The organism is Parasedimentitalea psychrophila (genome assembly GCF_030285785.1).
Taxonomy (GTDB): Bacteria; Pseudomonadota; Alphaproteobacteria; order Rhodobacterales; family Rhodobacteraceae; genus Parasedimentitalea; species Parasedimentitalea psychrophila.
Genome location: NZ_CP127247.1, coordinates 3,926,052 through 3,983,722, shown reverse-complemented (window position 1 = coordinate 3,983,722; position 57,671 = coordinate 3,926,052). Strand labels below are relative to the sequence as shown.

At 56.5% G+C, this 57,671-nt stretch carries 53 protein-coding genes (2 of these 53 cut by a window edge); 23 read left to right on the top strand and 30 right to left on the bottom strand.

The features are described 5' to 3' along the window. From QPJ95_RS19305 to QPJ95_RS19295, 3 genes are all read right to left on the bottom strand, one after another. A protein-coding gene (locus tag QPJ95_RS19305; protein WP_270918953.1) for an efflux RND transporter permease subunit crosses the window boundary here: on the bottom strand, window positions 1-1,914 show its 5' portion. Its footprint begins 1,215 nt before the window's first position; the window shows 1,914 of its 3,129 coding nt (coding positions 1-1,914); the start codon lies at window positions 1,912-1,914; its stop codon lies off the left edge, out of view. 3 nt (window positions 1,915-1,917) lie between these two features. Then, on the bottom strand, window positions 1,918-3,078 hold the full coding sequence (locus QPJ95_RS19300) for an efflux RND transporter periplasmic adaptor subunit (RefSeq protein ID WP_270918954.1): 1,161 nt from the start codon (window positions 3,076-3,078) through the stop codon (window positions 1,918-1,920). Between the two features lie 178 nt (window positions 3,079-3,256). Continuing rightward, the gene (locus QPJ95_RS19295; protein ID WP_270918955.1) at window positions 3,257-4,777 is read right to left on the bottom strand and encodes a class I adenylate-forming enzyme family protein; all 1,521 of its coding nucleotides are present in this window, start codon (window positions 4,775-4,777) and stop codon (window positions 3,257-3,259) included. Window positions 4,778-5,209: 432 nt separating this feature from the next. Between QPJ95_RS19295 and QPJ95_RS19290 the strand changes: the two genes are divergently transcribed. The 9 genes from QPJ95_RS19290 (at window position 5,210) to QPJ95_RS19250 (ending at window position 14,484) form a co-directional block, all read left to right on the top strand. Then, window positions 5,210-6,259, top strand: a complete 1,050-nt coding sequence (locus QPJ95_RS19290) for a dipeptidase (RefSeq protein ID WP_270918956.1) — start codon at window positions 5,210-5,212, stop codon at window positions 6,257-6,259. A gap of 45 nt (window positions 6,260-6,304) precedes the next feature. Then, window positions 6,305-7,900, top strand: coding sequence for an ABC transporter substrate-binding protein (locus QPJ95_RS19285; protein WP_270918957.1), 1,596 nt, complete (start codon window positions 6,305-6,307; stop codon window positions 7,898-7,900). Further along, complete coding sequence (locus QPJ95_RS19280; RefSeq protein WP_270918958.1) at window positions 7,901-8,959, top strand: ABC transporter permease; 1,059 nt, start codon at window positions 7,901-7,903, stop codon at window positions 8,957-8,959. Continuing rightward, entirely contained in the window at window positions 8,956-9,873 is a 918-nt protein-coding gene (gene nikC / locus QPJ95_RS19275; protein WP_270918959.1) for a nickel transporter permease, read from the top strand. Before QPJ95_RS19280 ends, nikC begins: the two co-directional genes overlap by 4 nt. Continuing rightward, window positions 9,870-10,727 carry an ABC transporter ATP-binding protein gene (locus QPJ95_RS19270; RefSeq protein WP_270918960.1) on the top strand — a complete coding sequence of 286 codons (858 nt, stop codon included), beginning with the start codon at window positions 9,870-9,872 and terminating at the stop codon, window positions 10,725-10,727. The genes nikC and QPJ95_RS19270 overlap by 4 nt, the downstream gene beginning before the upstream one ends. Continuing rightward, entirely contained in the window at window positions 10,724-11,479 is a 756-nt protein-coding gene (locus tag QPJ95_RS19265) for an ABC transporter ATP-binding protein (protein ID WP_270918961.1), read from the top strand. Before QPJ95_RS19270 ends, QPJ95_RS19265 begins: the two co-directional genes overlap by 4 nt. Window positions 11,480-11,627: 148 nt before the next feature. Beyond that, the gene (gene ppk2 / locus QPJ95_RS19260; RefSeq protein WP_270918962.1) at window positions 11,628-12,497 is read left to right on the top strand and encodes a polyphosphate kinase 2; all 870 of its coding nucleotides are present in this window, start codon (window positions 11,628-11,630) and stop codon (window positions 12,495-12,497) included. Then, entirely contained in the window at window positions 12,490-13,107 is a 618-nt protein-coding gene (locus QPJ95_RS19255; protein WP_270918963.1) for a TetR/AcrR family transcriptional regulator, read from the top strand. Before ppk2 ends, QPJ95_RS19255 begins: the two co-directional genes overlap by 8 nt. Window positions 13,108-13,170: 63 nt before the next feature. After that, complete coding sequence (locus QPJ95_RS19250) at window positions 13,171-14,484, top strand: alpha/beta hydrolase (RefSeq protein ID WP_270918964.1); 1,314 nt, start codon at window positions 13,171-13,173, stop codon at window positions 14,482-14,484. A gap of 89 nt (window positions 14,485-14,573) precedes the next feature. On the opposite strand, the gene rpsI is transcribed toward QPJ95_RS19250, so the two are convergent. The 3 genes from rpsI to QPJ95_RS19235 form a co-directional block, all read right to left on the bottom strand. Further along, complete coding sequence (gene rpsI, locus QPJ95_RS19245) at window positions 14,574-15,059, bottom strand: 30S ribosomal protein S9 (protein ID WP_270918965.1); 486 nt, start codon at window positions 15,057-15,059, stop codon at window positions 14,574-14,576. Between the two features lie 5 nt (window positions 15,060-15,064). Further along, window positions 15,065-15,523: a 50S ribosomal protein L13 gene (gene rplM, locus QPJ95_RS19240; protein WP_270918966.1), complete on the bottom strand. Its 459-nt coding sequence runs from the start codon at window positions 15,521-15,523 to the stop codon at window positions 15,065-15,067. A gap of 162 nt (window positions 15,524-15,685) precedes the next feature. Then, entirely contained in the window at window positions 15,686-17,089 is a 1,404-nt protein-coding gene (locus QPJ95_RS19235) for an aminotransferase-like domain-containing protein (protein WP_270918967.1), read from the bottom strand. Between the two features lie 93 nt (window positions 17,090-17,182). Here QPJ95_RS19235 and QPJ95_RS19230 point away from each other — a divergent pair, with 93 nt between their 5' ends. Then, window positions 17,183-17,416, top strand: coding sequence for a DUF1127 domain-containing protein (locus tag QPJ95_RS19230; protein ID WP_270918968.1), 234 nt, complete (start codon window positions 17,183-17,185; stop codon window positions 17,414-17,416). A 143-nt stretch (window positions 17,417-17,559) separates the two neighbouring features. Here the strand turns inward: QPJ95_RS19230 and QPJ95_RS19225 are convergent, their stop codons facing one another. Next, complete coding sequence (locus QPJ95_RS19225) at window positions 17,560-17,982, bottom strand: PaaI family thioesterase (protein WP_270918969.1); 423 nt, start codon at window positions 17,980-17,982, stop codon at window positions 17,560-17,562. Window positions 17,983-18,039: 57 nt separating this feature from the next. Between QPJ95_RS19225 and QPJ95_RS19220 the strand changes: the two genes are divergently transcribed. The 3 genes from QPJ95_RS19220 (at window position 18,040) to gluQRS (ending at window position 21,404) form a co-directional block, all read left to right on the top strand. After that, window positions 18,040-18,837 (top strand): enoyl-CoA hydratase, encoded by a 798-nt coding sequence (locus QPJ95_RS19220; RefSeq protein WP_286018191.1) that lies wholly within the window; start codon window positions 18,040-18,042, stop codon window positions 18,835-18,837. Between the two features lie 320 nt (window positions 18,838-19,157). Next, window positions 19,158-20,501 carry a methylenetetrahydrofolate--tRNA-(uracil(54)-C(5))-methyltransferase (FADH(2)-oxidizing) TrmFO gene (gene trmFO / locus QPJ95_RS19215; protein ID WP_270918971.1) on the top strand — a complete coding sequence of 448 codons (1,344 nt, stop codon included), beginning with the start codon at window positions 19,158-19,160 and terminating at the stop codon, window positions 20,499-20,501. Between the two features lie 24 nt (window positions 20,502-20,525). Beyond that, on the top strand, window positions 20,526-21,404 hold the full coding sequence (gene gluQRS / locus QPJ95_RS19210; protein ID WP_270918972.1) for a tRNA glutamyl-Q(34) synthetase GluQRS: 879 nt from the start codon (window positions 20,526-20,528) through the stop codon (window positions 21,402-21,404). Between the two features lie 58 nt (window positions 21,405-21,462). On the opposite strand, the gene hisI is transcribed toward gluQRS, so the two are convergent. Continuing rightward, on the bottom strand, window positions 21,463-21,822 hold the full coding sequence (gene hisI / locus QPJ95_RS19205) for a phosphoribosyl-AMP cyclohydrolase (RefSeq protein WP_270918973.1): 360 nt from the start codon (window positions 21,820-21,822) through the stop codon (window positions 21,463-21,465). A 79-nt stretch (window positions 21,823-21,901) separates the two neighbouring features. On the opposite strand from hisI, the gene QPJ95_RS19200 reads away from it, so the two are divergent. Beyond that, window positions 21,902-22,354, top strand: coding sequence for an iron-sulfur cluster assembly scaffold protein (locus tag QPJ95_RS19200; RefSeq protein WP_270918974.1), 453 nt, complete (start codon window positions 21,902-21,904; stop codon window positions 22,352-22,354). Between the two features lie 540 nt (window positions 22,355-22,894). Here QPJ95_RS19200 and recG read toward each other — a convergent pair. From recG to sciP, 4 genes are all read right to left on the bottom strand, one after another. After that, window positions 22,895-24,985 carry an ATP-dependent DNA helicase RecG gene (recG, locus tag QPJ95_RS19195; RefSeq protein ID WP_270918975.1) on the bottom strand — a complete coding sequence of 697 codons (2,091 nt, stop codon included), beginning with the start codon at window positions 24,983-24,985 and terminating at the stop codon, window positions 22,895-22,897. Then, window positions 24,982-27,240, bottom strand: a complete 2,259-nt coding sequence (gene ligA, locus QPJ95_RS19190; protein WP_270918976.1) for an NAD-dependent DNA ligase LigA — start codon at window positions 27,238-27,240, stop codon at window positions 24,982-24,984. The genes recG and ligA overlap by 4 nt, the downstream gene beginning before the upstream one ends. Before the next feature lie 135 nt (window positions 27,241-27,375). Then, window positions 27,376-28,095: a response regulator transcription factor CtrA gene (ctrA, locus tag QPJ95_RS19185; RefSeq protein ID WP_270918977.1), complete on the bottom strand. Its 720-nt coding sequence runs from the start codon at window positions 28,093-28,095 to the stop codon at window positions 27,376-27,378. 108 nt (window positions 28,096-28,203) lie between these two features. Next, entirely contained in the window at window positions 28,204-28,476 is a 273-nt protein-coding gene (gene sciP / locus QPJ95_RS19180) for a CtrA inhibitor SciP (RefSeq protein WP_270918978.1), read from the bottom strand. Between the two features lie 132 nt (window positions 28,477-28,608). Here sciP and mnmA point away from each other — a divergent pair, with 132 nt between their 5' ends. Continuing rightward, a complete protein-coding gene (gene mnmA, locus QPJ95_RS19175) occupies window positions 28,609-29,754 on the top strand; it encodes a tRNA 2-thiouridine(34) synthase MnmA (protein WP_270918979.1) in 1,146 nt (381 codons plus the stop codon). 82 nt (window positions 29,755-29,836) lie between these two features. Here the strand turns inward: mnmA and lpxB are convergent, their stop codons facing one another. The 13 genes from lpxB to pyrH form a co-directional block, all read right to left on the bottom strand. After that, window positions 29,837-30,997, bottom strand: coding sequence for a lipid-A-disaccharide synthase (lpxB, locus tag QPJ95_RS19170; protein ID WP_270919031.1), 1,161 nt, complete (start codon window positions 30,995-30,997; stop codon window positions 29,837-29,839). Then, a complete protein-coding gene (locus tag QPJ95_RS19165; protein ID WP_270918980.1) occupies window positions 30,994-31,782 on the bottom strand; it encodes an LpxI family protein in 789 nt (262 codons plus the stop codon). Before QPJ95_RS19165 ends, lpxB begins: the two co-directional genes overlap by 4 nt. Window positions 31,783-31,785: 3 nt before the next feature. Then, complete coding sequence (gene lpxA / locus QPJ95_RS19160; RefSeq protein WP_270918981.1) at window positions 31,786-32,571, bottom strand: acyl-ACP--UDP-N-acetylglucosamine O-acyltransferase; 786 nt, start codon at window positions 32,569-32,571, stop codon at window positions 31,786-31,788. Window positions 32,572-32,576: 5 nt separating this feature from the next. Then, window positions 32,577-33,041, bottom strand: coding sequence for a 3-hydroxyacyl-ACP dehydratase FabZ (gene fabZ, locus QPJ95_RS19155; protein WP_270919032.1), 465 nt, complete (start codon window positions 33,039-33,041; stop codon window positions 32,577-32,579). A 75-nt stretch (window positions 33,042-33,116) separates the two neighbouring features. Further along, window positions 33,117-33,692, bottom strand: a complete 576-nt coding sequence (locus QPJ95_RS19150) for an OmpH family outer membrane protein (RefSeq protein WP_390922557.1) — start codon at window positions 33,690-33,692, stop codon at window positions 33,117-33,119. A gap of 49 nt (window positions 33,693-33,741) precedes the next feature. After that, window positions 33,742-36,078 (bottom strand): outer membrane protein assembly factor BamA, encoded by a 2,337-nt coding sequence (bamA, locus tag QPJ95_RS19145; protein ID WP_270918982.1) that lies wholly within the window; start codon window positions 36,076-36,078, stop codon window positions 33,742-33,744. Between the two features lie 117 nt (window positions 36,079-36,195). Beyond that, window positions 36,196-36,387, bottom strand: a complete 192-nt coding sequence (locus QPJ95_RS19140; RefSeq protein ID WP_286018297.1) for a hypothetical protein — start codon at window positions 36,385-36,387, stop codon at window positions 36,196-36,198. 140 nt (window positions 36,388-36,527) lie between these two features. After that, a complete protein-coding gene (rseP, locus tag QPJ95_RS19135) occupies window positions 36,528-37,880 on the bottom strand; it encodes an RIP metalloprotease RseP (protein ID WP_270918983.1) in 1,353 nt (450 codons plus the stop codon). 4 nt (window positions 37,881-37,884) lie between these two features. Further along, on the bottom strand, window positions 37,885-39,057 hold the full coding sequence (dxr, locus tag QPJ95_RS19130; RefSeq protein WP_270918984.1) for a 1-deoxy-D-xylulose-5-phosphate reductoisomerase: 1,173 nt from the start codon (window positions 39,055-39,057) through the stop codon (window positions 37,885-37,887). Continuing rightward, window positions 39,057-39,848 (bottom strand): phosphatidate cytidylyltransferase, encoded by a 792-nt coding sequence (locus QPJ95_RS19125; protein ID WP_270918985.1) that lies wholly within the window; start codon window positions 39,846-39,848, stop codon window positions 39,057-39,059. The genes dxr and QPJ95_RS19125 overlap by 1 nt, the downstream gene beginning before the upstream one ends. Next, window positions 39,845-40,603, bottom strand: a complete 759-nt coding sequence (locus QPJ95_RS19120; protein ID WP_270918986.1) for an isoprenyl transferase — start codon at window positions 40,601-40,603, stop codon at window positions 39,845-39,847. Before QPJ95_RS19120 ends, QPJ95_RS19125 begins: the two co-directional genes overlap by 4 nt. Window positions 40,604-40,612: 9 nt before the next feature. After that, window positions 40,613-41,176 carry a ribosome recycling factor gene (gene frr / locus QPJ95_RS19115; protein WP_270918987.1) on the bottom strand — a complete coding sequence of 188 codons (564 nt, stop codon included), beginning with the start codon at window positions 41,174-41,176 and terminating at the stop codon, window positions 40,613-40,615. Between the two features lie 207 nt (window positions 41,177-41,383). Beyond that, window positions 41,384-42,130 carry a UMP kinase gene (pyrH, locus tag QPJ95_RS19110; RefSeq protein ID WP_270918988.1) on the bottom strand — a complete coding sequence of 249 codons (747 nt, stop codon included), beginning with the start codon at window positions 42,128-42,130 and terminating at the stop codon, window positions 41,384-41,386. Between the two features lie 130 nt (window positions 42,131-42,260). Between pyrH and miaA the strand changes: the two genes are divergently transcribed. From miaA to QPJ95_RS19080, 6 genes are all read left to right on the top strand, one after another. Next, entirely contained in the window at window positions 42,261-43,124 is an 864-nt protein-coding gene (miaA, locus tag QPJ95_RS19105; RefSeq protein ID WP_270918989.1) for a tRNA (adenosine(37)-N6)-dimethylallyltransferase MiaA, read from the top strand. A gap of 87 nt (window positions 43,125-43,211) precedes the next feature. Continuing rightward, window positions 43,212-44,018: an AraC family transcriptional regulator gene (locus tag QPJ95_RS19100; RefSeq protein WP_270918990.1), complete on the top strand. Its 807-nt coding sequence runs from the start codon at window positions 43,212-43,214 to the stop codon at window positions 44,016-44,018. 284 nt (window positions 44,019-44,302) lie between these two features. After that, a complete protein-coding gene (locus QPJ95_RS19095; RefSeq protein WP_270918991.1) occupies window positions 44,303-45,967 on the top strand; it encodes an ABC transporter substrate-binding protein in 1,665 nt (554 codons plus the stop codon). Between the two features lie 126 nt (window positions 45,968-46,093). Further along, a complete protein-coding gene (locus QPJ95_RS19090; RefSeq protein WP_270918992.1) occupies window positions 46,094-47,218 on the top strand; it encodes an ABC transporter permease in 1,125 nt (374 codons plus the stop codon). A gap of 13 nt (window positions 47,219-47,231) precedes the next feature. Beyond that, a complete protein-coding gene (locus QPJ95_RS19085) occupies window positions 47,232-48,446 on the top strand; it encodes an ABC transporter permease (RefSeq protein ID WP_270918993.1) in 1,215 nt (404 codons plus the stop codon). Window positions 48,447-48,540: 94 nt separating this feature from the next. Beyond that, window positions 48,541-50,628, top strand: a complete 2,088-nt coding sequence (locus QPJ95_RS19080) for a dipeptide ABC transporter ATP-binding protein (RefSeq protein ID WP_270918994.1) — start codon at window positions 48,541-48,543, stop codon at window positions 50,626-50,628. A gap of 14 nt (window positions 50,629-50,642) precedes the next feature. On the opposite strand, the gene QPJ95_RS19075 is transcribed toward QPJ95_RS19080, so the two are convergent. From QPJ95_RS19075 to QPJ95_RS19065, 3 genes are all read right to left on the bottom strand, one after another. Further along, window positions 50,643-52,097 carry a tetratricopeptide repeat-containing sulfotransferase family protein gene (locus tag QPJ95_RS19075; protein ID WP_270918995.1) on the bottom strand — a complete coding sequence of 485 codons (1,455 nt, stop codon included), beginning with the start codon at window positions 52,095-52,097 and terminating at the stop codon, window positions 50,643-50,645. A gap of 288 nt (window positions 52,098-52,385) precedes the next feature. After that, window positions 52,386-52,760 carry a hypothetical protein gene (locus QPJ95_RS19070; RefSeq protein WP_270918996.1) on the bottom strand — a complete coding sequence of 125 codons (375 nt, stop codon included), beginning with the start codon at window positions 52,758-52,760 and terminating at the stop codon, window positions 52,386-52,388. Window positions 52,761-52,891: 131 nt separating this feature from the next. Beyond that, window positions 52,892-53,476 carry a lytic transglycosylase domain-containing protein gene (locus QPJ95_RS19065; RefSeq protein WP_270918997.1) on the bottom strand — a complete coding sequence of 195 codons (585 nt, stop codon included), beginning with the start codon at window positions 53,474-53,476 and terminating at the stop codon, window positions 52,892-52,894. A gap of 244 nt (window positions 53,477-53,720) precedes the next feature. Here QPJ95_RS19065 and ssb point away from each other — a divergent pair, with 244 nt between their 5' ends. Both ssb and QPJ95_RS19055 read left to right on the top strand, forming a co-directional pair. Continuing rightward, window positions 53,721-54,275, top strand: a complete 555-nt coding sequence (gene ssb, locus QPJ95_RS19060; protein ID WP_270918998.1) for a single-stranded DNA-binding protein — start codon at window positions 53,721-53,723, stop codon at window positions 54,273-54,275. Between the two features lie 342 nt (window positions 54,276-54,617). Then, window positions 54,618-56,171, top strand: a complete 1,554-nt coding sequence (locus tag QPJ95_RS19055; protein WP_270918999.1) for a trimethylamine methyltransferase family protein — start codon at window positions 54,618-54,620, stop codon at window positions 56,169-56,171. Window positions 56,172-56,279: 108 nt separating this feature from the next. On the opposite strand, the gene aroB is transcribed toward QPJ95_RS19055, so the two are convergent. Next, window positions 56,280-57,389: a 3-dehydroquinate synthase gene (gene aroB, locus QPJ95_RS19050; RefSeq protein ID WP_270919000.1), complete on the bottom strand. Its 1,110-nt coding sequence runs from the start codon at window positions 57,387-57,389 to the stop codon at window positions 56,280-56,282. Next, a protein-coding gene (locus QPJ95_RS19045) for a shikimate kinase (RefSeq protein ID WP_270919001.1) crosses the window boundary here: on the bottom strand, window positions 57,389-57,671 show its end. The gene runs 308 nt beyond the window's last position; 283 of the gene's 591 nt are visible here — the last part of the coding sequence; its start codon lies off the right edge, out of view; the stop codon is at window positions 57,389-57,391. Before QPJ95_RS19045 ends, aroB begins: the two co-directional genes overlap by 1 nt.

Sequence of the window (57,671 nt, the reverse complement as noted above, 5' to 3'; positions counted from 1 at the left end):
AAGGTCCGGCGTTGGCCGCTCATCCCAGGGGTCCAGATTGATGATGATCATGGCACCATTGGCACTGGCCCCATTCAGCATGCTGAACCCGTTGACCAGAATAGTGCTGCGTACCCCCGGGATCTGTTCGATCTGTCCATTGACCCGTTTGGTCACCACTTCGGTGCGCCCCAGTGCTGCGGCATCCGGGAGCTGGATATCGACAAACAGATAGCCGTTGTCCTCGGCAGGCAGAAACCCTTTGGAGGTTACCCCAAAAATGGTGCCTGTGCCCGCGTACATAGCCAGCACGATCGCCACTGCCAAAAACGGCCACCTGAGCAACCGGCTCACAATACCAAGGTATCCGGTCCGCAGGACATCAATTGCGCGCTCGAATTTGGCGAGCAGCCCGGTTGGCGGCCCGGAGCGGGCCTTGAGCACCAGGCCACACAGGGCTGGCGACAGGGTCAAAGCATTAATCGACGAGATCACAACCGCCACCGAAATGGTCACCGCAAATTGCGAAAACAACTCGCCGGTGATCCCCGGCATAAAGGTGACCGGCACAAAAACGGCCAGCAGGACCAGCGTTGTTGCAATCACCGGACCGGTGATCTGGCCCATCGCCTTGCGGGTCGCCTCTCGCGGTTCCAGGCCTTCTTCGGCGATCAAACGCTCGACGTTTTCCACCACAATAATGGCGTCATCCACCACGATGCCAATGGCCAGGACCAGGGCAAACAATGAGATTGTATTGAGCGACATGTCCAGCAAAAGCAAAAATGCGAAAGTGCCAATCAAGGATACCGGGATCGCCACCATAGGAATGATAGTGGCCCGCCATGAGCCCAGGAAAACAAAGACCACGGAGACAACCAAAGCAAAGGCAAGAATCAGTGTCGAAATAACATCCGAAAGAGATTGTTCCACAAAATCAGTCGTGTTGAACGGTACGGAATAGATCACATCGTCCGGAAAAGCCGTTGCCAACCGGTCCAATTCTGCCAAAACGGCTGCGGAAACAGCCAGCGCGTTGGCGCCGGGGGCTTGATAGACCGCAAGAATGGTGGCTTTTCTGCCGTCATAATACCCTGAGTTGTTGTAGTTCGACGCCCCTAATTCCACCGTCGCCACGTCCTTAACGCGTACCGTGCTGCCGGCCTCTCCCGTTCTGATGACGATATCACCGAATTCTTCAACCGATGTCAGCCGCCCCTTGGACTTGATGGTATATTGAAAGGTTTGATCGCCTGGGATCGGTGGGGCGCCAATCTGGCCAGCCGAGACTTCCAGGTTCTGCTCTTTTACAGAATTGATAAGATCCCCCGGGGTAATGCCCAAAGCGGCCATTTTCTCAGGGTTCATCCAAATGCGCATCGAATAGCTGAGCCTGTTAAGAATATCAGCCTTACCAACACCAGCAACGCGGCTTAGCGCGTCCTTGATATTGATCTCGGCATAATTGGACAGAAACAGGTCGTCATAAGTGCCGTCTGGCGAGGTGAGAGTAGCGACCAATAACATGTTGGTCGAACTTTTCTGGGTCACAACGCCCGAGGAGGTCACCTCTGTTGGCAGGCCGGACATTGCCTGTGCGACCCGGTTTTGCACGTTAACCGAGGCAATATCGGGGTCGGTACCGACTTCAAAAGTGACAGAAAGCGAATAGCTGCCAGTGTCTGACGAGCTTGACGACATATAGATCATGTCATCAACGCCGTTCACCTGCGCCTCAATGGGGGCCGCGACGCTTTTCTCGACGGTTTCGGCATTGGCCCCGGTGTAACTGGCGGTGACGCTGACCACCGGTGGGGTGATATCAGGGAACTGAGAGACCGGCAGAGCCGTATAGCCAATCAGCCCCATGATGGTCAGGACCATGGAAATCACGATCGCAAACTTGGGTCGCGAAATGAACAAGGATGAGAACATGATCTATTCTCCGGCTTGGTTGGCGAGGATCGGATCGACTTTTGCACCGGGGCGGATCCGTTGCAGGCCTTCGACGACCACTGTCTCACCGTCGCTCAGACCCTCCAGCACGATAATGCCGATGCCAACAACATCGCCGGTCTTAATGTAGCGCTGTTGCACCAGCTGCTGATCGTCAACCACCAGCACAAAGGTTCCTTGTTGATCCCGTTGAATCGCGGCTTGGCTGATAACAATTCGGTCAACTGTTTTTTTGGATTCCAGCCCAACCGTCAAATACGACCCATCAATAATCCAGCGGTTGGCGTTTTCAAATTTTGCGCGCACAGTGATAGCGCCGGTGGTCGGATCTATACGGTTGTCAGCAAAGGCAATTCTGCCACGCTCTTCCAAATCATTGCCATTGGGCAACACCACAAAAACTTCGATCAGCCCTTTCTGCTCTTGTTCGGTGTCTGCCTCCTGTTGGATCTTTTGCAAAACGTTAACAAACTGTTTTTCGTTCAGCGCAAAAGCAACGTAGATCGGAGCCTCTCGCACCAGGTTCACCAGGGAATTGCTAGTCGGTCCGACCACATCACCGACACTCACTTCGATGCGACCGATGCGGCCGGAAAAAGGGGCGTGAATTTCGGTATAGCTCAGATCCAGATCGGCTTGTTGAATGGCCGCCTTGGCGGATCGCACCTGCGCCTCAGCCACTTTTTCATTGGCCCGCGAGGTATCGCGCTCGGCCACCGAAACGGCGCCACGGCTCATCAGTTCTTCCTTACGGGCAAGGTCCAGCGATGTCAGTTGCAGATTGGCCTCTGCCTTGGCCAGATCAGCCCTGCGCGCCTCAAGCGTTGCCTCATAGGCGCTCCGCTCGATCCGGAACATCAGGTCGCCTTCCTGCACGTCCGATCCGTCCGCGACCAAAACCTCTTCGAGAAAGCCACTGACGCGTGCAATGACATCGACCTTGTCGATCGCTTCGCCGCGGCCAATGAAGGTTTCAGAAGTCCGCATTGGTTTGGTCAGCGCCGCCATCACCGAAACTTTTGGTGGCGCCGCTGCCTGCGCCAGGACGATCGGCGCGGCACTCAGGGTCAAAGCCGTGCTCAGCAGCACAATTTTTGCAAAACCTCTGCGGTTTGAGCTCAATGGGCTAACGATTTTTCTCATTACTGCGCCTCTCATTTGGTATCCAACAGGCGGCAGCCCATTCATTCAAAAGGAATGTTTTCGATACACGGAATCAATTTATCCCATAATTACCGAGCCAGCAGACAACCGCAAGAAACCAGATCCACGCAGGAGAAGAAATCCAACGGTCACCCCAATGAAATTGGCGGAAAAACTCTCATTTCACAACCAATTGGCGCAGTTCGGTCTTGATGACCTTACCATAGTTGTTTTTGGGCAAAGCCGTCAGCACCACATATTCCTTTGGACGCTTGAAGCGGGCGATATTGGCGATGCAAAGGGCATCCAGCATGGCCAGATCCACAGACTGACCGCCAACAGGTACAATGCAAGCAACAACCTCTTCGCCCCATTCCGCATGTGGCCGCCCCACAACCGCGACTTCGGCGACGCCAGGATGACCCAACAAGACCTCCTCTACCTCCCGCGGGTAGATGTTCGAGCCTCCGGAAATGATCATATCCTTGGAGCGATCATGCAGCGTCAGAAAACCGTCTTCATCCAGTGCGCCCATGTCTCCGGTCCACAACCACCCATCCCGAATGGTTTGCGACGTTGCTTCAGGATTGTTCCAGTAGCCGATCATCACCGCCGGGCCCTGCACCACAATCTCACCGATCTCCCCCACGGGCAGGGTTCTGCCGCGTTGATCCACAACTGATACACGGCTGACCATCTGCTGTCGGCCAACACTGGCCAATCTCTGGTGCCACCGGGGGTGGCTTCGATCGGCGACGGTCTCACGCGGCAGCACGGTGATTGCCATCGGGCATTCGCCCTGACCATAGATCTGAACAAATCGAGGCCCAATGACCTCGACCGCCTCGGTGATATCAGCAAAATACATCGGCCCGCCGGCGTAAATCACATGCGCCAATCCGTCACCGGATCTGCCGCTGGCTTTGGCATAATCAACCATGCGCCGCACCATAGTTGGCGCCGCAAACATCGACACCCGGTCAAACTGCGCCGCAAGATCAAAGATCTCCGGGGCATTAAAGCCACCGGAGACGGGACAAATATGCCGGCTGCCCCCGATCACATGCATAAAGTTGTAAATCCCGGCACCGTGGCTCATCGGGGCTGCATACAGCGTTGCATCGGCAGAACTATGCGACCCGACCCCGGCAAGATATCCGGCGATCATCGCCATCATATTCCCGGCGCTGATCATGACGCCCTTGGGGCGGCCAGTGGTGCCCGATGTGTAGAACAGCCAGATCATATCGTTGGCGGAGAGTGCCGCCGGCCTGGCCTGTTCAGGTGCATCGTAAAGTCCTGAGAAACTCTCCTCGCCGGCAATAATCACCGCGTCGAGGCAACTGGGCCTGACGGGTTCCAATTCAGCAGCGTTTGAGGCCGAGGCGAACACCAGCCGGGCGCCTGCATCTTCGATGATCCAAGCGGCCTCTTTGGCGTGAAGCTTGGCGTTGATCGGCACGGCAACCGCTCCGGCCCACCAAATACCGTACAGAGCCTCCAGATACTCGGTTCGGTTCTGCATCAGGATGGCCACAGGGTCACCGACAGAAATCCCCCGCTCAACAAGCGCCCCGGCAATCGATGCGGCCCGGCGGGCGAAGGTGCCGTAATCGGCTGCAAGCTCGGTTCCGCAATACAGCGCCGGAGCTTCAGGAGAGGTCTTTGCTGTGCTTAATAGCCATTCTGCCGGGTTCATATCTTCGCCTTCCAGTTTACCGCCCTTGTGTTTGTAATGTCAGGGAGTTCGCCCAATTGTAGCCTCAGGTCCGCATCGAACAAGTGGCGACCGTCGTGCTTCGCTGTTACCCCACGTCCAGTCGTGGCGACGCCAAACTGTAAGGCGCTTTATGGGGCCGCTATAGCGCCAGACTGAGAAGTAACCCGCGCGGAACGTGCAATAGTGACCTGTGAGGCGGATTAAATTAATTTCGTTATTTCAATGCATTACGGTATGAATTTGGGAATACAGACCGCATTGGTCGCATTACGCGCGTTCCGGGCTCATATTTCCCCCCTTACCGCTTGTAATTGTTTTGAATCCGTTTCACCTTCGCTTGTATACCAACAGAAACTGTCTCACCCTTTTGTGAAACAAACCCCACTGATGTCTCATCACAAAGGATGACCAATGCAAGAACCGCTGATTTTCGACGGCCACAACGACCTATTACTGCGGCTGCATCAGCGCGATATTTCTGCAGGTAAGGATGGTTTTCAGGGCTCCGGCGGACGGCATATCGATCTGGAGAAGGCCCGCACTGGCGGATTTGGCGGCGGTCTTTTTGCCATTTATGTGCCTGGGGAACAGGGCCTGAGCCGTGATATGGATGAGATGATGGCGAGCAGCTACGACCTGCCGCTGCCGCCACAAGTGAGCTGGGAGACCGCATCCAAAGTGGCGCTGTCGCAGGCCTCATATCTCATCAACCTGGAGAGAGACGGCGCGCTAAAGATCTGTCGAAGCACCAAAGACATCCAGGACTGCATGACCAGCGGCATGATGGCCGCCGTGATGCACATGGAAGGTGCCGAGGCAATTGACCCCGATTTCCACACGCTTGATGTGTTATATGAGGCCGGATTGCGCTCGCTTGGGCCGGTGTGGAGCCGCCCGACGATTTTCGCCAATGGGGTGCCATTCCGCTTTCCCAGCACGCCGGACATTGGCCCGGGCCTGACCGAAGACGGGATAAGGTTAGTCCATAAATGCAATGACTTGGGCGTCATGCTTGATCTGTCTCACCTGAACGAGGCCGGGTTCTGGGATGTTGCAAAGATCAGCACCAAACCGCTGGTCGCCACCCATTCCAATGCCTATGCACTGTGCCCGCACAGCCGCAATCTGACCGATCGCCAGCTGCATGCAATCCGCGACAGCGATGGGATGGTCGGTCTGAATTTCGCCGTCGCCTTCCTGCGCCCGGACGGCAGGATGGTCGAAGACACGCCCATTTCAACGATGCTGGATCACCTTGATTACCTGATCGAGCAGCTGGGCGAAGACCGGGTTGGCATGGGCTCAGACTTTGACGGTGCCGTGGTGCCCGGTGAGATCAAAACCATTGCCGGGCTGCCAAACCTGCGCTTGGCAATGCGTGAACATGGCTATGACGACGCACTGATCAGGAAACTCTGCCATCAAAACTGGCTGCGTGTCCTTGACCTGACCTGGACGTAACACTGACCCAGGTCCAATTCCAAAAACCAAAAAGGGAGTAATAACATGAATGCATTTACAAAACTGATGGGGACCGCCGCGCTTGGCTTTGCCCTGGGCGCTGTTGCCCTGCCCGTGATGGCAGAAACACCGGCTAATATGCTGGTCATTGCCAACCGCATTGACGACATCACCACACTGGACCCGGCGCAAAGCTTTGAATTTGCTGGCTCAGACGTGCTGCGCAATATCTACGGCAGGCTGGTCAACTTTGACCCGCTGGATCTGGATGCCGGTTATCAGGCCGATCTGGCCGAAAGCTGGACTGTTTCCGAGGATGGGCGCACCATCACCTTTACCATGCGTGACGGCGTCAAGTTCCACTCGGGCAACCCAGTGCGCGCCGAAGACGTGGCATTTTCGTTCAAGCGCGTTGTCGCATTGAACAAAACACCGTCGTTCATCCTGACCCAGTTTGGTTTTACTCCTGAAAACATGGATGAGACCATCACTGTGGACGGTAACACCGTGTCGATCACCACTGACAAGCGTTACGCCACCTCCTTTGTACTGAACTGCCTGACTGCAACCATCGCTGGTATCGTTGACGAAGCGACCGTCATGGCCAACGAAGTTGACGGCGATTTTGGCAACGAATGGCTAAAGACCAACTCGGCCGGTTCCGGCGCCTATAGCCTTTCCAGCTGGAAGCCCAAGGAAAGCGTTACCCTGACCGCCAACCCTGATTTCTATCTTGGCGAGCCGGCGATGAAGCGGGTTATCGTACGCCACGTCCAGGAAAGCGCCACCCAGCGTCTGATGCTGGAACGCGGCGACATTGATGTTGCGCGGAACCTGAACCCGTCGGATGTCGAAGGTATCCGCAAGGCCGATGGCGTCGAGGTCATGGAAGAGATGCGCGGTCGTCTGATGTATATCTCGATGAACCAAAAGCACCCCGAGCTGTCCAAGCCCAAAGTCCTGCAGGCGCTGAAGTACCTGATCGACTATGAAGGCATGCAGAACAGCTTCCTCAAGGGCGCGTACGTCACCCATCAGAACTTCCTGCCGCGCACCTATCTGGGTGCGGTGGACGAGAACCCGTTCTCGCTGAACGTCGAAAAAGCCAAGGCGCTGCTGGCCGAAGCTGGCGTTGACGGTATGGAGCTGACTGTTGGTGTGCGTGAAGCGCAGGAACGTCTGGAAATCGGCCAGTCGCTGCAGAACACCTTTGCGATGGCCGGCATCAAGCTGAACCTCGAAGTGGGCACCGGCAAGCAGGTTCTGTCCAAGTATCGCGCCCGCGAACTGGACATCTATCTGGGCGCATGGGGGCCGGATTATCCGGATCCACACACCAACGCCGGCACCTTTGCCTATAACCCCGACAACTCGGACGCGGCGCAGGCTACTGGTCTACTGGCGTGGCGGAATGCTTGGGATACCGGTGGGTTGACCGAAAAATCTGCTGCTGCCGTGGTCGAAGGCGACCGTAGCAAGCGTGAAGCGATGTATCACGACATTCAGGCCACCTTCCGCGATACCTCGCCCTTTGCGGTGATGTTCCAGAAAATCGAACCTGCGGGCATTGCTGAAAACGTCGAAGGTCTGAACCTCGGCGGCGCTATTACAGCTGTGTCATATTGGGCCGTGACCAAGTAAATGGCATCGACGCACTATACTCCGAAGAGGCAGCCCCGGCTGCCTCTTCCTTCTTGGCTCAAGGGCACGCTTGTCACCCTTGCGTCAATCTCGGTCACCATGTTGGGACTGTTGTTTGTCACCTTTTTTATTGGCCGGGTAATGCCAATCGACCCGGTTTTGGCGGTGGTGGGCGAACGCGCCACGCAGGACCAATACCATGCGGCCTATCTGGAGCTTGGGCTCGATAGATCGCTGGTCGTCCAATTCTCTTATTACGTCTGGGACGTGCTGCACGGAGATTTCGGCATGTCACTGCTGAATGCGCGGCCGGTGTCCGAAGACATCAAACGCGTGTTTCCGGCGACCATGGAACTGGCCACCATAGGCATTATATTTGGCATCGTGCTTGGCGTGCCGCTGGGGGTGATTGCCGCCGTCCGCCGTGGCAGCTGGATCGACCAGATCGCCCGCGTGGTGGCGCTGGTCGGCTATTCAATGCCGATCTTCTGGCTCGGCCTGATGGGCCTGTTGCTGTTCTACGGCATTCTTGGCTGGGTGGGCGGCCCGGGCCGTCAGGGCATTTTCTACGAGGATACCTTTCCTTCCGTTACTGGCATGATCTTGGTGGACGCCGCACTTGCACGCGACTGGGGGGCCTTCAAGGATGCCTTTTCCCATATCGTTCTGCCCGCCTCGCTGCTGGGCTATTACAGCCTGGCCTATATCAGCCGGATGACCCGCTCGTTCATGCTGGAACAGTTGTCGGCGGAATATGTCACCACCGCCCGTGTCAAAGGCATGAGCGAATGGGCCGTGGTCTGGCGCCATGCCTTCCGAAATATCCGGGTGCAGCTGATCACCGTGATCGCGCTGAGCTATGCTGGCCTGCTGGAGGGCTCGGTGCTGACCGAGATTATCTTCTCATGGCCCGGAATCGGCAACTACATCACCACCGCGCTGCTGTCTGCGGATATGAACGCAGTGCTGGGCGGCACCGTTGTGGTTGGAATGATCTTCGTCTGTCTGAACATCTTCTCCGACCTTCTCTATAAAGTCTTCGATCCGAGGTCCAAATGACCACTGAAACCCAAACACTGCGCGACTGGTTGCTGTCCGAGACACCAACTTCGCGCCGACACGCCCGTCTGGCGGCCTTTTACAAAGGCTGGCTGACGCTGCGCTCCAACCATATGGCGATGATTGGCCTTGGCATTATTGCAGCCCTGATTGGCATAGCAGTCTTTGCGCCATTGCTGGCGCCGCATGATCCCTTTGTGCAGAATCTGGCCAACCGGCTGCAACCGCTGGGCGCCGAGGATCATATTCTGGGCACCGACACCCTGGGCCGAGACATCCTCAGCCGGATGATCTACGGCTCTAGGATTACCTTATACATCGTGGCACTGGTGGCGATGATCGCGCCAATTGCCGGGCTGCTGGTCGGCACCGTGTCGGGTTATGCCGGTGGCTGGACCGATATTGTCCTGATGCGGATCACCGATATTTTCCTGGCATTTCCGCGTCTTGTGCTGGCATTGGCCTTTGTCGCGGCGCTGGGTGCCGGGATTGAAAACGCGGTGCTGGCGATTGCTCTTACCGCATGGCCCCCCTATGCCCGGATGGCCCGCGCCGAAACCCTGACCATCCGGTCATCGGACTATATCAGCGCTATTCGCCTGCAAGGCGCCGGTCCTATGCGGATCATCACCAAACACATCTGGCCGCTGTGCATCAGCTCGCTGATCGTGCGGGTGACGCTGGATATGGCAGGCATCATTCTGGCCGCCGCCGGTCTGGGCTTTCTAGGTCTGGGCGCACAGCCCCCTTCGCCGGAATGGGGCGCGATGATTTCTGAGGGTCGCCGCTTCATTCTGGACCATTGGTGGATCGCCACCATGCCCGGTCTTGCCATCTTTACGGTTTCGCTTGCCTTTAACCTGCTGGGTGATGGTCTGCGCGACGTGCTTGATCCAAAGGACAGCACATCATGACGACACTATTGGACGTAGATAACCTGTGGGTGCGCTTCCCCAACCGCAGCGGCGTCTTTGACGCGGTGCGTGGGGTGTCGTTTTCACTGGGCCGCGAAAGATTGGGCATTGTGGGCGAAAGTGGCTCGGGCAAGTCGCTGACCGGCCGCGCCATCCTGCGGTTGATCCGCTCTCCCGGTATTGTTGAGGCAGGCCATATCAATCTGCACGGCGATAACCTGCTGGATAAATCCGAGGCCGAGATGCGAAAGGTGCGCGGCGAGAAGATCTCGATGGTGATGCAGGACCCCAAGTTCTCGCTGAACCCGGTGATGACGGTGGGCGATCAGATCATCGAGGCTTACCGGCTGCATGCCAAGGCCAGCAAGGCCGAGGCCTATCGGAAATCGGTGGAGATGCTGGAAGCCGTTTCGATCCGTGATGCTGAACGGGTGATGAAGGCCTATCCGCACGAGATGTCCGGCGGAATGGGCCAGCGCATCATGATCGCCATGATGCTGATCCCCAACCCGGAAATCCTGATTGCGGATGAACCCACCTCGGCACTGGATGTATCGGTGCAGGGGCAAGTGCTGTCGATTATGGACAAGCTGGTCAAAGAGCGCGGCATGGGGCTGATCTTTATCAGCCACGATCTGAACCTGGTGTCGCAGTTCTGCGACCGGGTGCTGATCATGTATGCCGGCCGGATCGTGGAGGTCTGTGACGCCGCCAAGCTGCACGAGGCGAAACACCCCTATACCCAAGGCTTGCTGGGCAGCCTGCCCCGGTTCGACGAACCCCGCGACAGGTTACAAGTCTTGACCCGAGATCCGGCTTGGCGAGAAGCCCCCAGCGTGGAGGGTCGACTATGAGCGACGCCATTTCAATCCAAAACCTGAACGTCTGGTTTGGCAAACATCACGACCTGTTTCAGGCGGTCAAAGATGCCAGCCTATCGGTCGCCACCGGGGCCAGCTTTGGCCTGGTTGGCGAAAGCGGCTCGGGCAAATCCACCATTCTGCGGGCGCTGACCGGACTGGCTCCCCAGTGGGAAGGTAGGATGTCGATCAACGGCAATGACCTGACTGAAAAGCGCGACAAGCAGTTCTACAAAACCGTGCAGATGGTGTTTCAGGACCCTTATGCCTCGCTGCACCCGCGCCAGTCGGTGGATCAGGTGCTGTCGGAAACCCTGACATTGCACGGCTTTCGCGATATTGATGACCGGGTCAACAGATTGCTGCTGGACGTCGGCCTTGGCCCGGCGTTCCGGTTCCGCTATCCGCACCAACTGTCCGGTGGCCAACGGCAACGTATCGCCATTGCCCGCGCATTGGCGGCAGAACCCAAGATCCTGTTGCTGGACGAGCCAACTTCGGCGCTGGATGTCTCGGTGCAGGCCGAGATCCTCAACCTGCTATGTGATTTGCGGGCAGAACATGGGCTGACCTACCTGATGGTCTCGCATGATCTGGCGGTGGTGGCCCATATGTGCGAACGCGCCGCCGTGATGCAAAACGGTGAGATTGTCGAAATCATCGAGGTCGCCGACATGCGCGCAGGCAAGACACAACATGACTATACCGCGCAATTGCTGCACGCCTCGGCCAATCGGGTCACCTAAAGCCCGCTGAACTGCCCGGCCTCACGCTGGGCAGTGACAGCCCCCCTGCGGGAATATGGCATCGGTTGCATCTAACATTTTTGTTTCCCCGATTCACATTCCATATCAAATTACCATATAAGGGTTTGAGGACAGGAAGGATTTCATCATGCAACTGCCATTCAACGGAGCAATCAGCGCCTATTATGAAGACGCTGCCCCCGACGAAGTTCGGGATGCTATCCGTGGCGGAGACAAAGACGATATCCTGAGCCAAAGCTACCCACATCAGGACAGGATGCGCCGCAAGACCTATGAGATAGAAATGGCCAAACTGCAGGTTGAACTGGTGAAAATGCAGGCCGGAATAAAGCAATCCGGAGACCGCATCGTAATTCTGTTCGAAGGCCGTGACGCCTCTGGAAAAGGTGGAACAATCAAGCGGTTCCGGGAAAACCTTAATCCGCGCGGCGCCCGTGTCGTCGCCCTTGGTAAACCCTCAGAACTGGAGCAAACCCAATGGTATTTCCAGCGCTATATTGACCATTTGCCATCTGGCGGCGAGATCAGCTTTTTTGATCGGAGCTGGTACAATCGCGGCGTTGTGGAAAAAGTGTTTGGCTTTTGCAGTGACGATCAGCGCGAACGGTTTTTCAGGCAGCTTGACGGCTTTGAGCGCGCGTTGGTAGATGACGGCATCAAACTGTTCAAGATTTGGCTGAATGTCGGCCGTGCCGAGCAACTGCGTCGGTTTCTTAGACGCGAGAAAGACCCGCTAAAGCAATGGAAACTAAGCCCGATCGACATCAAGGGACTTGAGCGCTGGGATGATTACAGCGCCGCAATTGGCGACACATTGGCGCGCAGCCACAGCGATGTGGCGCCTTGGACGGTGATCCGATCGGAAGACAAGCGCCGGGCGCGACTGTCAGCTATTCGTCATGTCTTAAGCGCGCTGGACTATGACAACAAAGATGAAAGTGTCCTTGGTGCCGTTGACAAAAAAATCTGTGGAGGTCCAGAAATCTGGGATGCCTAAACGCGGTTATCATCACGGTAATTTACGCCAAGCGCTGATTGAGGCCGCATTGCGGCTGATTGAAGTCAAGGGCCCAACCGGCTTCACCTTGTCGGAAGCAGCCAAGCAGGCCGGGGTAACGCCGGCCGCAGTCTATCGACATTTTGAGGGCCGCGAGGACCTGATTGCCGAAGCGGCACGTCAGGGGTTTTCAATGTTTGCCGACTTGATGCAATATGCCTACGACAAGGGCCAACCCTCGGCCCTGGCGGCCTTTGAATCCACCGGCCGCGCCTATCTGGCCTTTGCCCGCAAACATCCGGGCCATTACATCGCCATGTTTGAGAGCGGTATTTCCGTCAATCGCACCCCTGAACTGGCCGACGCCGCCACCCGTGCCCGCGGTATTTTTGAGCGGGCAGCCGCCGAGTTATGCGAGCATATTCCACCGCATAAGCGGCCGCCGGCCTCGATGTTCTCGGCCCATATTCTGGCGCTTAGCCACGGGGTTGTGGAACTTTACGCGCGCAACAGCCCCGGCACCGCCTCGCCCTATTCCCCCGAAGATCTGCTGGAAAGCGGTATTGGCATCTACCTGCGTGGGCTGGGGTTGATCGAACCTGACACTTAACCCCTGCAATCCCAGATGCGATATGTAACACTGCCAGTCGCAGCGCAAAAACACGAGCAGTCCTTGGTACACAGAATAGCCTATTGTGGTTCAGACGAAAAAAGAGGGCTGTCGCGCGCGGTTTGGCCGCTTGTCGTTGCACTGATGCTGCCGGGATGCGGCGAAAATATCTATAACGAGCTAAAACTGATGCCGTCCCCTACGGTCTATGTCGATGGCGATCTGGATCCCTTTAACAATCGCAGTGCTCAGCAAATCCAGGCCCATACCCAACTGTTCTACGCGACGGATAGGCGGGTGGCTGGGGCGGATGACAAACAGGCCTTTTACACCAATGAAAGAGGCATCGCCCTGCGCACCGGGGTCGCCAACGTCAAAATGACCCCGCCAGCCCAGGACTGGGCAAGCCTGCATCGTATTACATTGGCTGGAGAGCGCGATATTGCGCGGACCCTCAAGGTATCAACGGTGCATGAGATCGGACCAATGCCGTTTTCCTCGAGTGATGAAAATGGGATGCCCCTGCCCGAGCAAGTCACCCGAAAAGCGGCCAGTATTTTCTCAAAAAGCATCGACCGGCAATTGGTCCTGTCAGGCAACCGGGACGTCTTTATCTATGTCCACGGCTATAATGTCGATTTCGAATACCCGACCCTGGTCTCCAAAGAGCTACAGCATTTCCTGGGGTATCAAGGCGCCTTCATCAGTTACAATTGGCCCGCAACGCCAAGTCGCCTCGCTTACTTCCGTGACCTGGAAACTGCCAGCGCCACCCGGCGTAACCTGCGCAAACTGATAGAATTCGTATCGGACAGCACCGATGCGCGCAGGATTCACCTGATCGGCTATAGTGCCGGATCCCGACTGGTGTTTGAGGTGGCCTATCAGATTGCCCTACAAAATCAGGTGTCCGGCACCCGCCGGGCGCGGCTGGGGCAAGTCATCCTGATCGGCAGTGATCTGGACCGAACCTATTTCATCCAAGCGCTTGCGGATGGGTTGCTGGAAGGAATGGATCACTTGTCGATCTATATGTCGGGCAGTGACGCAGCGCTGAACATCAGTCGAATGGTGTTTGGCCGCAACCGTTTGGGTCAGGTTGCCGCCGAAGGTGAGGTTTCACCGGGCATTGAGGACCTCTTGATCGCCGAGCCGCGACTGTCATTGATTGATTCCAGCAATGCGCCAGGGGTCGATCTGGGCAACGGCCATTGGTATTTTCGCTCGTCGCCTTGGACCAGCAGCGATATCTTTGTTTCCCTGCTCAAAGGTCTGTCGCCGGCGACGCGTGGATTGGCCCGGGTGCCGGGCAGCGCCCTCTGGCAGTTCCCCGCCGATTATCCGGATCGATTGAAGTCTGCCCTGACTGCCGAGTGACCCGGCACCAATCGTCAACAAACCGCCCCCTGGAAAAGCAAAAAGGCCGCGCAAATTGCACGGCCTTTTCAATGGGATACGGTCCAAACTTAACGCTTGGAGAACTGGAAGCTCTTCCGGGCCTTGGCCTTACCGTATTTCTTACGTTCCACAACACGGCTGTCGCGTGTCAGGAATCCAGCAGCTTTCAGAGCGCCGCGCAGGTTGGGGTAATACAGCTGCAGGGCTTTGGAAATACCATGCTTGACCGCGCCGGCCTGACCCGACAGGCCACCACCTTTGACAGTGGCCCACACGTCAAACTGGTCTTCTGTACCAGTAATCTGGAACGGCTGGCGCAGGATCATCTGCAGGACCGGGCGGGCGAAATACACTTTGATTTCGCGACCGTTGACGGTGACCTTGCCGGAACCCGGCTTGATCCAAACGCGGGCAACAGCGTCTTTACGCTTGCCAGTTGCATAAGACCGGCCAAGTTCATCACGCACAGGATCGAGTACAATGATGTCTTCGGCGACAGCTTCAACGCCTGCAACGGCGCTCAGCTCTTCGAGAGTGTTGATCTGATCAGACATCTACATTAGCTCCGCGTGTTTTTCTTGTTCATGGACTTAACGTCCAGAACTTCGGGGCTTTGCGCCTCATGGGGATGCTCGGCACCCGCGTAGACACGCAGGTTTGTCATAATCTGACGGCTGAGTTTGTTGCCCGGCAACATGCGCTTGACCGCCTGGATCATAACGCGCTCGGGGAACTTGCCCTCGAGGATCTGCTGCTTGGTGCGCGACTTGATGCCACCCGGGTGACCGGTGTGCCAGTAGAAGTTTTCTTCGCGCTTTTTGCCAGTCATCTGCACTTTTTCAGCATTGATGATGATGACGTTGTCACCACAATCCATGTGAGGAGTGAACATTGGCTTATGTTTGCCACGCAGACGCATGGCTACAATCGAGGCAAGACGGCCCAACACCACGCCTTCGGCGTCGATGATGATCCATTTCTTCTCGATATCTGCTGGGGTAGCAGAGAAGGTTTTCATGGCAGGTAAATCCTGTTTAACGTGAAGAACACCGGCACAGGTCCGATGTTCGAATTCTATGGACGGGGTTTACGGTGATCCTCAGCACCAGTCAACCGCAACTACCGAGAATTAATTAAGTGATTTCAGCAGGTTGCAAATTAGGTACTATAATACCCCACTTTAAACACTGATCTGTTCAGGTGGATTGTCCAGTAAGGCCCTTAACTGCTGCATTGCCGCCTCAAACACCTCCAGCGAGACATGGCAGTTTATCGCAATACGCACCGCATTGGGGGCCCGCCCGTCCCGCAGGGCAAATTCATCCGCGGATCTTATCTGGATGCCCTGTGCCTCGGCCGCGCGCGTAAAGGCAGCGGACCGCCAGCCAGCTGGCAACCGCAGCCATAAGAATGGCACCTGATCATCCCAGGTCAGATCAAACCCGCCGAGGGTATTTACCGCAACGCGCACATAGCGGCCCATTTCGGCCTGGACGGCGCGTGCCAGAAGTTTTGTCTTTGGATCGCCCAGCAAGATGCAGGTTAACGCGGCCAATGGCTGCGCCAGCCCAAAATATCCGTGTTCGGCGGCACGTCGCAAATCGGCGCCGCGACCCTGTGCCGACAGGGCAAATCCAACCCGCAGCGCGGGCGTCAACGTCTTTGATATAGAACTTACATGCCAGCCCAATTCCGGAGCCAACGAACGATAGCTTGGCGCCCGGGGGTCCCCCATCCGATAGCAATCATCCTCAACGATCTGAAGACCCTGGCGCCTGGCCACCTGAACAATCTGCTGACGTCGCTCCAGTGGCGTATACAGGCCAGTCGGGTTGTGAACTTCGGGACTTGTGCAAAAAATCGAGGCCCCGGACTGGCGCGCGGCTTTCTCCAGCGCTTCCGGCACAACCCCATGTTCGTCCATCTCGATCCCGACCACCCGGGCGCGCAACAATTCAGCGGCGCGGCGAAATCCGGCATAAGACAGATCTTCGATCAAAACGGTGGGTTGCGGCCCTTTCAATATGGCCTGCATCACCACCATCAAGCCACTTTGACCGCCATGTGTCAGAACCACATCTTTCTCATCCAGACTTCCAACCGGCAATTCCGACAACCATTTGACCACGGCTTCGCGCACCGGTTGATAGGCACTTCTAGTCGGGTAACTGAGAAAGGAAAGCTCTGGGCCGCTCGCAACCTGCACCAGCGCTTTGCGGATTGCCGCCACCTGCCCGACATCGGGGATTCTGGGGCTAAACAGGCTGATGTGATCAGGGTTATTCAGTTCATGAACGTGCAATTGCCTGGCCCAAACATCATCCAGCACCGGTTTTTGCTTGGTCGCAACAAAGGTGCCGCGACCAACCTCGGCCTTAAGCAAGCCCTCGTCCGTTAGAATCGAATAGGCACGCGCCACTGTTCCAGGCGTAATCCCCAGCTGAAAGGACAATTCGCGAACGGGTGGTAGCTTGTCGCCGACCAATAGGTTGCCATCATCAACCGCCGAACGAATTGTATCGGCTAGCTTTTTATACTTCGGACCCTTGGTGCCAGCAAGATCCTGAGGCCAAATTGTACTCATTACAATCCTTCCGTGGACAGCAATCATTTTGCTTTGTATCAATCGAGAGTAACATAAACGCAGGATTGTATCAACACAATATTGGAGCACCCGATGATACACAACGCTCACATGCCTCAATCTAACATGTCCTTTTTGGTCAGCCGCCCGGCGCTGCCGGTCGTGGCACAATGGGCCGTCGCGTTTGCTGTACTTATCACCAAATGGACCCTGCGCCGCCGAACCCGCAAGCACCTGCGCCATATGTCCCAACAACAGTTGGACGACATCGGCCGCAACCGTGCCGAGGCCCATCACCAAGCCACCCTTCCGTTCTGGCGCCCTTGATCCCCAGGGACGCTGGAACCACTTTAAGGCCGGGGGAAACCCCGGCCCTTTTTTTTGTGACGGGTATCACACCCAAAAGGTCGATCTTTCATCAGATTGCAAATTCCCCGGTAGCCATAAATGTTGCTATGGGAACCCTTAAATCAACGCGTCGGGGGGATTGAATATGTCATGCTGGCGCGGGCCACAGCTGCCTCCTGGCCAACGGAATGAATTAAAATATCACAAACCGCCAGCGACCGTCCCAGTTTCAGAAGTTTGCAGGTGGCAATCAGATCCCCCCCCGCAACCGGCTTGCGCATGAAATCCATCGAACAGCTGGTCGTCACCGCCAGGGCCTTGCGCCCGATGCGGGCCAGAACCATCGCATAGGCCGCACAATCAGCCAGTGCAAACATCGACGGCCCTGAAACTGTCCCCCCTGGACGCAGGTGCTTTTCCTGAACACATAACCTCATCGAGATTTCAGTCTCAGACAGGCCCTCCACGGCAAAGTCCTCCTGAACCTGTGGAAACACTTCATTCAAGAACTCCATCAATTCCGCCGCGTCCATCTGCAATGACATACTTTTCTCCTATCTCGGTGCGGCCTAAGATTGGGCACGCACGCCAAGGAGAGCAAGATGACAATTTTAAAACGCCACGACACTGGCGCCATCGCCCATCTGACAATGGACATGCCTACGACGCTAAACGCGCTGTCGGACGAAATGCTGGCGGCGCTGCAGGCGCAGATCGAATCGTTGATGACGGACACCACGGTCCGGGTCGTCATCCTCTCGGGCGCAGGCAAGGCATTCTGTGCCGGCCATGATATCAAACAGATGAACGCCGCCCGCGCCTCTGCGGATGGTGGCAAGAGCGCGTTCCAGGATCTGTTTGCCCGTTGCACTGCGGTGATGACAGGATTGCAGAACCTGCCACAGGTGGTGATCGCACAGGTGCATGGAATTGCCACCGCCGCGGGCTGCCAGCTGGTTGCCTCTTGCGATCTGGCCGTGGCCGCAGACGACACCAAATTCGGCGTCAACGGCGTCAATATAGGGCTGTTCTGCTCGACCCCGATGGTGGCGCTGTCGCGCAACATCCCCCGCAAACATGCGCTGGAAATGCTAACGACCGGAGATTTCATGACGGCCCCCCGCGCCGCCGAACTGGGATTGATCAACCACGCAGTCCCAAGTCCACAGCTTGAGGCCGAAACATTGCAGTTGGCCACTACCATTGCCAACAAACTGGGCGCGGCGGTCAGGATTGGCAAACCAGCCTTTTACCAGCAGCTGCAAATGCCGCTGGATCAGGCCTATGCCTTCACCAGCGAGGTGATCGTCGAGAACCTGCTGCAGCAAGACACCATCGAGGGCATGATGGCATTTGCCGAAAAAAGACAACCAAACTGGAAAAATGACTATAATTTCTAGAAAATTTTAGTCTTTGTTTACGATTTGCTGCGCATTGTTTCCATATCGAGCCTTCCAAAGAAGGCAAGAATATGGCAATGATTGGGCAGGGCTTATAGCCCGGTCACAATTTGGGTCGCCGCCTGTGGAAGGTCCCTCCAAACCGGTTCTCTCCCCGGTTCGACATTCCTGCAGCGGCGACCCCAATTCACTGCCTTACCAGACATTATGGGGATACTAAGTGTGCATTAGCGCATTTTGGCACCACCAAGACACCCTCTGCGGTGTTATTTTTCAGCCGCCATATTGCACCAACCGGCGCCCTGGCCTATGTCGCATCCATGACAAAAACATTGCATATCGTCGGCGGCGGCATGGCCGGTTCCGAGGCCGCCTGGCAGGCCGCAAACATGGGCGTTCAAGTGGTGATCCACGAAATGCGCCCCAAAGTGGAAACCTTTGCCCATCAAACTGGCAATATGGGCGAGATGGTCTGCTCCAATTCCTTTCGATCGGACGATGACGAGCAAAACGCCGTTGGTCTGTTGCATTGGGAAATGCGCGCCGCCAATGGGCTGATCATGGCCACCGCAGACAAACATCGGCTGCCCGCCGGCGGCGCCCTGGCGGTGGACCGCGAGCCTTTTGCTCAGTCGGTCAATGACAGCCTGATAAGCCACCCCAATATCACAGTATGCTACGACGAAATCACAAGGCTGCCCGACGATGGGCATTGGATTTTTGCCACCGGCCCGCTGACTTCTGCCGCATTGGGCCAGGCAATCCAGGCCGAGACCGGCGCTGAAGCGCTGGCCTTTTTCGACGCCATTGCGCCAATCATCTATGCTGACAGCATCGACATGTCCCAGGCCTGGATGCAATCGCGTTACGACAAAGGTGAAACCGAGGAAGAGCAAACCGCCTACCTCAACTGCCCGATGACAAAAGACCAATACGAGGCCTTTATCGACGCGCTATTGGCCGCCGAAAAAACCGAGTTCCATGAGGGCGAAACCGCCGGGTACTTCGACGGTTGCCTGCCGATTGAGATCATGGCCGAGCGCGGCCGCGAAACACTACGGTTTGGTCCGATGAAACCGGTTGGGTTGACCAATGCACATAAACCCGAAGAAAAAGCCTATGCCGTGGTGCAGCTGCGCCGCGACAACAAACTCGCCACCTTGTTCAATATCGTCGGATTTCAGACCAAGATGAAATACGGGGCTCAAACCCAGGTCTTGCGGATGATCCCGGGATTGCAGGAGGCTCAATTTGCCCGCCTTGGCGGCATCCACCGCAATACATTCCTCAACTCTCCCACTTTACTTGACGACCAAATGCGGCTGAAAACAAAGCCAAACATCCGATTTGCCGGACAAATCACCGGCGTCGAGGGCTATGTGGAAAGTGCCGCCATGGGACTATTGGCCGGGCGCATGGCCGCGGCCGAAATCCTTGGGCAAGAGGTGCCCGATGTGCCGCAGGACAGCGCCATGGGTGCTTTGATCCACCACATCACCGGTGGCGCCGAGGCCAAGACATTTCAGCCGATGAACGTCAATTTTGGCCTATTTCGGCCCGTTGACGGCTTAAAGGGTGGCCGCCGCGGCCGAAAAGACCGCTACAAAGCCTATACAGATCGGGCGAAAATTGTTTGGTCTGAGTGGGTTGAAGACTTCTCTTAAGCAACAAAGTGGGGCAGAAGGACCGTGACATTCATCACCCGTTTTGCCCCGTCCCCAACCGGCCCTCTGCATCTGGGCCACGCCTATTCAGCATTGCTGGCACAGGATATGGCCAGGGCCGAGGGCGGTGATTTCCTGCTGCGGATCGAAGATATTGACCAGTCCCGTGCCCGCGATCACTGGGAAGCACAGATATACGACGATCTATCTTGGCTGGGGCTTTGCTGGCCAACCCCAGTCCTGCGCCAATCCGATCAAAAAGACAGATACCGGACCGCTCTGGAACACCTTTGGGCATCCGGAGTTCTGTATCCCTGCATCTGCAGCCGCCGTGATATCGAAACCGCTACCTCGGCCCCACAAGAAGGAGCCCAGACATATGGTCCCGACGGCATTATCTACCCCCAGACATGCAAGAGAAACATGACTAAGGATCAAGCACTCACAGGGCAAAACCCCATCCCCGAAGAGACCGCCATCAGGTTAGACATGCAACGTGCTTGCGCCTTTTCCAGTGCTGCTTTCACCGAAACAGGATATGGCCCCAATGGTGAAACCGGTCGGATCGAATTCACAGCCCAACAGATCGTTGACTCGGTTGGCGACATTGTCCTGTCGCGCCGGGGTATGGGAACGTCTTACCATCTTTCGGTGGTGCTGGACGACGCGGCACAGGGGGTCACCCATGTGGTGCGCGGAGAGGATCTATTTGAGGCCACAAAGATCCATGTTGTTTTACAACGACTGCTGGGTCTGCCGACTCCAACCTACCACCACCACAAGCTAATGCGCGACGGCGCCGGTAAACGTCTGGCCAAACGCGATGACGCCCGCGCCATCGCCAAATACCGCGCTGAGGGGGCCAGCCGGCAGGACATCAGAAAAATGGTTGGGCTTGACTAATCGGGGTCTCTTTCAGTCGGCCAATACACCCAGCCAGCGACAAGGCCGACCAGACCGATCACGTCATTGGCTGCATCAGTTCGACCTCAACCCCGTCCCGCACTGACGTATAAAAACAGCTGCGACGATTGGTGTGGCAGGCCGGTCCGGTTTGGCGAACCGTTGCCAGCAAACAATCCTGATCACAATCCACCCTCAGGTCCACCAGTTGCTGACTATGGCCCGAGCTTTCGCCCTTGACCCAAAATGCCTGCCTTGAGCGTGACCAATAGGTGACATTCCCGGTTTTCAAAGTCATAGCGACGGCCTCCGCATTCATCCAGGCCATCATCAGCACCTCGCCACTGCTGGCATCCTGGGCAATACAAGGGATCAGGCCGGCCATGTTGTAGGTCAGGCTGCTGGTATCAAAGGACATATAAAAAAAACCTTTTGCATCTGGATAGAGCACCCTATGTATTGAGAACGCCCAGTCAGGGAAAGCCCAAGGAAGACATATGTCCAGCGAAAGTGATCTGATCAAACTCTACTCCTCGCGTATTTTGGCGCTGGCCGCAGATATTCCGCATTTGGACCGCCTTGAGGCACCAGATGCAACGGTCAAAAAGCGCGCGCCGCTGTGTGGATCGGCGATCACCGTTGATCTGCGGCTGTCTAATGGAAAAATCACCGATTTTGGTCAGGATGTTAAGGCCTGTGCGCTGGGGCAGGCCTCGGCGTCTATTGTGGGGTCTGCGATTTTGGGATGCACCTATGATCAAGTCGAAACCGCCCGCGATCAGCTTAAATCGATGCTGATGGATAAAGGCCCGGTACCGTCGTCACCTTTTGACGGGCTCGAAGTTCTCATCCCTGCCCGTGACTTCAAAAACCGTCATGCTTCGATTTTGCTGGCGCTAGAAGCCACTCTTGAAGCAATGCAACAGATCACACGGAAAAATTACGCCTAATACCTTTTCAGAGATTTTGGTTTGAGGGTATCGCCCAGGGTCATGGCGCCCTCAGGTCAACACAGCGGCAGATCCGCCATCGGGGCTCGGGCAAAAAAAGACCGCCGCACATCCGGGAAGATGGCGGCGGCAGGGTCGCTCTCTCATGCGGGATCCGGATTGCCACCGACGGATCATGAGACAGATCCGCTGTGGGGTCAGGGCAGACAGTAGACCCCAGCATCATTTGGGACAGGATGTTGGTGCAACCGGCACGAGAGCGCAATCAGAAATCCTAAATCAGGCCAGGCATATGCAGGCCGACAAGTAATATGACGATCAAAGAGGCCGCGCCCACCGCGTCCTGTAAAAGGGTCGATGGCGAATGTTGCAATGTGTTCTTGATTTGTTCAATCATAAAATTAGCCTCCAGGAAAAATTGTGTCTGTTGATCACACTCTGCGGTGTTTGTTGACCCTTTGTTCTCATTTTTAAAGGCTTCTGTAAAGAACTTTATGAGAACATTTGCGAACACAGCCCGGAACATTCACCGAAAAACTCTTAACCCACTGAAATTAGACGAATTGCTCGATCCTGTCTCATCAACCACAAAAGAACGCGCGCTGCCCGTCCACGGGGACTTTCCAGAGCTGGATCCGTTGTCAGCAGGGCCCGCGCATCGCTTTGTGCCACCGCCATCAACCCGGCCTGTCTTTCCAAATCAGCGATTTGGAACCTCGGAAGCCCCGATTGGGCGGTGCCGATCATATCGCCGGCACCCCGCATCTGCAGATCGGTTTCGGCAATGACAAAACCATCCTCAGTTTCCCGCAGTATCTCAAGTCGCTTGCGGCCACTCTCTTTCAACGGCGCTTGATACATCAACAGGCAGGTCGACTCGGCGCTTCCCCGCCCGACCCGTCCCCGCAACTGATGCAATTGAGCCAGGCCGAAAATCTCAGCTCTCTCGATCACCATAATGGAGGCATTTGGTACATTCACCCCCACCTCGATCACCGTTGTCGCGACCAGAACGGATGTATCACCCGCCTGAAAAGCGGCCATTGCAGCGTCTTTTTCCGCTGCGGGCATCTGGCCATGGACCAATCCGACGATGCCTTCCCCCAGAACCGCGCGCAATCGCTTAAAGCGGTCTTCCGCGGCGGTCAAATCCATCACCTCGGATTCCTCGACCAAGGGACACACCCAATAACTTTGGCGACCCTGGGCAATGGCTTGACGCAGGTGGCTGATGACCTCCTCCATCCGCTCGGTGCTGATCACTGCCGTCTTGACAGGTTTACGTCCCGGTGGTTTTTCATCCAGGGTTGAGATATCCATGTCGCCATATTGCGCCAGGGCCAGGGATCGCGGAATTGGCGTGGCCGTCATCACCAGAACATCGGCGCCCTGCCCTTTTTCAGCAAGTTCCATACGCTGGCGGACGCCAAACCGGTGTTGTTCGTCGACGATAGCCAGCCGGAGATCGTGAAAGACCACGTCCTGCTGAAACACCGCATGAGTGCCAACCAAAATATGGATGTCACCCCGCTCTAATGCTGCCAACTTGGCCCTTCGTTCTGCGCCTTTGTCACGCCCGGTGAGCAGCTCCAGAACCACCCCGGCATCTTCCGCCAAGGGCCGCAATCCATCCAGATGCTGGCGGGCCAAAATTTCGGTTGGGGCCATCATTACACCCTGACCTTCTGCTTCAACAACGACCAGTAAAGCCATGAAAGCAACCAATGTTTTTCCGGAACCAACATCGCCTTGCAACAACCGGTTCATCCGTTTGCCTGACCCAAGATCGGTGGCAATTTCGGCAATTGCCCGGCTCTGGGCCGCGGTTGGTTTATAGGGAAGAGCCGCAAGCACCGAAGCCTGTAGCCGACCATTCCCGATACTTGAAATTCCGCGCGCCTTACGTTCCGTTTGTCGTGCCAGCGCCAAAGTCAACTGATGTGCGAACAACTCGTCATATGCCAATCTGGCACGTGACGGAGACCTGGCATCCAAGTCGTCCAGCCCGTTTGGCTGATGTGCGTTGACAACGGAGCGGTGCCACTGCTGCCAGTTTTCTTTCGCCATCTGCGCCGGATCAATCCACTCTTCCAGTTCCGGCAGCCGCGCCAATGCACTGCGAACGGATTTGCAGATCGTTTTCTGGGTGAGGCCCTGAGTCAGGCTGTAGACGGGCTCAAACTCTGGGATCTCAGCTGCCTCATCCAACGGCACCATATGATCTGGATGCACCATTTGCGCCAATCCGTCGAACAATTCTACCTTACCGGAGACAACGCGACGGGCCCCTTCCGGCACCTGAGACTCCAGGTATCTGCTGCGACCGTGAAAAAACACCAGTTGAAAATCGATCTCAGCATCGGTGACTAGAATGCGATAGGCGCCGCCGCGATTACGCGCGGCACGATGTTCACCAATGGTCACTTCAACGGTCACCACGGCAGGTAAATCGACACCTTTTACTGTTGCCCGGGTCCGCCTATCAACAACGGAATATGGCAGTAAAAACAACAGGTCCCGCGGCGTTTCAATGGCCATTTGAGCGAAGTTCTGCGCTGTCTTTGGGCCAACGCCCTGCAGCGCTTCGACTTCAGAGAACAGGGGGAACAGGATTTCCGGGCGACCGCTCATGCCTGGTCTATCAGAGCAAGCCAACTGTCCTCATCAAGGATTTTGACGCCAAGGTCGGAGGCTTTCTTAGCTTTGGACCCCGCCCCTGGGCCGGCCACCAATATGTCGGTCTTCTTGGAAACGGATCCGGACACCTTGGCCCCAAGAGCCTCAGCCCGTGATTTGGCCTCGGCGCGGCTCATTTTTTCCAATGTGCCGGTGAACACCACAGTTTTCCCGGCGACCGGGCTTTCATTGGGGGGGGCTTCCGGTGGAACAATCTCAAGTTCGGCGGCCAACCTCATGATTGCAGCGCGTTCTGCAACGTTTGCAAAGGCGTCTGTCAATGAAAGGGCGACAGAGGCGCCGATGCCATCAATGCCTGTAAGACCCTGCCACGCGGCTGCAGACCCAGGCTGAATTTCACAAGCCGCGATCACCGAATCCCGTGTTTCCTTGATTTTTGCACGTCGGTTTGAGGATTTAGCTGCAATACGTTCTGCGTCTTCGGCCTCATCCGCCATTCGCCATGCCAGGGCTGCTGAACGCGCGGTATCAACACCCTCTACCAATTTAACCCAGCTCATGAAATGCAGTGCCAAATCCTTGGCTGCGGTTTCGCCCACATGGCGAATACCCAATGAAAACAACATCCGGCCAAAGGCTATCCGGCGCTTGTCTTCAATGGCCGCAAACAGCTTCGCAGCACTTTGGTCGCCCCAGCCACTTCGATTTTTCAGTTTGGTAAATTTGGCCGCATCCCGCCTTGCCAATGTGAAGATATCGGCCGGCTCCTGAATTTGCAGATCATCGTTCTCATAGAAGGACTCTATCTGCCTTGCGCCGAGCCCATCAATATCAAAGGCCTTGCGCGCCACAAAATGTCTCAGCTTTTCCTTGGCTTGAGCGGGGCAAATCAGTCCGCCCGTGCAATAACGCGCGGCGTCTCCCTCTTCGCGTACAGCCGGACTATGGCAATCAGGGCAAAGGGCAGGAAAGGTATAAGCCTTTGAATCGTCGGGCCGTTTACCCAGGTCTACATCGGCCACCTTGGGGATCACGTCGCCGGCGCGATACACCTGCACAAAATCCCCAACTCGGATGTCCTTGCCGCCGCGGATGTCTTCGCCTTTGGAATCACGCCCGGCGATGTAATCTTCATTGTGCAACGTGGCATTGGAAACCACCACGCCGCCAACTGTCACCGGCACCAATCGGGCAACCGGACTGAGGGCGCCAGTGCGACCCACTTGAATGTCGATGGCCGCGATCCGGGTCCAGGCCAGTTCGGCCGGAAATTTATGGGCGATCGCCCAGCGGGGCGTTGTCGACCGAAAACCAAGCCGCCCCTGCAGGCCAAGGTCATTCACTTTATACACCACACCGTCGATATCGTATCCTAAGGATGCCCGCTGTGCTTCGATTTTATGATAATGTTCGATCATCCCAACTGGGGACAGACACAACTTAGTTAAAGCGTTGGTTTTAAACCCAAAATCAGTCAGTCGCTTGATGGCGTCCATTTGAGTTTTTGCAAGGGGCGCAGAGAGTTCGCCCCAGCTGTAGGCAAAGAACCGCAAAGGTCTGGAGCGGGTAATTTCGGCGTCCAATTGGCGTAAGGATCCCGCCGCCGCATTGCGGGGATTGGCAAAGGCTTTGCCGCCGCGTTCTTGCTGGCGGATATTCAATGCCGCAAAGTCCTGGTGGCTCATATAGACCTCGCCACGCACCTCCAGCACGTCTGGCGCATTGGCAATCTGTTGCGGGATATCTGAAATAGTCAGGGCATTTGCCGTGACATTTTCACCGGTAGAGCCATCACCCCGCGTCGCCGCCTGCAGCAGTTTCCCGTTTTCATATCGCAGAGACAGCGACAACCCGTCGATTTTTGGCTCTGCGCTATAGGACAGCTGTTGCTCCGCTGCCAGGCTGAGGTATTTGCGAACACTAGCGTCAAAAGCCTCAACATCCTCATCGTCAAATGCATTGCCCAAAGACAGCATTGGCAGCACATGAGAGATTTTTCCGAATCCAGAGGCGACCGGTGCGCCGACCTGATCGACTTGGGTGGCAATCTGGGAAAGCTGTGGAAACCATTTCAGCAGGTCGAGGTAACGCCGCTTTACCGAATCATAGTCCGCATCCGACAATGTCGGAGAATCTTTTTGGTGATAATCAAGGTCAGCCAGCCGTAGTTTCTCTTGCAGATGCAGCAATTCAATGCGGGCATCGCTTTCAGAAAGAGATGTGGTTTTTGTCTTGTTGGTCTGGCTCATGTGCGCCCCCTGTCACCTGCTGTCACGGTGATAGGATGTGAGGCGCGCCGGGTCCAGATGTTCAAACCAACTCGAACAGAATTCCTTGCCGGGCAATACAGCAGCGGCGCCCTGAGGCACCGCTACCGGATAGGCTCAGGCGCCAACAGCCAAGCGTGGGCTGCTCGGCATTTGTTCCACCTGCGGATCCCGCAGAACATATCCGCGACCCCAGACCGTTTCGATGTAGTTTTCACCCTCTGTCGCAGTGCTGAGCTTCTTGCGCAGCTTGCAGATGAATACGTCGATGATCTTCAACTCCGGCTCATCCATGCCGCCATACAGATGGTTCAGGAACATTTCCTTGGTCAGCGTCGTCCCCTTACGCAGGCTCAGCAGCTCCAACATCTGGTATTCTTTGCCGGTCAGGTGCACGGATTTACCATCTACTTCGACCGTCTTCGCATCCAGGTTAACCGCAATCTTGCCGGTTTTGATGATCGACTGCGAGTGGCCCTTGGAGCGGCGAATGATGGCGTGAATACGCGCAACCAGTTCCTCGCGGTGGAACGGTTTGGTCATATAGTCGTCAGCACCAAAGCCAAAGCCTTTGATTTTGTTCTCAGTATCATCTTCACCAGTGAGAATCAGGATTGGAGTTTCGATCCGTGCCAAACGCAGTTGACGCAGCACCTCGTGGCCGTTCATATCCGGCAGGTTCAGATCCAGCAGGATCAAATCATAGTCGTACAGCTTGGCCAGATCGATGCCCTCTTCCCCCAGATCCGTCACATAGACGTTCAGGTTCGCATGGGTCAGCATCAGTTCAATGCTTTTTGCTGTTGTTGGGTCGTCTTCCACCAGAAGTATGCGCATGGTCTCTTATCTCCGCCTGTAAGCTCTTTCTCTCAAGTTGCGTTAACCTTGATGGAAAAAGGTTAACGCTCCGTTACCATAATAGTTAATAAGGGTCAGATCCTAGGTCTATCGGTATTTTTTCAATGCTGTGGTCTTTAAGGCATCCACTCCGTGATCTGCCACCGCTGCAATCCAGCTGCGAAACTCTTCCTCGCTCAAACCATAGCGTTGCATTGCCTCAGTTTGAGGCAGCAATCCATAAAGAACCCCGCGAACCACTGCGGCCTTGCGAGAGGCAACCCAACGGCTGGTGGTTTCTGGCGGCAGGTCAGCGTGGGTCATAACAGTCCCGTCCGGCAGCGTAACTGCGCGTGGCCCGTCGACTTTCTTCAAAAACATCACCGTATTCCTTATTGTACGCCGTCAGCCTTGACCGACACGACTTAATGATATGTGAACCATGCCCCTTGAGAGTCTGTAGGATTTTCCTATATTCTGCGACGTCTGCCCCAATCCCCCAGGAGTCGCCCCATGGCGCTGGATTCGTTCCCCCCGCTAAACTCACTTGGTTTTGCCAAACCACCCTCTGAAACCCGTGTCGTCGTGGCGATGTCCGGCGGTGTCGACAGCTCTGTTGTCGCAGCATACTTGGCCGATCAGGGCTATGACGTGGTTGGCGTAACGCTGCAGCTCTATGATCATGGCGCCGCGCTGGCCAAGAAAGGTGCCTGCTGTGCAGGCATCGATATCCACGATGCCCGCCGCGTCGCCGAGGAATACGGCTTTCCACATTACGTGCTGGATTATGAGAACATTTTTAAGGATGCGGTGATCGACGAGTTTGCCGACAGCTATTTGGCTGGCGCCACGCCGGTGCCCTGCATTCGGTGCAATGAACGAATCAAGTTCAAGGACCTGTTGCAGACCGCCAGGGACCTGGAGGCCGACTGCATGGCCACCGGTCACTATATCCAACGCAAGATGGGTACCCTTGGCGCCGAGTTGCATTCAGCCACCGATGCCAGCCGGGATCAAAGCTACTTTCTGTTTCCCACCACGCCGGAGCAGCTGGATTTTCTACGCTTTCCGCTGGGCCATTTGCCTAGCAAGGACGCCACCCGCAAAATGGCGACACAATACGGGCTGGCAGTGGCGGATAAGCCGGACAGCCAGGACATCTGCTTTGTGCCCGACGGTGATTATGCAAGTCTGATTGAGAAACTGCGCCCTGGTGCTGCAGAGCCGGGCGAGATTGTACATGCTGACGGACGTATATTGGGCCGCCACAACGGTGTACTGCACTATACAATCGGCCAGCGCCGCGGTCTTGGCATCGGTGGGTTGAGCGAGCCGCTATATGTGGTCAAACTGGACGTCGATGCCAAACAAGTTGTGGTTGGCGGCAAAGAGCTCCTTGCCACCCGCAAGATCCCTGTCCGCGAGATTAACTGGTTGGGGGATGAACCCTTCATGTCGCGCGAGGAATGGCATCTGTCGGTCAAAGTGCGCTCGACCCGCCCCCCCCGTGAGGCCATCATCCGGCCGATCTCGGCCACCGAGGCCGAAGTCGAGTTGCTGACCCCCGAAGAAGGCGTGTCCCCGGGGCAGGCCTGTGTGTTCTACGCCAGCGACGACAGCCGGATTTTTGGCGGTGGCTGGATCTGGCGCGGCTATTGATTCAGCAACCAGACCCTATGCCCGGTGGCGACACTGGGCAAAAGGCCTGTGCAAAGGGTCTGAGCAAAGGGTCTGGCAACGCTTAGGTCAGCCGGTCCAGTACAGCCCGCGCGGCGCGCAGCCCCGGGACTTCTCCACCCTGGCCCAATTGCTTCATCGTCAATGCCATTGCCCGCTGTTGGTCCGCAGGACCGGCCGCCACCTGTGTCAGCGCCGCGATGATTTTTTCGGCAGTACAGTCGGGGCCTAGGCATTCCGGTACAAAACGACTGCAGGTGACCAAATTCACCAGCGTCACGGTATCAATCATCGCCATAAATCTCATGATCCGCCAGGTCAGCCACTGAAACCTGTAGGCAATGACCATCGGTGTCTTTGCGGCGGCCAATTCCAGCGAAACCGTGCCAGAGGCCGCCAGCGCCAGATCAGCAGCGGCAAAAGCCGCCCGTTTATGCGCCTGCGCTTTTTCGGGTTCGAAATCATTGGGATCGAACACCAAAACGTCGCTGGGCCAGTCTTGCAGATTTTCACGGACGAGCCCGGCAACGGCCGCAGCCGCAGGCACAACCACGCGCATCTTTGGGTTGGTTTTCTGGAACCCGCTCAGGGCCTCGCCAAACACCGGCGCCAATCGGAGCACCTCTGAACGACGTGAGCCGGGCAAGGCCAGCACAAAGGGCGCATCGCCCAACCCCATCTCGCGGCGAAACTCAGTGATTTCAGCCGGTGTCGCCTGCGGCTCAGCGACCACCGGATGGCCGACAAAATCGCAATCCATCCCCGCAACCTGCATGAATTTTGGCTCAAAGGGCAGCAATGCCAGCACGTGGTCGATGACCCGTGCCATTTTCTTGGCGCGCCCCGGACGCCAGGCCCAGACCGAAGGTGCGACGTAATGCACCGTCCGGATGGCGCTGGATTTTTTCACAAGTTTGGCAACGCGCAACGAAAAATCCGGCGCGTCGATGGTAATCAGCACATCCGGTTTGCTGGCAATCACCGCCTCGGCCACTTCGCGGATCCGCCGTTTCAGATGCAGATACTTAGGCAGCACTTCGGCGATCCCCATGATCGACAGCTCGTCCATGGGAAACTGCGATGACAGCCCCTGCGCCGTCATCATCGGCCCGCCGACACCGGCGAAACTCACGCCGGGCGCCAGCTCATGCAAGCCAGCCATCAAAGCGCCCCCCAACCGGTCGCCCGAGGGCTCACCGGCCAGAATGAACACCCGCAGGCTCATGCCGGGCGCAGCCATAAAAACAACCCCAGCCGATCGGCAGTTGCGATCACCTCATCCTGCGCCAGTACAATGACGCCGCCCGCCTCAAGAACAATGCCGGACAGGCCCGCCTTGGCGGCCATTTCAACGGTGGCGGGACCAATTGTTGGTAAATCGGCGCGGCGATCCTGTGCAGTTTTGGGTGCCTTGAACAACAATCCACCCTGCCCATCCGGGCGATGCTGCAAAGCCTGCAACATCCAATCGGTTCCAAAAGTATTTTCCACAGCGATGGCCTGCCGACCTCGAACGGCACAGGATTGTCCAATGTCGGCAGCACTCATCGCCGCCAAAATTTCGGCCCCGCGCAGGACATCTGCCTTATCCAGCTCGCCCGGCTGAACCACAGTTGGTACACCCGCTGTCATCAAAAGATCCGGCGCCACGTCCTGCGCGGATTTCACAGCAAAACCAGATGTCTCAAATATTTCGATCACCGCACGCAAGGCGCCGTCATCGCCTGCAGCCAGTGCTGCCTGCAACACCGGCACCAAGGGATACGTCGCCGCGTCAATTGCCGATGGATCAATCCTGGGGCGGCCAACCGCACCCGCCATGCAAATTTCGGTGATGCCGCGCGCGGTCAGTTCGGCCAGAAAACTACCCAAATGTTCCAGCCGGAAATGCAGCTCTGCCGTAACTGAGCTTGGTTCATTCCCAGCCATGCAGCAAATCAAGGGGCGCGTTGCCAATTGCGACACAATTTCACCCGGCAAGGCCCCGGTTCCTGCGATCAGTGCCAGCATGGCTTACCCTCCCGGCGTCAAAAAGGAGCGATCACTGTCGCCGGTAATAAACGCCACGATTTCCTGCACATAATCGCTTTCGCTCTCATCGCCCAAACGCCGGGCCCGCTCCTGAAAGGTGCCCTCGCCTTGGGCCAGCATCTGAAAGGCCGCCCGCAGCGCGGTGATATCAGAGCGGGCAACACCACGCCGTTTGAGACCAACCAAGTTCAACCCGTCCAGACCGCCCCGTGGCGCCTGCACCAAGCCATAGGGAATGACATCATTGGTGACCATTGTCACCGCGCCAACGATGGCGCCTTTGCCGATCCGCACCCATTGATGGATACCGGACAACCCACCGATGATCACGTCGTCATCCAGCACACAATGTCCGGCAACTGCGGCCGAATTCACCACTATGACCCGGTCTCCGATTTGCGCATCATGGGCGATATGGCAGCCGGCCATGAACAACCCGTCATCGCCAATCCGCGTCACGCCACCACCACCATCGGTGCCGGCATTCACCGTCACATGTTCACGGATCCGGTTGCGTTTGCCGATCAGAGTGCGGCTATGTTCGCCCTTAAACTTCAGGTCCTGCGGCACTTCACCAAGCACCGCAAAGGAGAAAACAACCGTCTCATCACCGATCTCGGTGTTTCCGGTTACAACAACATGGCTTTTCAGCACCACCTGATTGCCGAGCACCACCTCCGCGCCAACAACACAGAACGGGCCGATCTCGCAGCCCTGGCCAATGATGGCACCCTCTTCGATCACCGCACTGGAATGGATTTGGCTCATCGCGTTCAGTCCTTTTGCAAGTCAACCATGGCCGTGAATTCGGCCTCGGCGGCGGCCTCACCATCGACAGTTGCCTTGCCGGAGAATTTCCAGATTTTACCGCCCGGCTTGCCACGCAGGGTAACGATGTTCATTTCAAGCACATCCCCCGGCCCCACTTTACGGCGGAACTTGCACTTATCAATGTTCATAAAATAGATCAGCATATTGCTGTCGATCATATCAAAGGCAGTGCCGATCATCACGCCGGCAGTCTGCGCCATCGCTTCGACGATGGTGACCCCTGGCATGATTGGCGTGCCCGGAAAATGACCCTGGAAATGGGGTTCGTTCATGGTGACATTCTTGATGCCACGGGCCGAGCTGTAGCCATCAATGTCGAGCACTTTGTCGACCAACAAAAACGGATAGCGATGCGGCAGGATCCGCTGAATCATTTGAATGTCAGCGCTTTTCAACTCGGCGGTCATAACGGTCATCCTGTTGTTGTCATAGGGTCTGCGCCGTCACTAGCAAGACAGCGTCTTTTGGGCAAGCTGCCGCAATTATTGTTGAGCGTCCTGCTCCAGCTGAGAACCGTCACCCAGAACCGCATCTATCCGTGAAATCGCAAGATCGGTGATGTCCGCGGCGTAGGCACTGAGAAAAACGGAGGACTGGTCCAGAATGGCACCGGCCCCGGATTCCCGCATCAGTTGTTGCAAAACCGGTAAGGAAACCGTGAAAAATTCGCGCCTGGCCGTCTCGCCGGTTGCATTGATCTCCCGCAGTTTCTGCTCTTGCAGCCGCCGGGTTTCTTGAACTTTTTCATCAAAAGCATCAGCCAATGCCCTGAACGCCGCCGGATCCATAGAATGGCGGCGCTCGGCGAGGGTCTGTTCTTCGGCCCGCAAAACAGCCTCAATACGTCGATTTTCAGCCGTCAGAACGGCGCCCTCAGCTTCGATCCCTTCGGCAACCCGGCGCCCAAAAGCACTGCTGGAAAACAACCGATCCGGATGAATTGTCAAAATGGCGCTTTGCGGAATGCCCAGTTGCATTTCGCTATTCAGATCCAGTTCATAGGGTCCCTGAGCAAGCGCCTGCAGCGGCGCAAACAGGGCACCCATAAGGGCCAGCATTTTTGCCAGCCCTCTGTGGTGACCCTGTTTGCCACAGCGAGGCATTGTCTTAGAACCGCGCCTGGATTGTCAGATCAAAGCTCTGTTCCTTATCAAAGGTTTCCTTCTGCAAGGCCTTCGAGAAGTTGAACCGCAAAGGTCCAAAGCCAGTTGTCCACAGCAGAGAGATCCCGATCACATGGCGGAAAGAGCCGCCCTCACCAACAATATTGTTTGCACTGGAGGTATCAACATTGGACAGGTCCCAAAGATTGCCGATGTCGTAGAAAAAGCCGCCGCGCATGCCAAGTTCTTCGGGCAAGCCAAGCGGGAATTCCGCATCAAACCGGGCCACGGCATAATAGTTACCGCCGAGGAAATCGTCGTAGGTGGCGCCAGATCCAATGGTTGACCGGTCACGGGCGCCAATACCGCCTGGCTCAAAGCCACGCATAATAGTCGGCGACAGAATATACCGGTCTATCGATCTGCTGCTGTCATTGCCAAGCCAGCTCAACGCACCCGCTTCAAAGGTGGCGCGCAGGGTTACTTCTTCGTTGAACACCATTCGCTGAGCAATGAATTTGGCATTGGATTTAACATATTCGCTGTCGCCGCCCAGACCGGAATAGTCCGCACCAAGCTGAACCAGGAACCCGGCGTTTGGATCCAACCCGGTGATCCGGCTGTCGTAAGTATAGGTGAAACCAACACTGCTCGACGTCCGCTCGCCCTGCGCAATTTCGTCAAGGACAATCGGCCCTGCCAATGGATCGCCATTGGAATCATTTCCCCGGCTGACCATTTCATCACGATCCCAGGTATAGCGGACCCGAAGAAGGGAGCTCTCACTGGTCTTAAAAGACAGCGCCGGGGTGATAAAGGCCCGTTTGGTGTCATACTCCGAGAAGCTTGAATCGGTTTTTGAAACACCCAGATCCAGAGAAAACTGCAAATCACGCCCCAACAGGTGCGGTTCGGTAAATCCAAAAACATATTCTTCGGAATCCTGGGCAGTCGAAATATTGAACGACAAACGCTGACCCCGACCCAGGAAGTTGTTTTCCGTCAGCCCGATGGTCACGCCAAACCCGTCATCAACAGAATAGGCACCGCCCAGTGTCAGCGACCCAGTCGGCTGCTCCTCCACATCAACATCCACCACAACCTGGCTGGCTGTGCTGCCCTCGCGGACATCAACTTCGGCAGACGCAAAAAAGCCTAGCGCCCGAATACGCTCTGCGCTCTCACGGATTTCACGAGGATTGAACGGGTCCCCTTCGACGGTTTTGAACCGCTGGCGGATCACCCGGTCAAGCGTGGTTGTGTTGCCCTCGATATCGATCCGCTCAACAAACAGCCTGGGGCCGCGGGTCAGCACAAATTCGACATCCAGTGTCAGATCCCGGTCATTTCTGGAGATCCGCGGTTCTACCCGCAGAAAATCAATCCCTTGTCGAATGGCCAGCGTCTCTAGACGCTCAATCGAGTTTTCGACCAACACAGGGGAATAGGTGACGCTGGATTTGACCCTTAGTGCGTCAAAGAACAAATCCGGATCCGCTTCGCTGATTTCACTGGAAACTGAGATCTCACCAAATTTGAACTGCTGCCCTTCGGTGACATCCACCACCAGGAAAAAAGCGTCTCTTTCATTGGTCACTTCGGCATTGGCACTGTTGACGCGGAAATCGACGTAGCCCCGTGACAGATAGAAATCACGCAGAACCTGCTTATCAAACTCGATGCGATCTTCGATCAAAGTGTCCGATTGAATAAACGCCCGCAAAAGACCTGCCTGCTTGGTTTCCATGACACGGCGCAAGCGGCGATCTGAATACACCCGGTTACCGACAAATGAAACGCGCTCAACCTCGGTGGTGTCGCCCTCGGTAACTTCAAAAACTAGGTCAACACGGTTGTCGCTGCGCCGAATGATCTTGGGGGTAACCCGCGAGGCAACCCGACCCTGGGCACCATATGCCTCAGCGATATTGGCGGCGTCGCGTTCGGCCTGCGATGGGTTAAACACCCGGCGCGGCGCAGATTCGATCAACCCGATAAGATCGTCATCTTTTAGACGGCGATTGCCCTCAAAACTGATTTGGTTGATCGTTGCAAACTCAGTGACCTTGATGGTCAGTGTATTGCCACGCGGCACCAATTCAACGGTTTCAAAAACCCCACTGTCAAGAATACGCTGATAGGCATCGTTCAGTTGCCCCGCACTCACAGTTTTGCCACGCTCAATCCCGGTATAGGCGACAATCGTCGAGGTCTGAATGCGCTGATTGCCTTCGACCTGCACCGAGTTGAATTGGTAATCCTGAGCCTCAGCAAACGCCGGTGCAAAGGCAAACCCCATAGCGACAGCAAGTGTTAGTGCTGACGCTTGTCTATACAACATATTGGTGCGCGATTGGCACCCCCCGCAGGATTTACCCACACTTGTCCCCCAGAGCATATCAAATAACCCAATTTTTTAAGCAGCTTTAAAACTGCGTATCGGGTTTGTGCCCTGTTGTCAAAAGCTAGAAAAGGGCGAACAGGACTGAAATTGGGTACTGCATACATCCATTTGCCGTTCAGAAGCAGAGACAGCGATCCAGCAGCCGGCGATCAACGCCAGAAAAATAACAAACGCGGACAGCGCCCGATCCCAATTCAGCCGCATCAGCAGGCCCAAACCGCGATATGAATATTGTAATGTCTGCATGATCCAGAGCCCCTTTTGCCATCAGCCTCCGCAGATTTACTAAAACGTAGTTTCTGCCGCGCGCCTTGCCAAAAGATTAACAGGGGAATGTGGCTACAATTGGACGGTCGCCGCTATCGACGACCGTCCAAAGATCGTTGTCAGCAGAAAATGTCATTGCCCAAGGCAAACACCATCAAAGACAGGATCGCGGCGAAGCCAAATGTCATCAACACCCGCATAGCCATATCGCTGGGTTGCTTTTTGGTGATTGCCTCATAGGCATAGAACATCAGATGGCCGCCATCGAGCGCCGGGATTGGAAACAGATTCAGCAATCCAACCGCAGTAGAGAGAACTGCGATAAACCAGATAAAGCTCTGCGCACCCTGACTGGCCATCGCCCCCGAAGTTTCGGCAATGCCTAAGGGACCGGACAGGTTACAAGTGCTGATTGCGCCTGTAATCATATGCTTCAGCCCGGAGAGCGAGGTATCGATAACCCGCCAGACCTGCGACGCCCCCGCCGTAACCGCCGTAATCGGTCCAGTGCCGACAGACACCGGCTCAAAAGCCAAACCGACGCCGATTATTCCAATCCGCCATTCGGTGGCAAAACTGCCATCGGCCTGCGGTTCGTCAACGCGACGCGGCGCCAGGGCCAGTTCCAGGCTCTGATCTTGCCGCCAGATATCAAGCAAAAGCACCTTGCCATTCGCCGCTTCAACAACGCGCTTCAACTGGGTAAAGGCCACAATCTCTTCGCCATCAATGGCGGTGATCACATCGCCTGACATGATACCGATGCTCGAGGCGGCACTGCGCGGCACCACCATGTTGACCACCGCTGGGGCAATGTATGGCCCATCAACAACCATTTCGACGCCATCCCGCATAACAGCATATGCCAACGGCTGCTGCGAGGGGATTTGCTGCCGGAAGGCGCTCCATTTTTCAGAGTCCGAAATGCTCGGCGTGTCTATACCGGCGATCGACAGGATCTCGTCGCCCTCGCGCAATTCGTTGACAAACCCGGGCATCGGCACCAGGGCGCCCACCGTCAGCGGGTCCCTTGGTTCACCGCGGATCATAAACACACCCGAGAAAATCAATATGGACAGGGCAAAGTTAAACAGCGGACCGGCTGCTACGGTGGCTGTCCGCGCCCATAGCGGCGCGCCGTGCATCGTGCGTCGCAGAAAGCTCGGATCAGCTTCGGCCTCGGCCATTGCCTCTTCGTCCTTGCCCGAGGCGGCATTGGCATCCCCCAGAAACTTGACGTAGCCACCAAACGGCAACAGAGCGACCTGCCAGCGGGTGCCGCGCCGATCAACGCGGCTCCACAGCACCGGGCCAAAGCCCAGCGAAAACACCTCGGCGTCGATGCCAGACCAGCGTCCAACGATGTAGTGACCATATTCGTGCACCGCCACGATCACCGACAGCGCCACCACAAAACTGAGCACTGTGTAAAGAAAGCCGCCAAACTGCGGAATGAGAGAAACTACGTCCAAAATACTACCCTGTTCGTTCTACCAAGGCCAAATCAACCCGTTGCCGGGCCAATTGGTCAATCTGCGACACGTTATCAAGTGTCATTGCGTCATCAATGAGGCTGGATTGCCCCTCAAAATACGCCATCACCTGTTCAACAATGGTGGCCATATCGAGAAATCCAATCCGGCTCGCGATGAAGTGATCCAGCACCCGTTCTTTGGCACCGTTGAACACCGTCCCCATCATGCCACCGCGAGCCATCACTTGATAGGCCAGAGCCAGCGCAGGGAATCGTGCCGGGTCCGGGGTGACAAAGTTCAACTGGCCGATCTTGGCCAGATCCAGCCGCGCAACCGGCAGCTTGCGACGTTCGGGCCAATGCAGCGCATAGCCAATCGCGTGCCGCATATCCGGTGCGCCCAGATGCGCCATCAGCGCCCCGTCGCGAAACCCGACCATGGCATGCACCAAGGATTCAGGGTGCACCAACACTTCGATTTGATCCGGTTTGACGCCGAAATACTCATGTGTCTCAATGACTTCCATCGCTTTGTTAAACATGGAAGCGCTGTCGATGGTTATCCGTTGCCCCATGTCCCAATTGGGATGCGAGGAGGCCTGTGCCAGTGTCGCCTGCCGCAACTGCTCCAGTGGCCAATCGCGAAAGGCGCCGCCAGAGGCGGTTATGATAATCCGCTCAACCGCCTCCATGTCCTCGCCCACAAGCGCCTGAAACACCGCCGAGTGTTCGCTGTCCACCGGCAAGATCCGCGCCCCGTGGCGTTTGGCGGTGTCCAACAGCAGCGCGCCAGCACAGACCAGTGATTCCTTATTGGCCAAGGCCAGTGTTGCGCCCTGTTTCAACGCCTCCAGCCCTGGGGCCAGACCAGCAATGCCAACAATGGCAGACATCACCCAATCAGCGGGCCGCGCGGCGGCTTCGACCAGAGCCATTTGACCGGCGGCGGCCTTGACGGTGCTGCCGGCCAATGCGGCACGCAAATCGTCCAGCCGGTCGTCATAGGCGGTAACCGCAATGTCAGCATTCAGGGCAATGGCATCCGCCGCCAGTCTGGCAATGTTGGCTCCCCCGGTTAAGGCCACCACATCATAGCCAGCCAGGTCACGCCGGATCAGGTCGATGGTGTTTTGACCGATCGACCCGGTGGCGCCAAATATCGATATTTTACGCATTACAGTGTCCCGCTGGGCAGGCCCCAAAATGTCAGAAAGATAAGCACCATGGCCGCCGCCCCCAACATTCCGTCAAAGCGGTCAAAAAAACCTCCATGGCCGGGGATCAGCGCACTGGAATCCTTGACGCCCATTTTGCGTTTCAGGGCGCTTTCAGCAACGTCTCCGGCTTGACTGGCTATCGACACCAGGAAAGATAGCACCACCAACCCCGGTCCTAATCCCAGCTCCCGGGCAAACCACATGCCAACAGCGACCGCCGCAATCCAGCCGGCTGCAGTACCTGACCAGGTTTTCTTGGGGCTGACACGGGGCCAGAATTTGGGGCCGCCAATAAGCTTGCCCGCAAAATACCCGGCCACGTCAGTGACAACTACAACGCACACCAGCCACAGAACCCACTGGATGCCCAGAACATTTCGCAACCAGATAAACCCGAATCCGGCAATCAGAACCCACAGCGCGAAGCCAAAATAATAGAGCCTGCGCTGTGACACTTGCGAAAGCCCCACCAGCGCAGGCGCAACCAGTAAGGGCAATGTCCAGATAGGCGCAAGCAAAGCAGCAGCCAAAGTGGCAGCGCCGGACAGCAAGCCCAGTTGCAAGGCGACCGCACGTTGCTCAGGTGCCAGCATCCGCACCAATTCCCAGATCAGAACGCCACAGCACAGCGCTATCAGCACATCAAACAGCAGCCCACCTGTGAAAACAGTAAAACTCCCCAGCACCAACATGACAATGGCCGAGATAAACCGTGGGGCAAGATCCGCCCAGCGACCGTTAGTATTCATGTTTTCACCGTCCCAAATCGACGTTCCCGACGTCCAAATTTTTCGCAAAGCCGGCCAAGCTCTGCCGCCGTGAAATCGGGCCACAATGTATCGATGAACTCATATTCAGAATAGGCTGACTGCCAGAGAAGGAAATTGGATATCCGGGCCTCGCCGCTGGTGCGTATCACCAGATCAGGATCTGGTAAAACATAAGTATCTAAGTACCTTGGCAGAGTTTCTTCATCTACCTCTTCGGGGTTCAGCGTCCCGTTCGCCACGTCATGCGCCAGCCGCTTGGTGGCGCGGGCCACCTCATCGCGGCCGCCATAATTCAGCGCAACCGTCAAATGAGTGCCGTCATTGCCCGCGGTCTCAACCTCAAGCCGATCCATCAGCTTGACCAGTTTGGCATCAAGCCTAAGGCGGTCGCCGATGAACCGCACCCGGACGTTCCTGGTCGCCAGAGCCGCCATTTCCCGGCTGATGTATCGCCGGAACAGGTTCATCAACCCGGCCACTTCGGTCTGTGTCCGTTTCCAGTTCTCGGTCGAAAAGGCAAATATCGTCAGGTACTCGATGCCAAGTCCCGGGCAGGCTTCAACAACCTCCCGGACCCGTTTGGCACCCGCATGATGGCCAAACAACCGCGGCCGGCCGCGGGCCTGCGCCCAACGTCCGTTGCCGTCCATGATGATGGCAACATGACGCGGCCCATCGCCGCCCGGCGACAGGCTGCCGCTGTCCTGCAATGGGATATCAGGGTTTTTTGACATGCTAGGACGTCAGACCTGCATGATTTCTTCTTGCTTGGTCTCGAGACTGGAATCGACCAGCTTGGTCATTTTATCAGTCATTTCCTGCACCTCGGATTCCCAGAACTTCTGATCATCCTCAGACATGCCGTCAGATTTAGCTTTTTTGATCTGATCCATGCCGTCGCGCCGAATATTACGGATCGACACACGGCCGTGCTCGGCATATTGGCCCGCAACTTTGGTCAACTGGCGGCGGCGTTCTTCGTTCAGTTCTGGAATTGGCAGCATGATGATGGTGCCATTCAGTTGCGGATTGATACCCAGGCCGCTCTCGCGGATGGCCTTTTCAACCTTGCCAACCAGACCCTTGTCCCAAACGTTGATGGTAACCATTCGTGGCTCGGGCACGTTGACTGTGCCGACCTGGTTAATCGGTGTTTTCGACCCGTATGCGTCAACCATGATCGGCTCGAGCATCGAGCCCGAGGCACGGCCGGTTCGCAAACTGGCAAATTCAGTTTTCAAATTTGCCATAGCGCCGTCCATACGACGCTGCAAATCATCGGTATCGAGAATAAAATCGTCAGACATGCTGCCCATTCCCCGTCTTCAGGTGATGTTTTCTAGGCTCATAAGCCATTGGCCGCGCAATGTATAGCAATCTTGCTGCTGAATTTCAGCCTCAGCTGATAATTTCAACCCTCAAATTCAGCAGTTCCAACGCAACCCAATTGCCGTCACCCCGGAAAACAGGCTGGAATATTCGAAAATTCCAGACCCATTTTTCCGGGATTTTGGTTAGCCAGAGACTCGGGTGTAGGTGCCCTCGCCCGCCAGAATACCACGGAATCCGCCGGGCTCATCCAGAGAGAATACAATGATGGGTAGGTTGTTGTCGCGCGCCAGAGCAATCGCAGAGGCATCCATGACGCCCAGACGTTTGATCAGAACATCGTCATAGGAAACAGTGTCATAGCGAACCGCATCGGCAAATTTTTCTGGATCTTTATCGTAGACGCCATCAACCTTGGTGCCTTTGAAAATCGCCTCACAGGACATCTCGTTGGCGCGCAGGGTGGCGGCGGTATCGGTGGTGAAATACGGGTTGCCGGTGCCCGCGGCAAAGATGCAGACCCGTTTTTTCTCAAGGTGGCGCACCGCACGGCGGCGGATGTAGGGCTCGCAGACCTGATCCATCGGGATCGCCGAGATCACCCGGGTAAACACCCCAAGCTCTTCCAGCGCGCTTTGCATCGCCAGCGCATTCATCACCGTCGCCAACATGCCCATATAGTCAGCGGTGGTGCGTTCCATCCCCTGAGCAGAGCCGGACAGCCCGCGGAAAATATTGCCGCCGCCAATCACCATGCAGATCTCGACGCCCATGTCATGCACCGACTTCACTTCTTCGGCGATGCGCTGAACCGTTGGTGGATGCAGACCAAACCCCTGATCCCCCATCAGCGCTTCGCCGGAAATTTTCAGCATCACGCGTTTATAAGTTGAAGCGGAATGTCCGCTGGACGGATCGGTAGAAAGGGGCATATTGCGCTCCGGAATGTGACGGGGTTAATCTGCCGGGCAAAATGGCGCAAATCAGTGCCATGTTCAATGCAAGTCGGCACAGTTTGATGGTAAAACCGTGTCGTATTTTGCTCAGGCCAGGACAAGACAGATGACGTTGCCCAATATTTCCCCGGACCAGCCGGTCTTGATTGCTGGCCCCACCGCCTCGGGCAAGTCCGCTTTGGCGCTGGAGATCGCCGCGCAACAGGGCGGAGTGATCATCAATGCGGATGCCAGCCAGGTCTATGACTGCTGGCAAGTGATCACCGCCCGCCCCTCAATCGCCGAGACGTCCGCAGCGGAACATGCGCTCTATGGTCACCTGCCATTTGACGCGGCCTATTCCGCTGGCCATTGGCTGCGCGAGGTCAAACCGCTGTTATCCGGCCCCCGGCGCCCCATTATCATTGGAGGCACCGGTCTCTATTACACCGCTTTGACCGTTGGCATGGCGGATATCCCCGCCACCCCTGCTGCGGTGCGCTGCGCCGGGGATGATCTTCCAGTCGAAGCTATGCTCGCCGCTTTGGATGCCGAAACCAAGGCCAGGATTGATGTGAAAAACCGGGCCCGGGTGCAACGCGCCTGGGAGGTTCAGCAGGCCACCGGCAAACCTCTTTCGGCCTGGCAGGATGATACGCCGCCACCACTACTGCCGGTCGAGACCTGTGCAGCTCTGGTGTTCGACGTTGACAAGACCTGGCTCGAATCCCGCATCCGCCGCAGGTTTGACCAGATGATAGACCAAGGCGCCCTCGATGAGGCCCGGGCCATGCGGCATCGCTATGATCCGTCCTTGCCGTCCTGCCGGGCGATTGGCGTGCCCGAATTGATGGCGCATTTGAACGGCGATCTGACATTGGCGCGGGCGCGCGAGAAGGCCTCGGTTGCCACAAGGCAGTTTGCCAAACGGCAGCGCACCTGGTTTCGCTCAAAAATGAAGCACTGGACCGCATATTCACCGCCAGGGTGACGTTTGGTTTCGCGGTCTTCTGCATCTTGTCAGAATCGAAAGATCCTGCGCAGGCTGCTGTCGCAACAAGACTTTTGAATTCATGAAATGCCCTACGACCCCAGTCCCCTCGAAGAGATCCAAGTTGTGCCGCTGTCCGGGCTGCATCCGGATGGGCCGTGGCAAATTGGCCTGGCGCATGATCGCGACATGCATGTTCTGGTCTGGATTACCCGCGGCCAGGGCCGGGTATTACTGGATGGAACGCGGCGCGGGTTTGGCGCCCATAATGCCCTGTTTGTCCCGGCCGGCGGCCTGATGTCATTCGAACTGGGGCGCGGCTGTCTGGGTCAGGCTTTGTTGGTTCCGGCCTCCAATGCGATGGCCCTGCCCCATCGGCCACAGCATTTGCGGATCAACAACCTGGGCGAACAAACCAACCTGACGGCTCTGATGGACGTCATGAAGACCGAACAGACCAGCCGCGCAACACTGTGGCATCGCGCCATGCAGGCCAATGGTGAACTGATCGGCATTCTGCTGCGCCGACAGGGCCACAACGACGAGGCCACTGCGCCCAAACACAATGCCTCGCGCCGGTTAACGCAGGCCTATTGCGCCCGCGTTTCCCAGTATTTTGGCGAAAACATCACCATGGCTGACCATGCTGCCGCTTTGGGTGTTACCGCCACTCACCTCACCCGTGTGGTCAAGGCCGAAACCGGCACAACGGCGGCCGGCCTATTAACCGAGCGCCAATTATACGGCGCCCGCCGTCTGCTGATTGACAGTGATCTGCCGATACAGGAGATCGCTGCGCGGCTGAATTTCAGCAGCCCCGCCTATTTCACCCGCTTCATAACCAAGCACACCAACCAGCCCCCCCGAGCCCTGCGCAAACGATCCCGCATTTGATTCTCTGGCACGCCGTTTCAAGGTGAAATTCAGCCATTGCGCCGCGACTGTAATGGACACATGTGACCAGAGCCCCCTCTGTCAAGTCAGGAAACGACGAAAAAATGTCGCTATCCTGCACAAAACTGTCTAAACAGAGCATTGACCTACAGGCGCAACTAAGGCCGTATATTCAATATGGGGAAACTAAAATTATAAACCGCATCTTATTTGGCCTGATCTGCATTTCGTGAAGATGCGGATTTCAGTGCTTTTTTCCCATTGGTGCGACAGGGAGAGTTTTCATGTCTAACGAGACCAACGCCGGCAAACCCATTCATTGGGCCGCAGAAATGCATGCACAGGAAGTATCCGACGGCAAACTGGATCGCCGCGAATTTCTGACCCGCGCAACCGCACTGGGAGTATCGTCAGCCGCGGCTTATGGGCTGATCGGACTGGACGCTCCGGCCCAAGCCATGAGCCACGCAAAAGCCGGCGGCACCCTTCGGGTTCAAATGAGCGTCCGCGAGTTGAAAGATCCCCGGATCTACGCCTGGTCCGAAATGGGCAACCAGTCGCGCGGCACGCTGGAGTATCTGGTCGAATATAACTCGGACGGCACCTTCCGTGGCATGTTGCTCGAAGGCTGGGAAGTCAATGAGGACGCCACCATCTACACCCTGAACGTCCGCAAGGGCGTAAAATGGAACAACGGCGACGATTTCACCGCTGCTGATGTTGCTCGCAACATCGAGGGCTGGTGTGACAAGGCCCTGGAGGGCAATTCCATGGCCGGCCGGTTCGCCACCATAGTGGATGAAGCCAGCGGCACGGCGATTGCCGGTTCAGTCGAAGTTGTCGACGATCACACCGTGAAACTGCACCTGCCCAGCCCGGATATTTCGCTGATCGCCGGCATGTCGGATTATCCGGCTGCGATCACCCACGCCAGCTTTCATAACACCGACTACACTGCCAATGTTGGCACCGGACCCTATCTGATCAGTGACGTTGAAGTTGGCGTTTCTGCTGTTCTGGTGAAGAATGAGGACCACATTTGGTGGGGCGACGCAGTCTATGGCCCGGCCGCACTGGACCGGATTGAATATATTGATTTTGGCACCGATCCGTCGTCGTGGATGTCAGCGATTGATTCCGAAGAAGTCGACATGCTGCACGAGTCGGTCGGTGAATTCATCGACGTTCTTGATGGCCTTGGCTACCAAAAGTCCGAGGTTGTCACCATGGCAACGGTGGTCATTCGGCCCAACCAACTTGCCGAGTTTGACGGCAAGAAGGTCTATGCCGACAAACGGGTGCGCCAGGCGCTGCAGATGGCGGTCGACAATTCGATCTGCCTGGAACTGGGCTACGGAGACCGCGGTGTCGTCGCCGAAAACCACCATGTCGGCTCAATCCATCCAGAATATGCCGAACTTCCAAAGCAAAAGGCCGATCCAGCTGCGGCGCGGGCCCTGATGGAAGAAGCCGGAATGATGGATTTCGAACATGAAATCATGTCCATCGACGATGACTGGCGCAAGAACACCACCGATGCGGTTGCCGCACAACTGCGCGATGCCGGTTTCAAGGTGAAGCGGACAGTGCTGCCCGGTTCGACATTCTGGAACGACTGGACCAAATACGCCTTCAGCTCGACCAACTGGAACCACCGGCCTCTGGGCGTGCAAATCCACGCGCTGGCCTATCGTTCGGGCGAGGCCTGGAACGAGTTTGGCTGGGCCAACCCGGAGTTTGACGCCTTGCTGACCGAAGCTCTGGCTTTGGCAGATGCAGACAAACGTCGCGAGGTCATGGCCAAAATGCAGGCCCTGATCCAGGATGAAGCCGTCACGGTCCAGCCCTACTGGCGGGCCATCTACCGCCACATGCGCGAGGGCGTTGTCGGCGCCGACATGCATGTGTCGTTCGAACACCACCAATACAAGTGGGGTTGGGCAGCATAAGCTGTAACCGAGCTTACAAATATCTGAGCCGCCCCCCAAATCTGGGGCGGTTCTTTCCCGGCACCCGCTAGACTAAAAGGCCCGCAGCAGACGGGCCAAAGCGCAGCCCAACCAACAGGGGACCTAATGGGATCGTTCATCCTTCGCCGAACAGGCATGATGATTGTCACCGCTTTATGCCTGACCTTCATCGTGTTTTTTCTGACCAATCTCTATCCGAACCTTGAAAAACTGGCCAAGACCCAGGGCAACTTCCGCATGTCGGACGAGGCGGTGGCAAGCTGGCTGGACAAAAACGGCTATGCGCAGCCGACAATTGTCAAATACAGCCAATGGCTGGGGGTGATGCCGGGCTGGACGCGCACCTCCGAAGATGGCGTCACCGGCCGTTGCGTGCTCGGCACGGTCAGCGCAGCAGAGGCCGCCCAGGCCCCCAGATTTTGCGGTATCCTGCAAGGCAACTGGGGCTATTCGACGGTTTTTCGCGATGACGTCTCTAACATTGTCGGCAAACGCCTAGGGCTAACCGGCGCCCTGATGTTCTGGGTTTTGATCCTGATGGTGCCCACCGCCCTGTTGATCGGGGTGCTGGCCGGAATGCGCGAAGGCTCGGTGACCGATCGCTCGCTGTCGACGGTGTCAATCTTGACGACGGCCACACCGGAATATGTCTCTGGTGTGATTTTCATCGCGGTTTTCACCTCGTCAACTGTGGGGCTGAAATGGTTCAAAGGCACCGCAACAAGCGCCACCGCAAAAATGCCCAGCGATTATTCTTTGGCCTTTGTGCCGGAATGGGCCGAAGCTTTCTGGTTTCGTGTGGCGGTGGCCCCAACCTTGGAAAATTTCTTTCTGCCGGTGCTCACCATCGCGCTTTACGGTATGGGATATATCTCTCGGATGACCCGCGCGTCGATGACTGAGGTAATGACGGCGCAGTATATCCGTACCGCACGCCTGAAAGGCGTCAGCTTCTACAACGTGGTTGTCAAACATGCCCTTCGCAATGCCTTGATCGCGCCTTTCACGGTGATCATGCTGCAGTTTCCATGGCTACTGAACGGCGTGGTCATTGTGGAAACTCTGTTCAATTACAAAGGCTTTGGCTGGGCACTGGTGCAGGCCGCCAGCAACAATGACATCGAACTGTTGCTGGCCGTCTCTGTGGTCTCGGTGGTGGTGGTTTTGGTGACCCAGCTGATTTCCGATATCGGCTACGTCTATCTCAATCCACGCATTCGAATTTCTTAAGGGAGGAAGAGCAATGGAACCTCTCAGCACGTTTGAGATTATCACCCGCATTCTGGTGCAACTGTCACCGGTATGGATCTCACTGGTTTTGCTTTATGCCTTGTCGATCGCCTTCAAACGCCGGTTGGGGCTGTATGGCAAACTGTTTGACAGCCCGATTGGCATGATCGGATTTGGTCTGGTGATGTTCTGGGTGTTCACCGGCGTCTATGGCGCCCTGGATATGATTGTAACCCATGATGCGTTGTCCCAGGTCTCGGGCATGAAAAACAAGGTCCCGGGAACCGCAATACGCGGCATCGAAGAGGGTGAATATGGCTGGTATCTGCTTGGCGGCGACAACCTAGCCCGAGATGTGTTCAGCCGGTTGATCAAAGGCGCCTGGGAAGTCATCAAAATCGCGCCGCTGGCGGCGATCTTTGCCTTTATGGTTGGCATCACCCTTGGCCTTCCGGCGGGGTATTACGGTGGCAAGCTGGATATCGCCCTGTCCTTCCTGGCCAACCTCATTCTGGCTTTCCCGGTGATCCTGCTGTTCTATCTACTGGTGACACCGGAAATCGTCGCCACCGGGGTGCCAAATTATATGGCCATCGTATTGTTCGTCTTTCCGATCATTTTTTTGGCAGTGCTGCTGAATTCGCGCTACCACACCCGCCCGGCATTGCGGACACCATTGCTGATCGGGGTATTGGGGGTGGCGACCTGGATGTATCTGCAACTGGTGTCAAACGGCGGCTATCTGATCAATACCCCGGACTTTAAAATCATTGGTCTGCCACGGGTGCTCGATTTCTTTGACATCGACCCAGGGCTGCTGGTGGTGTTTGTCTCGGTTGTTTTTGTCAACTCACCGACAGTGTTTCGCATCGTGCGCGGGCTGACCATGGACATCAAAACCCGCGACTATGTTGCCGCGGCCCAGACCCGTGGCGAGGGCCCCTGGTACATCATGCTGTGGGAAATCCTGCCCAATGCACGCGGGCCCCTGATCGTCGACTTCTGTCTGCGCATCGGTTATACAATCATCCTGCTGGGCACCCTGGGCTTCTTTGGACTGGGGCTGGCCCCGGAAAGCCCGGACTGGGGCAGCACCATCAACGATGGTCGCAAGTTGCTGTCGATCTACCTGCACCCGGCCCTGCCACCGGCACTTGCTCTGCTGAGCCTGGTGCTGGGGTTAAACCTGCTGGCTGATGGTCTGCGCGAAGAAAGTCTTAAGGACTGAAACAACAGGCTGGGGGCGCTGCCCCCAGACCCCCGGGATATTTTTAGCCAGATGAAGGGACCCTGTGTCCCCGGCATCAGCAGGGAGATGACAGATGAGCAAGATGGCAGCGTATGACGGGCCAATCCTGGAGATTGACAAGCTATCGATCTCGTTTTTCACACGACTACGGGAAATTCCGGCTGTGATGGATTTTTCAGTCTCGGTGATGCCTGGCGAAGCCGTCGGACTGGTGGGAGAGAGTGGCTGCGGCAAATCCACCGTGGCGCTGGGGGTGATGCAGGATCTGGGCAAAAATGGCCGCGTCGTTGGCGGCACTATCAAATTCAAAGGCCGCGATCTGGCGCAGATGAGCGCCGAAGAGTTACGCGATATTCGTGGCAATGAAATTGCAATGATCTATCAAGAGCCTATGGCCTCGCTGAACCCGGCGATGAAGATCGGCAAGCAGCTGATGGAAGTGCCGATGATCCATGAGGGCGTCAGCAAGGACGACGCCTATGAGCGGGCGCTGGAGGTGGTGACGGATGTGCGCCTGCCTGACCCGGAACGGATCCTCAATTCATTTCCACACCAGCTGTCGGGTGGCCAGCAACAGCGCATTGTTATCGCCATGGCGCTGATGTCAAAGCCTGCCCTGCTCATCCTGGATGAACCAACCACCGCATTGGACGTAACAGTCGAAGCCGCAGTGGTTGAACTGGTCCGGGATTTGGGCAAAAAATACGGCACCTCGATGCTGTTCATCAGCCATAATCTGGGGTTGATACTGGAGACCTGTGACCGGCTCTGTGTGATGTATTCGGGGGAAGCGGCCGAACGCGGCTCGATTGAAGATGTGTTCGACGACATGCAGCACCCTTATACGCAGGCCCTGTTTCGCTCGATCCCGCTGCCCGGCGCAGATAAGAACGCCCGCCCCCTGGTGGCGATACCGGGAAACTTTCCGCTGCCGCATGAAAGACCACCGGGATGCAACTTTGGCCCGCGCTGTGACTATTTCGAGCCAGGCCGCTGTGATGCAGGCGATATTTTGATGGCGGCGGTTGATGGCAATGACCGGCATCAAAGCCGCTGCCTGAAGTTCAACGAGATCGACTGGTCGGCGCCGATTGTCCTTGCTGAACCGAAGGCAAAAGCCAAGATCGGCGATGTGGTGCTGAAAGTCGACAATCTGAAGAAATACTATGAGGTCGCGGCCAATGCCCTGTTTGCTGGCGGTGAGACAAAGGTGGTCAAGGCCAATGAGACGCTGAGTTTCGAGGCCCGTGAATCTGAAACACTGGCCATTGTCGGGGAATCGGGCTGTGGTAAATCCACCTTTGCCAAGGTGCTGATGGGACTGGAGACCGCCACCGAGGGGGAAATCCTGCTGGATGGCATCAATATCGAGCAGGTGCCAATCGAGCAGCGCGACACCGACACCGTGGCGGACATTCAGATGGTGTTTCAAAACCCATTTGACACGCTCAATCCCTCGATGACGGTGGGGCGGCAAATTATCCGGGCGCTGGAAATATTTCGGGTCGGCAAATCCGAGAGGGACCGCAAAAAGCGGATGCTGGAATTGCTGGATCTGGTAAAGTTGCCGAGGGCCTTTGCCGAGCGGATGCCCCGGCAACTGTCGGGGGGGCAGAAACAACGGGTGGGGATCGCCCGCGCCTTTGCCGGCGGCGCGCGTATCGTGGTGGCGGATGAGCCGGTGTCGGCGCTGGATGTCTCAGTTCAGGCGGCCGTGACGGATCTTTTGATGGAAATCCAGCGCAACGAGAAAACCACGCTGCTGTTCATCAGCCATGATTTGTCGATTGTGCGCTACCTGTCGGACCGGGTTATGGTGATGTATCTTGGCCATGTGGTGGAGATCGGCGATACCGATCAAGTCTTCTCGCCGCCATACCATCCCTATACAGAAGCCTTGCTGTCGGCGGTGCCCATTGCTGATACCTCAATCGAGAAGACGCATATTGTGCTGGAAGGTGATATTCCATCGGCGATGAACCCTCCCTCCGGCTGCCCATTCCAAACCCGCTGCCGATGGAAGGGCGAGGTCCCCGATGGATTGTGCGACCGCGAGGTGCCGACGGTAAAGCAACTGGCAGCGGGACATCAGATCAAGTGCCATCTGGCGGATGATATTCTTGCCAAAATGGAGCCGGTAATTAAAATCGCCGCTGAATAGCCGCGCCTATAGGGTCAACAGCTGGCAGACATCTTATCCTGGGTCTGCCAGGCTTGGATCCATTCCGGCCCACCCAATGCATCGACCAAGGGCTGAAGCTGTTGCTCATAAGGTTGCCACTTTCCTAATGCCCGGGTGTTGATTTTTTCACGCGCCTGCTCCACCGATGCCGTCCGGATCGCCCCTTCTGCGTCCTGTGGTGACAGACAGTCCGGTTCCCAGGACAGCCCGGCATGGTCTAACAGAGCCCTGATCTGGATTTCTGGATTGGTCACCAGCCCTTGATAAGATTGGATGCGGAGCTGATCGGGCAATTTTTGTTTGTAGTCTTCAATTGATCGATACACCGAACGTGTCGTCTGGCCAATCCAATCAAGTCGGCTGGAAAACTGATTTCCGGTGCCAAAGATGGTCGAAAAATTCGACAGGCCGACATCCAATGGATGCCGCGACATAAATATAAACTTGGCATTTGGCAGCAGCATATGCGCTAAACCCAGGTGCAGGGAATTACCCGGCATTTTGTCGACAATGACATCATTGGATACGGTCGTGCCCTGCGAAAGAAACCCATAATAACTCTGCCGAAATATGGCGATCTCCTGCTCGGACAACTGACCAAACCAATCCCAGACATCTGCCCCTCGCTGGGTGTCCTTTATGTGCTGGCGAACAACTTGAAGCGTTTTCGACAAAGCGGTGCTTTCGCCGGCAGTCCCGACTATTGAGTGTCGAGCGAGAATAGTCTCGACTAAGGTCGTTCCGGATCTTGGCATCCCCATGACAAACACGATACGCGGGCCATCGCGATGACACTCTGTCGTGGTGTTTTTCCTGAATTTCTCAATCTGACCGTCTACCAGTTGCTCCATCACTTCAGGAGAATAGTCCGCTTTTTGGGCGGCCTTAGCCTTGGCAAAGAACCGAAACGCAGAGTTCGGGCGGTTGGAGGCGTGTTCGATTTGCCCAAGTGCACTAAAAACTGCGGAGCGTTCTGCGTTTGACAACTTTGGTGACTTTGGTGACTTTGATAGCTTTCGCAATCTAGATGCTTTTTGACCATCGCGCCTAAAAGGGTCTAAACGATTCAAAGCAGCCAATGCAAAAACAGAATTTTTATCTTCCTTCAATACCTTACGGTATCCTTCAATTGCACCCTGTTTATCACCAAGCGAGTGCTTCATAGCAGCCAATTTCCCCCACCCAGCCGTCAGGTCTGGCCTGAGTTGGATTAGGACCTCAACCAGGGAAATGGCTGCTTGACAATCACCTAACTGAAAGTAACAGCTGGCTGTTCTGTCCAGTACAGCGACATCAAGGCTGCTCTCTTGCATCAGCGGTAGTAGTCCAGCCAGGGCCATTCTGTACTGACGTCTCTCCATGAGATGATCAGCGGTCTTTAGAATCTGGCGGCTGGACTGTGCGGCCATGTCACGGTCCGAAATGTCGAGTTGAGCTGAATTTGACATGTGTTGTCCCACAAGGTCGAAAAGATCACTCACATTAGCGAACCAAAATGAATACGACGTAAACGCATGCCTCGGTGAGTTTACGGACTGCCAAATTCCAGCTCGACCTGACCGGGTTCGGTCCATCAACAACAGCGTGCCAAGATCGCGTGATGAACTGACGGTTCGGCGGCGACAGCCTCTCATATGGCAGACAATGCATTGATTATATGTCGTTTTGCATTCATCCCTCACAAGGGTTGCCATGGCCTGCAAGCGCCTGAAACAGGCCCTTTGGCGCTGTTTGAATCAGCTTAACAAGATCACCACGATCATCAGCAGGTTCATCGCCGACACGGGCAGAAGCCAAGGTCTGCGCTGATGCCAGACCGCCCCCAAAGCTGCCATCGGCAGGGACAATACAAAGCCGGCAATGCACATCGTTCCAACCAGAACTCCAAGCAGACCACTGCTGGGCCCCCACAATGTTCCCGGCATCACCATGCCCTTGAGACCAACACCAATCAGAATGCCCAAGATCGCGCCAAGCAGGGTCAATCCAACACCGCGCAGATCGACAGCGGGACGTTGCCCCAGAATTCCATCTACGATTTCACGGGTCGGCACCGCAGTGGGGTGCCACTGCATACGATCAAGACGTTGGTTAAAGCTCTTGGCAATCAAGACATGTCCTCCAAAACTTAAGTCAAAATTAACCAAGATTAAGGCAAATTAATGCCCCGAGAAGGGCGTTAACGCGGCATTAAGCCAGCCTTAAGGTCGCGTTAACGCCGACGCGGGAAACAGGCTGTAAATCAGCTGCCCCAGATTTTTTTCACGTAGTTTTGGGTCTCTCGGTACGGCGGGATTCCGCCATGCTTTTCAACCGCTTGTGGTCCTGCGTTATAGGCCGCCAGAGCCAGTTTCCAGGTGCCGAATTTGCGGTATTGCCTGGCCAGATACCGGGCGCCACCTTCTAGGTTTTGCTGGGGTTTTTGAGGGTCAACGCCCAAAGACCGGGCAGTGGCGGGCATCAGCTGCGCAAGCCCCAACGCGCCCTTGTGAGACTTTGCATTGGGGTTCCAGTTGCTTTCCTGCTGCACCAATCGCAGAAACAGATCTTCGGGTACCCCGTGCTGTCGCGCGGCAGAGCGAGCCATATCAAGGTATTCCCCCCGATAGTTACCGCTATAGGGTAAGTGGCCCCATTTACTGGGCGTATAGATACTGGGTGGCTTTAAACGGACCGAGTTATTGTACTGTCCCGCCGCCCGACCATCCAGAACGCGGGTATGCGATGCAAACAGGCTCCGCTGGCTCTTTGTGCCAAAAATATCCGCCGCAGCAACCGGGCCAGCCGATAAACCTGCAATAACCATGCCAATAGCCAGCTTGCGCATATCAAATTACCCTGCCCTGTCCCCTAACCTCGGCGCAATATATAGACTCTGACTTAAAATGAAAGCATACCAGCAGAACCTTGCCGGTGTCAGGATCATGACCAACAGGCGCCAGTGAACAAACACCCATTTCATCCACAGATGCCTGCTTTTATCAGCCGGGCTCGGACTGTACGGTGTCATATCAAGAGGTGCCGTCAGATTCGCACCACCACAAATATAGACAGCAATAAGGACACGCCCCATGGCCGGCTCAGTCAACAAAGTCATTCTCATCGGCAACCTGGGCCGCGACCCCGAGGTGCGCAGCTTTCAGAACGGCGGCAAGGTGTGCAACCTGCGCATTGCCACCTCGGAAAACTGGAAAGACCGCAGCACCGGAGAGCGGCGCGAAAAAACCGAATGGCACTCGGTCGCCATCTTCAGCGAAGGTCTGGTTCGGGTCGCCGAGCAATATCTGCGCAAAGGCTCCAAGGTCTACATCGAAGGTGCGCTGCAAACGCGCAAATGGCAGGACCAATCCGGTGCTGACCGCTATTCAACCGAGGTCGTGCTGCAGGGCTTTGGCTCAACGCTGACCATGTTGGATGGTCGCGGTGAAGGCGGCGATCAAGGTGGAGGCGGCGGCAACTACGGTGGTGGTGGCGGCGGTGGCAACTATGGCGGCGGCGGCGGTGGCAGTTCGTATGACAGCGGCTCGCAAGGCGGCGGATCGCAAGGCGGCGGCGGCAACTTTGGCGGCGGCGGCGCGCAAAGCGGTGCGTCCCATAACATTGATGACGACGAAATCCCGTTCTAAGATTGACCATATTTCATTGGTAAACTTTTATCGGTTTCACCAATCACAACAAAGGGCTGGCATTTGTCGGCCCTTTTTTGCTGCGCAAGTCTCTAACCTGACCACCAAGCCGGCCCCCATGAAATTATTGTCGCAAATTTCATCTTGGTCGCAAACAGAACAGTTTCCGATTCTGACCGGGGCATTCTGATGTCAACGGGAGAGGAGAGACCATGCAAAGGGAACAATGTTTTGTCAGCCTAATCTGCCGCACTATTGGTGCGGCGCGTGGGCTTGCTGCCAGGGGCCGTCCTGTTTGGATCTGACACCCCTTCAGATCCATTTGAAATAACAGGCTTTACCATGAACAAACCAACCAACCCCACCGCCCGCGTCGCCCGCAGCGGAGGTCGCGCCGCGCGTCGCGCCGCCCGTGCAGCACCGGTTCCCGAGCATCTTCGCTCCATACATCCAGGCATGGAAGGCGGCACACTCAAGCCGCTCACCCAGCAAGATATGGAACGCATCCATAGTTCTGTCTTGGACGCACTGGAAAATATCGGTCTTGCCGATGCGCCGCAAAGCGGCATTGACTACTTGGTCGGCGCAGGCTGCATCCTGGGAGATGACGGCCGCATCCGCTTTCCGCGGGCTTTGGTCGAAGACACCATCGCCAAGGCCAATCGCTCGATCACCCTGTTCAGCCGCGATGGCAAAACTGATCTGGAGCTGTCGGGCAACCGGGTCCACTACGGCACCGCAGGCGCCGCCGTGAGCATGGTCGATGTCCACGGCCGTGAATACCGCCATTCTACGGTGCAAGACCTGCATGACGCGGCACGCATTGCAGACCAGTTGAACAATATTCACTTTCTCCAGCGGCCAATGGTCTGCCGTGACATCGCCGACAATCGTGAGATGGACCTGAATTCCATCTATGCCAGCGCAGCCGGCACCACCAAACACATAGGCGTTTCATTCAGCGAACCCGATTTTGTCGATGACGGCCTTGAAATGCTGCACATGATGGCCGGAGGCGAAGACAAATGGCGTGAACGGCCCTTTGTGTCGAACAGCAATTGTTTTGTAGTGCCGCCGATGAAGTTCGCCACCGAAAGCTGCGAAGTCATGGAGAAATGCATCCTTGGTGGTATGCCTGTTCTGTTGCTTTCGGCGGGCATGGCAGGCGCTACCGCACCGTCAACCATTGCCGGCGCTATTGTGCAGGCCTGCGCCGAATGTCTGGCCGGTCTGGTCTATGTCAACGCCGTCAAACCCGGTGCCCCGGCAATTTTTGGAACCTGGCCATTTGGGCTCGACCTGCGAACAGGCGCTATGTCCGTCGGCTCGGGCGAACAGGCGCTGCTGACGGCAGGCTGTGCTCAGATGCACTCATTCTATGGCGTGCCGGGAGGTGCTGCGGCAGGGGCCGCCGATTCCAAACTGCCGGATATGCAGGCCGGATGGGAGCAGATGTGCTCGGCGGTGATGGCGGGGCTGTCCGGTCTGAACATGGTCTATGAAGCTGGCGGCATGCATGCGTCCTTGCTGGGCTTTTGTCATGAATCACTGATCCTCAGTGATGATCTGCTTGGACAGGCGCTGCGCTGTGTTCGCGGCATCGAAGTCACGGACGAAACAATGGCGCTGGATCAGATCCGCGACACCTGCATTGGCGGCCCCGGTCACTATCTTGGCACCAGCCAAACACTCAGCCGGATGGAGAGCGACTATGTCTACCCCAGCCTTGGCGACCGCACCTCGCCCAAGGAATGGGCGGAAATGGGCAAACCGGACCTGTTGCAAAATGCCACCGCCCGCAAAGAAGAAATTCTGGGTGTGCGCTCGGCAGCCCGGTTTGATGCCGAAACGGATAAGGCTCTGCGAGGCCGTTTCAATATCCACCTGCCGAGTTAAGACAGCCAGTTAAGATAGAATTCCGGTTTGCACCCAACTGATGGCGCCGTTTGGAAGACGCCTCCAAACGGCGGGTGCTTGGGGATGGGACATGGCCCCATCCCCAGATCACTTGGCCAGAGCATCTTTCAGAACGCTCAAAACCGCCTCAGCCGGAACATCGCCCGTCACAAAGGCATCGCCAATGCTTCGGGCCAGGATGAATTTCAGCTGGCCATCCACCACCTTTTTATCCTGCCCCATCAGATCAACCAGGGCCTCGGCAGAGGGCAGATCACCGGCGATATCGGCGAGGTCGGTTTTCATGCCCATGTCTTTTAGATGCGCCCGAACCCGGCTTGGGTCTTCCTGACTGCACAGGCCCAAACGCGCTGACAGCTCAAAGGCCAGCACGCAGCCGATGGCCACGCCTTCTCCGTGCAGCAACCGGTCCGAATAGCCTGTTGCCGCCTCCAGAGCGTGACCGAAGGTATGGCCCAGGTTCAACAGCGCCCGGTCGCCCTGCTCGGTCTCGTCCCGCGCCACAATGTCAGCTTTCATCTGCACCGAGCGTGTCACCGCCTCGACCCGCGCCGCCATATCGCCGCCCGCCAGACGTGGACCGTTGGCCTCTAGCCAGCTGAAAAACCCGGCGTCCCCCAGCATCCCGTATTTCACCACCTCGCCGTAACCGGCCAGAAAATCGCGCGCCGTCAATGTGCCCAAGACCGCAGTGTCCGCCAGTACCAGTGACGGCTGATGAAAGGCTCCGATCAGGTTTTTCCCCTGCGGCGCATTGATACCCGTTTTGCCACCAACCGAACTGTCGACCTGTGCCAGCAGCGAGGTGGGGATTTGCACGAACCGCACCCCACGGCGCAGCACCGCAGCGGCAAATCCAACCAGATCGCCGATCACCCCGCCGCCAAATGCAACAACGATATCGCCGCGCTCGACCTTTTGATCCAACAGCCATTCTACAGTGCGGCTGAACTGGGGCCAGGCTTTGGTGGATTCTCCCGGCGGCAGGGCCAGTGCGACCATTTCGATACCTGCCGTCGCCAATCCAGCCCGCAATGTGTCCAGATGCAGCGCCGCGACAGTTTCATCACTGACCACCACCACCCGGCGCCTCGTCAACAAAGGGGCGATCCGGCTGCCGGCCTGCGCCAGCAATCCCGGGCCAATCACCACATCATAAGAGCGATCACCAAGATCGACGTGTACAGTATTTTCCATTATGTCCATTCCAATACATCAGGGCGGGTCTTCAGCGCCTGCAGCGCCCGGTCAACCATTCCCTCAATCGAAACCTGTCCGTCTGAGGGCACATGCAAATCTGCCTTGGCATACATTGGCACCCGGACCTCATACAAAGCACTTAACGTTTCACGCGGGTTTTCGGTCTGCAGCAGCGGCCGGGTATTGCGGTGTTTGACCCGGTTCCAGGTCACCTCAAGATCGGCCTGCAGCCAAAGCGACACGCCGTTTTCCTTAATTATTTCCCGGTTTTCCCCGGAA

What these genes read in the sequence shown, in the direction of transcription:
- QPJ95_RS19300 (WP_270918954.1), bottom strand. Translation starts at nt 3,078, where the DNA reads ATGAGAAAAATCGTTAGCCCATTGAGCTCAAACCGCAGAGGTTTTGCA.
- QPJ95_RS19295 (WP_270918955.1), bottom strand. Translation starts at nt 4,777, where the DNA reads ATGAACCCGGCAGAATGGCTATTAAGCACAGCAAAGACCTCTCCTGAA.
- QPJ95_RS19290 (WP_270918956.1), top strand. Translation starts at nt 5,210, where the DNA reads ATGCAAGAACCGCTGATTTTCGACGGCCACAACGACCTATTACTGCGG.
- QPJ95_RS19285 (WP_270918957.1), top strand. Translation starts at nt 6,305, where the DNA reads ATGAATGCATTTACAAAACTGATGGGGACCGCCGCGCTTGGCTTTGCC.
- QPJ95_RS19280 (WP_270918958.1), top strand. Translation starts at nt 7,901, where the DNA reads ATGGCATCGACGCACTATACTCCGAAGAGGCAGCCCCGGCTGCCTCTT.
- nikC (WP_270918959.1), top strand. Translation starts at nt 8,956, where the DNA reads ATGACCACTGAAACCCAAACACTGCGCGACTGGTTGCTGTCCGAGACA.
- QPJ95_RS19270 (WP_270918960.1), top strand. Translation starts at nt 9,870, where the DNA reads ATGACGACACTATTGGACGTAGATAACCTGTGGGTGCGCTTCCCCAAC.
- QPJ95_RS19265 (WP_270918961.1), top strand. Translation starts at nt 10,724, where the DNA reads ATGAGCGACGCCATTTCAATCCAAAACCTGAACGTCTGGTTTGGCAAA.
- ppk2 (WP_270918962.1), top strand. Translation starts at nt 11,628, where the DNA reads ATGCAACTGCCATTCAACGGAGCAATCAGCGCCTATTATGAAGACGCT.
- QPJ95_RS19255 (WP_270918963.1), top strand. Translation starts at nt 12,490, where the DNA reads ATGCCTAAACGCGGTTATCATCACGGTAATTTACGCCAAGCGCTGATT.
- rpsI (WP_270918965.1), bottom strand. Translation starts at nt 15,059, where the DNA reads ATGTCTGATCAGATCAACACTCTCGAAGAGCTGAGCGCCGTTGCAGGC.
- rplM (WP_270918966.1), bottom strand. Translation starts at nt 15,523, where the DNA reads ATGAAAACCTTCTCTGCTACCCCAGCAGATATCGAGAAGAAATGGATC.
- QPJ95_RS19235 (WP_270918967.1), bottom strand. Translation starts at nt 17,089, where the DNA reads ATGAGTACAATTTGGCCTCAGGATCTTGCTGGCACCAAGGGTCCGAAG.
- QPJ95_RS19230 (WP_270918968.1), top strand. Translation starts at nt 17,183, where the DNA reads ATGATACACAACGCTCACATGCCTCAATCTAACATGTCCTTTTTGGTC.
- QPJ95_RS19225 (WP_270918969.1), bottom strand. Translation starts at nt 17,982, where the DNA reads ATGTCATTGCAGATGGACGCGGCGGAATTGATGGAGTTCTTGAATGAA.
- QPJ95_RS19220 (WP_286018191.1), top strand. Translation starts at nt 18,040, where the DNA reads ATGACAATTTTAAAACGCCACGACACTGGCGCCATCGCCCATCTGACA.
- trmFO (WP_270918971.1), top strand. Translation starts at nt 19,158, where the DNA reads ATGACAAAAACATTGCATATCGTCGGCGGCGGCATGGCCGGTTCCGAG.
- hisI (WP_270918973.1), bottom strand. Translation starts at nt 21,822, where the DNA reads ATGTCCTTTGATACCAGCAGCCTGACCTACAACATGGCCGGCCTGATC.
- QPJ95_RS19200 (WP_270918974.1), top strand. Translation starts at nt 21,902, where the DNA reads ATGTCCAGCGAAAGTGATCTGATCAAACTCTACTCCTCGCGTATTTTG.
- recG (WP_270918975.1), bottom strand. Translation starts at nt 24,985, where the DNA reads ATGAGCGGTCGCCCGGAAATCCTGTTCCCCCTGTTCTCTGAAGTCGAA.
- ligA (WP_270918976.1), bottom strand. Translation starts at nt 27,240, where the DNA reads ATGAGCCAGACCAACAAGACAAAAACCACATCTCTTTCTGAAAGCGAT.
- ctrA (WP_270918977.1), bottom strand. Translation starts at nt 28,095, where the DNA reads ATGCGCATACTTCTGGTGGAAGACGACCCAACAACAGCAAAAAGCATT.
- sciP (WP_270918978.1), bottom strand. Translation starts at nt 28,476, where the DNA reads ATGTTTTTGAAGAAAGTCGACGGGCCACGCGCAGTTACGCTGCCGGAC.
- mnmA (WP_270918979.1), top strand. Translation starts at nt 28,609, where the DNA reads ATGGCGCTGGATTCGTTCCCCCCGCTAAACTCACTTGGTTTTGCCAAA.
- lpxB (WP_270919031.1), bottom strand. Translation starts at nt 30,997, where the DNA reads ATGAGCCTGCGGGTGTTCATTCTGGCCGGTGAGCCCTCGGGCGACCGG.
- QPJ95_RS19165 (WP_270918980.1), bottom strand. Translation starts at nt 31,782, where the DNA reads ATGCTGGCACTGATCGCAGGAACCGGGGCCTTGCCGGGTGAAATTGTG.
- lpxA (WP_270918981.1), bottom strand. Translation starts at nt 32,571, where the DNA reads ATGAGCCAAATCCATTCCAGTGCGGTGATCGAAGAGGGTGCCATCATT.
- fabZ (WP_270919032.1), bottom strand. Translation starts at nt 33,041, where the DNA reads ATGACCGCCGAGTTGAAAAGCGCTGACATTCAAATGATTCAGCGGATC.
- QPJ95_RS19150 (WP_390922557.1), bottom strand. Translation starts at nt 33,692, where the DNA reads ATGCTGGCCCTTATGGGTGCCCTGTTTGCGCCGCTGCAGGCGCTTGCT.
- bamA (WP_270918982.1), bottom strand. Translation starts at nt 36,078, where the DNA reads ATGTTGTATAGACAAGCGTCAGCACTAACACTTGCTGTCGCTATGGGG.
- QPJ95_RS19140 (WP_286018297.1), bottom strand. Translation starts at nt 36,387, where the DNA reads ATGCAGACATTACAATATTCATATCGCGGTTTGGGCCTGCTGATGCGG.
- dxr (WP_270918984.1), bottom strand. Translation starts at nt 39,057, where the DNA reads ATGCGTAAAATATCGATATTTGGCGCCACCGGGTCGATCGGTCAAAAC.
- QPJ95_RS19125 (WP_270918985.1), bottom strand. Translation starts at nt 39,848, where the DNA reads ATGAATACTAACGGTCGCTGGGCGGATCTTGCCCCACGGTTTATCTCG.
- QPJ95_RS19120 (WP_270918986.1), bottom strand. Translation starts at nt 40,603, where the DNA reads ATGTCAAAAAACCCTGATATCCCATTGCAGGACAGCGGCAGCCTGTCG.
- frr (WP_270918987.1), bottom strand. Translation starts at nt 41,176, where the DNA reads ATGTCTGACGATTTTATTCTCGATACCGATGATTTGCAGCGTCGTATG.
- pyrH (WP_270918988.1), bottom strand. Translation starts at nt 42,130, where the DNA reads ATGCCCCTTTCTACCGATCCGTCCAGCGGACATTCCGCTTCAACTTAT.
- miaA (WP_270918989.1), top strand. Translation starts at nt 42,261, where the DNA reads ATGACGTTGCCCAATATTTCCCCGGACCAGCCGGTCTTGATTGCTGGC.
- QPJ95_RS19100 (WP_270918990.1), top strand. Translation starts at nt 43,212, where the DNA reads ATGCCCTACGACCCCAGTCCCCTCGAAGAGATCCAAGTTGTGCCGCTG.
- QPJ95_RS19095 (WP_270918991.1), top strand. Translation starts at nt 44,303, where the DNA reads ATGTCTAACGAGACCAACGCCGGCAAACCCATTCATTGGGCCGCAGAA.
- QPJ95_RS19090 (WP_270918992.1), top strand. Translation starts at nt 46,094, where the DNA reads ATGGGATCGTTCATCCTTCGCCGAACAGGCATGATGATTGTCACCGCT.
- QPJ95_RS19085 (WP_270918993.1), top strand. Translation starts at nt 47,232, where the DNA reads ATGGAACCTCTCAGCACGTTTGAGATTATCACCCGCATTCTGGTGCAA.
- QPJ95_RS19080 (WP_270918994.1), top strand. Translation starts at nt 48,541, where the DNA reads ATGAGCAAGATGGCAGCGTATGACGGGCCAATCCTGGAGATTGACAAG.
- QPJ95_RS19075 (WP_270918995.1), bottom strand. Translation starts at nt 52,097, where the DNA reads ATGTCAAATTCAGCTCAACTCGACATTTCGGACCGTGACATGGCCGCA.
- QPJ95_RS19065 (WP_270918997.1), bottom strand. Translation starts at nt 53,476, where the DNA reads ATGCGCAAGCTGGCTATTGGCATGGTTATTGCAGGTTTATCGGCTGGC.
- ssb (WP_270918998.1), top strand. Translation starts at nt 53,721, where the DNA reads ATGGCCGGCTCAGTCAACAAAGTCATTCTCATCGGCAACCTGGGCCGC.
- QPJ95_RS19055 (WP_270918999.1), top strand. Translation starts at nt 54,618, where the DNA reads ATGAACAAACCAACCAACCCCACCGCCCGCGTCGCCCGCAGCGGAGGT.
- aroB (WP_270919000.1), bottom strand. Translation starts at nt 57,389, where the DNA reads ATGGAAAATACTGTACACGTCGATCTTGGTGATCGCTCTTATGATGTG.